Origin of the sequence: Streptomyces cinnabarinus, assembly GCF_027270315.1 — a bacterium.
Classification (GTDB): Bacteria; Actinomycetota; Actinomycetes; order Streptomycetales; family Streptomycetaceae; genus Streptomyces; species Streptomyces cinnabarinus.
In genome coordinates this window covers 2,676,396-2,734,066 of sequence record NZ_CP114413.1, presented here as the reverse complement: position 1 = coordinate 2,734,066, position 57,671 = coordinate 2,676,396, and the positions used below count along the sequence as shown (strand labels likewise).

Annotated in this window: 45 protein-coding genes (2 of these 45 cut by a window edge); 19 read left to right on the top strand and 26 right to left on the bottom strand. The window is 70.8% G+C overall.

What is annotated here, in order from left to right:
• Together STRCI_RS12320 and STRCI_RS12315 are read left to right on the top strand one after the other, a co-directional pair.
• Positions 1-1,753, top strand: the 3' portion of a protein-coding gene (locus STRCI_RS12320; protein WP_269658950.1) for an NAD+ synthase. Its footprint begins 2 nt before the window's first position; 1,753 of the gene's 1,755 nt are visible here — the last part of the coding sequence; the start codon is cut by the window's left edge — 1 of its three bases falls inside, at position 1; it ends in the stop codon at positions 1,751-1,753.
• 395 nt (positions 1,754-2,148) lie between these two features.
• Positions 2,149-3,231 (top strand): phosphotransferase, encoded by a 1,083-nt coding sequence (locus STRCI_RS12315; RefSeq protein WP_418953326.1) that lies wholly within the window; start codon positions 2,149-2,151, stop codon positions 3,229-3,231.
• Here STRCI_RS12315 and STRCI_RS12310 read toward each other — a convergent pair.
• Entirely contained in the window at positions 3,201-3,479 is a 279-nt protein-coding gene (locus STRCI_RS12310; protein WP_269658948.1) for a glycosyltransferase, read from the bottom strand. The genes STRCI_RS12315 and STRCI_RS12310 overlap by 31 nt on opposite strands.
• Positions 3,480-3,669: 190 nt before the next feature.
• Here STRCI_RS12310 and STRCI_RS12305 point away from each other — a divergent pair, with 190 nt between their 5' ends.
• Complete coding sequence (locus STRCI_RS12305; RefSeq protein ID WP_269658947.1) at positions 3,670-3,912, top strand: hypothetical protein; 243 nt, start codon at positions 3,670-3,672, stop codon at positions 3,910-3,912.
• 102 nt (positions 3,913-4,014) lie between these two features.
• Here the strand turns inward: STRCI_RS12305 and STRCI_RS12300 are convergent, their stop codons facing one another.
• Positions 4,015-4,464: a VOC family protein gene (locus tag STRCI_RS12300; RefSeq protein ID WP_269658946.1), complete on the bottom strand. Its 450-nt coding sequence runs from the start codon at positions 4,462-4,464 to the stop codon at positions 4,015-4,017.
• Between the two features lie 2 nt (positions 4,465-4,466).
• Positions 4,467-4,985 carry a pyridoxamine 5'-phosphate oxidase family protein gene (locus tag STRCI_RS12295; RefSeq protein WP_269658945.1) on the bottom strand — a complete coding sequence of 173 codons (519 nt, stop codon included), beginning with the start codon at positions 4,983-4,985 and terminating at the stop codon, positions 4,467-4,469.
• Positions 4,986-5,085: 100 nt separating this feature from the next.
• Between STRCI_RS12295 and STRCI_RS12290 the strand changes: the two genes are divergently transcribed.
• The 3 genes from STRCI_RS12290 to STRCI_RS12280 all read left to right on the top strand — a co-directional run bounded on the left by STRCI_RS12290 (position 5,086) and on the right by STRCI_RS12280 (position 13,045).
• Positions 5,086-8,088: a bifunctional [glutamine synthetase] adenylyltransferase/[glutamine synthetase]-adenylyl-L-tyrosine phosphorylase gene (locus tag STRCI_RS12290; protein WP_269658944.1), complete on the top strand. Its 3,003-nt coding sequence runs from the start codon at positions 5,086-5,088 to the stop codon at positions 8,086-8,088.
• A 73-nt stretch (positions 8,089-8,161) separates the two neighbouring features.
• The gene (locus tag STRCI_RS12285) at positions 8,162-8,470 is read left to right on the top strand and encodes a trypco2 family protein (RefSeq protein ID WP_269658943.1); all 309 of its coding nucleotides are present in this window, start codon (positions 8,162-8,164) and stop codon (positions 8,468-8,470) included.
• 39 nt (positions 8,471-8,509) lie between these two features.
• Positions 8,510-13,045, top strand: coding sequence for a bifunctional trypsin-like peptidase domain-containing/SEL1-like repeat protein (locus tag STRCI_RS12280; RefSeq protein WP_269658942.1), 4,536 nt, complete (start codon positions 8,510-8,512; stop codon positions 13,043-13,045).
• On the opposite strand, the gene STRCI_RS12275 is transcribed toward STRCI_RS12280, so the two are convergent.
• Together STRCI_RS12275 and STRCI_RS12270 are read right to left on the bottom strand one after the other, a co-directional pair.
• The gene (locus tag STRCI_RS12275) at positions 13,042-13,908 is read right to left on the bottom strand and encodes a phosphatase PAP2 family protein (protein ID WP_269658941.1); all 867 of its coding nucleotides are present in this window, start codon (positions 13,906-13,908) and stop codon (positions 13,042-13,044) included. The two genes, STRCI_RS12280 and STRCI_RS12275, sit on opposite strands and share 4 nt — an antisense overlap.
• Positions 13,909-14,039: 131 nt before the next feature.
• Entirely contained in the window at positions 14,040-15,074 is a 1,035-nt protein-coding gene (locus STRCI_RS12270; protein WP_269658940.1) for a LacI family DNA-binding transcriptional regulator, read from the bottom strand.
• A gap of 382 nt (positions 15,075-15,456) precedes the next feature.
• On the opposite strand from STRCI_RS12270, the gene STRCI_RS12265 reads away from it, so the two are divergent.
• The 4 genes from STRCI_RS12265 (at position 15,457) to STRCI_RS12250 (ending at position 20,572) form a co-directional block, all read left to right on the top strand.
• Positions 15,457-16,728 (top strand): extracellular solute-binding protein, encoded by a 1,272-nt coding sequence (locus STRCI_RS12265; RefSeq protein WP_269658939.1) that lies wholly within the window; start codon positions 15,457-15,459, stop codon positions 16,726-16,728.
• A gap of 105 nt (positions 16,729-16,833) precedes the next feature.
• Positions 16,834-17,838: a carbohydrate ABC transporter permease gene (locus tag STRCI_RS12260; RefSeq protein WP_269658938.1), complete on the top strand. Its 1,005-nt coding sequence runs from the start codon at positions 16,834-16,836 to the stop codon at positions 17,836-17,838.
• A 13-nt stretch (positions 17,839-17,851) separates the two neighbouring features.
• Positions 17,852-18,760, top strand: a complete 909-nt coding sequence (locus STRCI_RS12255) for a sugar ABC transporter permease (RefSeq protein WP_269658937.1) — start codon at positions 17,852-17,854, stop codon at positions 18,758-18,760.
• 132 nt (positions 18,761-18,892) lie between these two features.
• The gene (locus STRCI_RS12250; protein WP_269658936.1) at positions 18,893-20,572 is read left to right on the top strand and encodes a glycoside hydrolase family 13 protein; all 1,680 of its coding nucleotides are present in this window, start codon (positions 18,893-18,895) and stop codon (positions 20,570-20,572) included.
• 64 nt (positions 20,573-20,636) lie between these two features.
• Here STRCI_RS12250 and STRCI_RS12245 read toward each other — a convergent pair whose 3' ends face one another.
• On the bottom strand, positions 20,637-22,703 hold the full coding sequence (locus STRCI_RS12245) for a carbohydrate-binding module family 20 domain-containing protein (RefSeq protein WP_269658935.1): 2,067 nt from the start codon (positions 22,701-22,703) through the stop codon (positions 20,637-20,639).
• A 209-nt stretch (positions 22,704-22,912) separates the two neighbouring features.
• Between STRCI_RS12245 and STRCI_RS12240 the strand changes: the two genes are divergently transcribed.
• From STRCI_RS12240 to STRCI_RS12225, 4 genes are all read left to right on the top strand, one after another.
• The gene (locus STRCI_RS12240) at positions 22,913-24,289 is read left to right on the top strand and encodes an alpha-amylase (RefSeq protein WP_269658934.1); all 1,377 of its coding nucleotides are present in this window, start codon (positions 22,913-22,915) and stop codon (positions 24,287-24,289) included.
• Between the two features lie 129 nt (positions 24,290-24,418).
• On the top strand, positions 24,419-29,812 hold the full coding sequence (gene pulA / locus STRCI_RS12235; protein ID WP_269658933.1) for a pullulanase-type alpha-1,6-glucosidase: 5,394 nt from the start codon (positions 24,419-24,421) through the stop codon (positions 29,810-29,812).
• Positions 29,813-29,896: 84 nt separating this feature from the next.
• Positions 29,897-31,513 carry a fused response regulator/phosphatase gene (locus STRCI_RS12230; protein ID WP_269658932.1) on the top strand — a complete coding sequence of 539 codons (1,617 nt, stop codon included), beginning with the start codon at positions 29,897-29,899 and terminating at the stop codon, positions 31,511-31,513.
• A 28-nt stretch (positions 31,514-31,541) separates the two neighbouring features.
• Positions 31,542-31,892, top strand: coding sequence for a 5-carboxymethyl-2-hydroxymuconate Delta-isomerase (locus STRCI_RS12225; RefSeq protein WP_269658931.1), 351 nt, complete (start codon positions 31,542-31,544; stop codon positions 31,890-31,892).
• Between the two features lie 4 nt (positions 31,893-31,896).
• Here STRCI_RS12225 and STRCI_RS12220 read toward each other — a convergent pair whose 3' ends face one another.
• The 5 genes from STRCI_RS12220 to STRCI_RS12200 form a co-directional block, all read right to left on the bottom strand.
• Positions 31,897-32,595 carry a TetR/AcrR family transcriptional regulator gene (locus tag STRCI_RS12220; RefSeq protein ID WP_269658930.1) on the bottom strand — a complete coding sequence of 233 codons (699 nt, stop codon included), beginning with the start codon at positions 32,593-32,595 and terminating at the stop codon, positions 31,897-31,899.
• Positions 32,596-32,652: 57 nt separating this feature from the next.
• Positions 32,653-33,699, bottom strand: coding sequence for a PDR/VanB family oxidoreductase (locus STRCI_RS12215; protein WP_269658929.1), 1,047 nt, complete (start codon positions 33,697-33,699; stop codon positions 32,653-32,655).
• The gene (locus tag STRCI_RS12210) at positions 33,699-34,613 is read right to left on the bottom strand and encodes a metal-dependent hydrolase (protein WP_269658928.1); all 915 of its coding nucleotides are present in this window, start codon (positions 34,611-34,613) and stop codon (positions 33,699-33,701) included. Before STRCI_RS12210 ends, STRCI_RS12215 begins: the two co-directional genes overlap by 1 nt.
• A 73-nt stretch (positions 34,614-34,686) precedes the next feature.
• Positions 34,687-36,609, bottom strand: a complete 1,923-nt coding sequence (locus STRCI_RS12205; RefSeq protein WP_269658927.1) for a hypothetical protein — start codon at positions 36,607-36,609, stop codon at positions 34,687-34,689.
• A 49-nt stretch (positions 36,610-36,658) separates the two neighbouring features.
• A complete protein-coding gene (locus tag STRCI_RS12200) occupies positions 36,659-37,159 on the bottom strand; it encodes a tetratricopeptide repeat protein (RefSeq protein WP_269658926.1) in 501 nt (166 codons plus the stop codon).
• A 100-nt stretch (positions 37,160-37,259) separates the two neighbouring features.
• Here STRCI_RS12200 and STRCI_RS12195 point away from each other — a divergent pair, with 100 nt between their 5' ends.
• Complete coding sequence (locus STRCI_RS12195) at positions 37,260-37,682, top strand: hypothetical protein (RefSeq protein WP_269658925.1); 423 nt, start codon at positions 37,260-37,262, stop codon at positions 37,680-37,682.
• A 59-nt stretch (positions 37,683-37,741) separates the two neighbouring features.
• Here STRCI_RS12195 and STRCI_RS12190 read toward each other — a convergent pair whose 3' ends face one another.
• The 11 genes from STRCI_RS12190 to STRCI_RS12135 form a co-directional block, all read right to left on the bottom strand.
• On the bottom strand, positions 37,742-39,316 hold the full coding sequence (locus STRCI_RS12190; RefSeq protein WP_269658924.1) for a DUF1996 domain-containing protein: 1,575 nt from the start codon (positions 39,314-39,316) through the stop codon (positions 37,742-37,744).
• Between the two features lie 137 nt (positions 39,317-39,453).
• On the bottom strand, positions 39,454-40,110 hold the full coding sequence (locus STRCI_RS12185) for a LuxR C-terminal-related transcriptional regulator (protein ID WP_269658923.1): 657 nt from the start codon (positions 40,108-40,110) through the stop codon (positions 39,454-39,456).
• Entirely contained in the window at positions 40,095-41,366 is a 1,272-nt protein-coding gene (locus tag STRCI_RS12180) for a sensor histidine kinase (protein ID WP_269658922.1), read from the bottom strand. The genes STRCI_RS12185 and STRCI_RS12180 overlap by 16 nt, the downstream gene beginning before the upstream one ends.
• A gap of 53 nt (positions 41,367-41,419) precedes the next feature.
• The gene (locus STRCI_RS12175; RefSeq protein WP_269658921.1) at positions 41,420-42,454 is read right to left on the bottom strand and encodes an SDR family oxidoreductase; all 1,035 of its coding nucleotides are present in this window, start codon (positions 42,452-42,454) and stop codon (positions 41,420-41,422) included.
• Between the two features lie 67 nt (positions 42,455-42,521).
• The gene (locus STRCI_RS12170; RefSeq protein WP_269658920.1) at positions 42,522-42,995 is read right to left on the bottom strand and encodes a winged helix-turn-helix domain-containing protein; all 474 of its coding nucleotides are present in this window, start codon (positions 42,993-42,995) and stop codon (positions 42,522-42,524) included.
• Positions 42,996-43,243: 248 nt separating this feature from the next.
• Positions 43,244-45,034, bottom strand: coding sequence for a hypothetical protein (locus tag STRCI_RS12165; protein ID WP_269658919.1), 1,791 nt, complete (start codon positions 45,032-45,034; stop codon positions 43,244-43,246).
• 71 nt (positions 45,035-45,105) lie between these two features.
• A complete protein-coding gene (glnII, locus tag STRCI_RS12160) occupies positions 45,106-46,134 on the bottom strand; it encodes a glutamine synthetase (RefSeq protein ID WP_269658918.1) in 1,029 nt (342 codons plus the stop codon).
• 224 nt (positions 46,135-46,358) lie between these two features.
• Positions 46,359-46,814 carry a MarR family winged helix-turn-helix transcriptional regulator gene (locus STRCI_RS12155; RefSeq protein WP_269658917.1) on the bottom strand — a complete coding sequence of 152 codons (456 nt, stop codon included), beginning with the start codon at positions 46,812-46,814 and terminating at the stop codon, positions 46,359-46,361.
• A gap of 611 nt (positions 46,815-47,425) precedes the next feature.
• Complete coding sequence (locus STRCI_RS12145; RefSeq protein ID WP_269658916.1) at positions 47,426-48,154, bottom strand: RlpA-like double-psi beta-barrel domain-containing protein; 729 nt, start codon at positions 48,152-48,154, stop codon at positions 47,426-47,428.
• A gap of 116 nt (positions 48,155-48,270) precedes the next feature.
• Complete coding sequence (locus tag STRCI_RS12140; RefSeq protein WP_269658915.1) at positions 48,271-49,173, bottom strand: DUF2076 domain-containing protein; 903 nt, start codon at positions 49,171-49,173, stop codon at positions 48,271-48,273.
• 74 nt (positions 49,174-49,247) lie between these two features.
• Positions 49,248-49,610, bottom strand: a complete 363-nt coding sequence (locus STRCI_RS12135; protein ID WP_269658914.1) for an arsenate reductase family protein — start codon at positions 49,608-49,610, stop codon at positions 49,248-49,250.
• Between the two features lie 233 nt (positions 49,611-49,843).
• Between STRCI_RS12135 and STRCI_RS12130 the strand changes: the two genes are divergently transcribed.
• Entirely contained in the window at positions 49,844-50,158 is a 315-nt protein-coding gene (locus STRCI_RS12130) for a hypothetical protein (RefSeq protein ID WP_269658913.1), read from the top strand.
• A gap of 183 nt (positions 50,159-50,341) precedes the next feature.
• A complete protein-coding gene (locus STRCI_RS12125; RefSeq protein ID WP_269658912.1) occupies positions 50,342-51,682 on the top strand; it encodes a DUF2252 domain-containing protein in 1,341 nt (446 codons plus the stop codon).
• A gap of 16 nt (positions 51,683-51,698) precedes the next feature.
• Here the strand turns inward: STRCI_RS12125 and STRCI_RS12120 are convergent, their stop codons facing one another.
• Entirely contained in the window at positions 51,699-52,202 is a 504-nt protein-coding gene (locus STRCI_RS12120) for a DUF1269 domain-containing protein (protein ID WP_269658911.1), read from the bottom strand.
• Positions 52,203-52,320: 118 nt separating this feature from the next.
• Between STRCI_RS12120 and STRCI_RS12115 the strand changes: the two genes are divergently transcribed.
• Entirely contained in the window at positions 52,321-52,569 is a 249-nt protein-coding gene (locus tag STRCI_RS12115; RefSeq protein WP_269658910.1) for a hypothetical protein, read from the top strand.
• Positions 52,570-52,576: 7 nt separating this feature from the next.
• On the opposite strand, the gene pspAB is transcribed toward STRCI_RS12115, so the two are convergent.
• The 3 genes from pspAB to STRCI_RS12100 form a co-directional block, all read right to left on the bottom strand.
• A complete protein-coding gene (gene pspAB / locus STRCI_RS12110; protein ID WP_269658909.1) occupies positions 52,577-53,164 on the bottom strand; it encodes a PspA-associated protein PspAB in 588 nt (195 codons plus the stop codon).
• Between the two features lie 2 nt (positions 53,165-53,166).
• Positions 53,167-54,084, bottom strand: coding sequence for a zinc metalloprotease HtpX (htpX, locus tag STRCI_RS12105; RefSeq protein ID WP_269658908.1), 918 nt, complete (start codon positions 54,082-54,084; stop codon positions 53,167-53,169).
• Between the two features lie 67 nt (positions 54,085-54,151).
• Positions 54,152-54,412: an SCO2583/SCO2584 N-terminal domain-containing protein gene (locus STRCI_RS12100; protein ID WP_269658907.1), complete on the bottom strand. Its 261-nt coding sequence runs from the start codon at positions 54,410-54,412 to the stop codon at positions 54,152-54,154.
• Positions 54,413-54,632: 220 nt separating this feature from the next.
• On the opposite strand from STRCI_RS12100, the gene STRCI_RS12095 reads away from it, so the two are divergent.
• A protein-coding gene (locus STRCI_RS12095) for a tetratricopeptide repeat protein (protein WP_269658906.1) crosses the window boundary here: on the top strand, positions 54,633-57,671 show its 5' portion. The gene runs 369 nt beyond the window's last position; the window shows 3,039 of its 3,408 coding nt (coding positions 1-3,039); it begins with the start codon at positions 54,633-54,635; its stop codon lies beyond the right edge, outside the window.

Below are 57,671 nucleotides of genomic sequence, written 5' to 3'. Positions count from 1 at the left end.
GCCTCAACTTCGCCTCGCACTGAACCAGATCGACTCGCGCGTCGGTGACCTCGCCCAGAACACGGAGACGATTCTCCGCTGGACCCGGCACTCCGCCGAACAGGGAGCGCATCTCGTGGCGTTCCCCGAGATGGCGCTGACCGGGTATCCCGTCGAGGACCTGGCCCTGCGCTCCTCCTTCGTGGAGGCGTCCCGCGCGGCCCTGCGCACGCTGGCCGCCAAGCTCGCCGAGGAGGGCTTCGGGGAGCTGCCGGTGGTCGTCGGCTACCTCGACCGGTCCGACACGGACCAGCCGAAGTACGGCCAGCCGGCGGGCGCCCCGCGCAACGCGGCGGCGGTGCTGCACCGCGGCGAGGTGGCGCTCACCTTCGCCAAGCACCACCTGCCGAACTACGGCGTCTTCGACGAGTTCCGCTACTTCGTGCCCGGCGACACCATGCCGGTGGTCCGGGTGCACGGGGTGGACGTGGCCCTCGCCATCTGCGAGGACCTCTGGCAGGACGGCGGCCGGGTCCCCGCGGCACGGTCGGCCGAGGCGGGCCTGTTGCTGTCGATCAACGCCTCGCCGTACGAGCGCGACAAGGACGACACCCGGCTCGACCTGGTCCGCAAGCGTGCCCAGGAGGCGGGCTGCACCACCGCCTACCTCGCGATGATCGGCGGCCAGGACGAGCTGGTCTTCGACGGCGACTCGATCGTGGTCGACGCGAGCGGTGAAGTGATCGCGCGGGCGCCGCAGTTCGCGGAGGGCTGTGTGGTCCTGGACCTCGACCTGCCCGCGGCGTCGCAGAACCCGCCGACCGGCGTGGTGGACGACGGCCTGCGCATCGACCGCGTGATCCTCTCCGAGGACCCGCTCCCCGCTTACACCCCCGAGCTGACGGGCGGCTACGCCGACCGCCTCGACGACGACGAGGAGGTCTACTCGGCGCTGGTCGTGGGCCTGCGGGCGTACGTCGCCAAGAACGGCTTCAAGTCGGTCCTGATCGGACTGTCGGGAGGCATCGACTCGGCCCTCGTCGCCGCGATCGCCTGCGACGCGGTGGGCGCGCAAAACGTGTACGGCGTCTCGATGCCCTCGAAGTACTCCTCCGACCACTCCAAGGGCGACGCGGCGGAACTGGCCCGGCGCACGGGCCTCAACTTCCGTACGGTCCCGATCGCGCCGATGTTCGACGCGTACATGGAGTCCACGGAGCTCACGGGCCTGGCGGAGGAGAACCTCCAGTCTCGCCTGCGCGGCACCCTCCTGATGGCGATCTCCAACCAGGAAGGCCACATCGTCCTGGCGCCGGGCAACAAGTCGGAGCTGGCGGTGGGGTATTCGACCCTGTACGGCGACTCGGTGGGCGCGTACGGCCCGATCAAGGACGTCTACAAGACCTCGATCTTCCGCCTCGCGGAATGGCGCAACCGCTCGGCGCTGGAACGCGGCCAGACCCCCCCAATCCCCGAGAACTCCATCACCAAGCCCCCGAGCGCGGAACTGCGCCCCGGCCAGGTCGACACCGACTCGCTCCCCGACTACCCGGTCCTGGACGCCATCCTGGAGCGCTACGTCGACCGCGACCAGGGAGCCGACCTGATCGTCGCCGCGGGCTTCGACCCGGCCCTCGTCACCAAGACGCTCCGCATGGTCGACACGGCCGAGTACAAGCGCCGCCAGTACCCGCCGGGCACGAAGATCTCCCCGAAGGGCTTCGGCAAGGACCGGCGGCTGCCGATCACCAATGGGTGGCGGGAGACGGCGTAACGGACGGAGGCCGGTCCGGGAACGCGCCGGACCGGCCGGACGGCGCCGGACCAAGATCGCACGACCTGTAATGCGTAGGTCTCGCGTCCACTGCCGAGATGCGACCCACCTACCAGGACTTCACCCACGCTGTCAGGTCAACTGCCTTGCCTCAGAAGCAGGTTGGAAAAGACTCACTCAGGCGGTTTGGTACCCGGTCAGGACGCCTCCCCGGCCAGGGTCTGTCCGGTCGATCGTGCCGTGTCTGCCACCCGGCGAGTCTCGCGATGCGGTTGGCCTCGACGAAGCTGATCAACTCTGTCATCGCCGTCTGGCGTGGCCGCAGCCCGCTCTGCTGACGAAGGGAGCGGAAGCGCCAGGGAAGGGCTCCAGCGCAGCAGGCGTCCGAGTGATCGTTGTGCTCGGACGGGGCGTGCTCGCGTATCGTCCGTGGGGTGACTGATGCCACCGCGGCGGCCCGAAGCGACATCTCCATGAGCGTGCTCGGAGAGTTGATCGATGCCTTCGGCCTCGGAGACGTGGGGGAGCGGCACTACCTTGTTGACGGGCTGATGAACGCGAACTGGGGGCTGGACACCTCCGCCGGGAGGTTCGCTCTCAAGCGGGTCACGGATGTCTCGCTGGAGCGATTGCAGCGCAACCTCAGAGTGCTGGCGGCCCTTGGCGCCGACGATGTGCCGGTGAGTGCCCCCAGCCCCACGCTCTCGGGGTCGCTGGTGGCGCAGGTCGACGGTGGTGCCTGGTGCCTGTTCCCGTGGGTGGCCGGTTCCCACGTCCGGGGTGTCGATCTCACCTTGTCTGAGGCGAGCGCACTGGGCGGTCACCTGGGACGCCTGCACGTGAGCCTGAGCAGGGCTTGCGATCGAGGGCTGTTGCCCGGGGTGCCAGAGACGATCACTGCGGACGTCACGTCGCCGGAGCGGGCGGTGGAGAAAGCCGAGCGGCTGACAGCGGCCGTGCGCGACAAGGGCACTGGCAGCGACTTTGACAAGGATGCCGCTGTGTCCTTGGACCATCGGCGAGTCCTCGTCTCCAAGTACGCCGATCATCGTCCGCGATCCGCGACGCCTGAGGGTGACCACGGGTGGACGCATGGTGATGTGCAGTACCGAAATCTGCTCTGGGAAGGCGGGGAACTTGCTGCCTTCCTGGACTGGGACCGGATCGCGGTGCGCACGTACGCGGAAGAGGTGGTGCGGACAGCTCAGGTGCAGTTCGGGGTGGCCGGTGTATTCGACCTCGTGCGGGTGTCCGCGTTCGTCGAGGGATATCGATCAGTCGTGCCGCTGGAACCGTCGGCGCTGGTGGACGGCGCTCGTCGGCTGTGGTGGAAGCGGATGACGGACTTCTGGCAGTTGGAGTTCCACTACGACCGAGGTGACTTCTCCTTCGACGACCTGTTCACCGCGGACGAGGCACTGCTGCACTGGTGGACGGACCGGCTGGATCAGGTCGAGGACGCGTTCGCCGCAGGGTAGATCCCGAGGCGTTCGAGGTCCGGCAGGCAGGGGCGGGTGAAGGAGGTCGCTCGTTGCCGAGCTTGCTCCCCCAGAGTGTGGTGGTCGGCGGCGCGGAGGGCCTCCACCCACTCTTCGGCGCTGGCCTCGGCGGAGAGCACCACCCCCGCGTTGCCAATGGCTTCGGGGATGCCGCCACGGTCGGTGCCGATGCTCGGGGTTCCGTGCAGTGCAGCTTCGATGATCACGCGGGGGAAGGCGTCCTCCACCGTGTCAGGGTCGACGGGAATGAGCCGTCGGCCCGCAGTCGTTTCGCTGTCGAAGGCGAAGTAAGTTTACGACATAACTGACCGATTTGTCTTGACTCGCGGAGTGCACGCGAGAAGCGTGGTTCAGGAGAACGCGACAGTCCGGCAACGCGCTGCCGCACAGCCAACGGACCACAGGAGGCTGAGCGGGATGACACGCAGAGTGCTCGCGAGGCGGATCGCAACGGCGCTGGGCGCTGGTGCCGCCGCCTGCGCCCTGAGCCTGGGCGGTGCGGGTGTGGCCGACGCCAAGATCGTGCCGGTCGACACCCAGTGCACCAACAACGGAGGCCAGCAGCCCGGAGGCCAGCAGCCCAGCTGCGGCGGCGCCGGGCTCATCCAGGAGTCCGAGAACCAGAACCCGGCGGGCCACGCCCCAGGCGGACACAACTGACCCGTCCACCACCGCCCGGAGCAGACATTCGAGCACAGGGAAACACGCAGAAAGCCGCGGCACAGGAGAGCCGCGGCTTTCCTGTGCGCCCCGCTAGCCCCCCTAGCCCCGCTGCTCAGCCTGTTCCGAGAGGAGCTTGTGCAGGGGCTTCTCGCCCCGGACGCGGTACTCCTGGATCGACCAGCCGTTGCCGTCGGGGTCCTTGAAGTACATGAAGGTCGCGCCGTCGTCCGGCGCGTACTGCACCGGCTCCGACACCTCAAGGCCCCGCTCCACCAGCTCCGCCCGCGCCGCCTTGATGTCGGACACGCACAGCTGGAGGCCCTGGTAGCTACCGGGCTGCGGTTTCGATTCGCCCTCGGCCAGGTCCCAGAGGTTGTCGCCCAGTGCGATGGAACAGCCGGAGCCCGGCGGTGTCAGCTGGACGATCCGCATCCCGGGCATGACCTCCTGGTCGATGTCGACGTGGAAGCCGACCTTGTCCCGGTAGAAGTCCCTGGCACGGTCGATGTCGCTCACGGGCAGCGGGATCACTTCAAGGGTGAAGTCCATCGCTAGTCCTCCCTGGAGAATCGCCAACGGGTCTGGCTGAACGGCTCACCCTTACCGAAGCCGAAAACCGTGCTCGGCGCCACCGAGAACACGAAAGCGTGTCCGGCTCCGTGGTGGAAGCAGCCGTTCCGTACCTCGAAGCGCCAGAAGCTGCCGTATTTCGCCTCCCAGGCCGCCGCCAGCTCGCGCAGCCGGTCCTCCTGCGTCACCCGGACCGCCTCGCCCTCCACGACCAGGTCGTAGCCCCGGTCCCAGGTGTTCGTGCCGGTGGTCAGCACCACCCACGGGTTCTCGGCCAGGTTGCGGGCCTTGCGCTCCTCGGGCCCGGTGCAGAAGTGCAGGGCGCCCGACGACCAGACCGCGGGCAGCGGCGTCACATGCGGGCGCCCGTCCGGCCGTACCGTCGAGATCCAGAACAGTTCGGCCGACGTCAGCAGGGCCAGCGCCTCGGACCAGGGCCTCGCCGTGGCCTTCTCGTCGCTGTAGCGGGCGTCCAGCCGGGTGTGCGGTTGGTTGGTCATAGAGGTTGGACCCCCTCCCGGCCCCGAACTCATCGGAGCTTCTCACCAGCGCTGCGGTTAGGCTCGACTCGGTACGACCTTGATCGGACAGGAGGCCGGGATGACGGCGCCGGGGCGCAGAAGCAGTACCTTCACACGGCTGCTGCGGCACGGCTTCACCGATCCGAGCGCCGCCGAGCGGCTCCTGGAGGCCCCGGAGCTGGCCCCCGTACGCGACGACCCGGTGCTGCTGGAGGCCCTCGGCGAGACCGCCGATCCTGATCTCGCCCTGCATGGCTTGGTGCGGCTGCTTGAGGCGCAGGTCGGCGACACCGCGCACCGTGAGCTGCTGGACACGGTCATAGCCGCCAAGCCGCTGCGCGACCGCCTCCTCGGTGTCCTCGGCGCGTCCGCCGCGCTCGCCGAGCATCTCGCCCGGCACTCCGGCGACTGGCACGCCCTCGTCACCTACGAGCCCAGGGACCTGCATCCCGGTGTGACCGAGTTCGAGCGGGGCTTGGCGGAGGCCACCGACCCCGTCTCGCTGCGCGTGGCCTACCGGCGCTGTCTGCTGTCCATCGCCGCCCGTGACGTGTGCGGCACCACCGATGTCGCCGAGTCCGCCGCCGAGCTCGCCGACCTCGCCACCGCCACCCTGCGCGCCGCGCTCGCCATCGCCCGCGCCGCCGCCCCCGAGGACGCCGCCGCCTGCCGGCTCGCGGTGATCGCGATGGGCAAGTGCGGGGGCCATGAGCTCAATTACGTCTCCGACGTCGATGTCATCTTCGTCGGGGAGGCGACGGACGGGGCTGACGAGAGCAAGGCCCTCAGGGCGGCCACCCGGCTCGCCTCGCACATGATGCGGATCTGCTCCGAGACGACCGTCGAGGGCTCCATCTGGCCCGTCGACGCCAATCTGCGCCCCGAGGGCCGCAACGGCCCCCTCGTGCGCACCCTGTCCAGCCACCTCGCCTACTACCAGCGCTGGGCCAAGACCTGGGAGTTCCAGGCGCTGCTCAAGGCCCGCCCGGTGGCCGGGGACATCGAGCTGGGGGAGGAGTACGTCGCCGCCCTCGAACCCCTCGTCTGGAAGGCCGCCGAGCGGGACAACTTCGTCGCCGACGTGCAGAAGATGCGGCGCCGGGTGGTGGAGAACATCCCCGTCGCCGAACTGGACCGCCAGCTCAAGCTCGGTCCCGGCGGCCTCAGGGACGTCGAATTCGCCGTACAGCTCCTTCAGTTGGTGCACGGGCGGGCCGACGCCTCACTGCGCAGCGGCACCACGCTCAACGCCCTGAAGGCCCTCGCCGCCGGCGGCTACGTCGGCCGGGCCGACGCCACCCAACTGGACGACGCCTACCGCTTCCTGCGCTCCATGGAGCACCGCATCCAGCTGTACCGGCTGCGCCGCACCCACCTCGTCCCCGAGGACGACGCCGACCTGCGCCGCATCGGCCGCTCCCTGGGCCTGCGCAGCGACCCGGTGGCCGACCTCAACCGCGAATGGCGACGGCACGCCGGTGTCGTACGACGGCTGCACGAGAAGCTGTTCTACCGGCCGCTGCTCGACGCGGTCGCCCAACTCGCCCCGGGCGAGGCCCGGTTGAGCAGCGAGGCGGCCCGCGAACGGCTGGTCGCGCTCGGCTACGCCGACCCCGCCGCGGCCCTGCGCCACCTGGAGGCGCTGGCCTCCGGAGTCACCCGCAAGGCGGCCATCCAACGCACCCTGCTCCCCGTCCTGTTGGGCTGGTTCGCCGACTCCGCCGACCCGGACGCCGGCCTGCTCAACTTCCGCAAGGTCTCCGACGCCCTCGGCAAGACCCCCTGGTATCTGCGGCTGCTCAGGGACGAGGGCGCGGCGGCGGAGAACCTCGCCCGCGTGCTGTCCGCCGGACGCCTCGCCCCCGATCTGCTGATGCGCGCCCCCGAGGCGGTGGCCCTGCTCGGCGACGGCGACGGACGTGGCGGCGGCCTCGAACCCCGCTCCCAGGCCCACCTGGAGCAGGAGATCCTCGCCGCGGTCGGCCGCGCCGACGGCGGCGCCCAGGCCGTCACCGCGGCCCGCGGCGTCCGCCGCCGCGAACTGTTCCGTACGGCCGCCGCCGACATCGTCGGCTCCTACGGCACCGAGGCGCAGCCCGCGGAGGCCGACCAGGGCGCGCTGGTCGACCTGGTCGGCGGCGCCGTATCGGACCTGACCGCTGTGACCCTCGCGGGCACCCTGCGCGCGGTCGTCCGCGAGGGCTGGGGCGAGACCCTGCCCACCCGGTTCACGGTGATCGGCATGGGCCGTTTCGGCGGCCACGAACTGGGCTACGGCTCCGACGCGGACGTGCTGTTCGTGCACGAGCCGCGCGACGGCGTCGACGAGCAGGAGGCCGCCAAGGCCGCCAACCGCGTCGTCTCCGAGATGCGCCGGCTGCTCCAGATCCCGAGCGCCGACCCGCCCCTGCTCATCGACGCCGACCTGCGCCCCGAGGGCAAGACCGGACCGCTGGTGCGCACGCTGACGTCGTACGAGGCCTACTACCGGCGCTGGTCGCTGGTCTGGGAGTCGCAGGCGCTGCTGCGGGCCGAGCCGGTCGCCGGGGACGAGGACCTCGGCCGCCGCTTCATCGAGCTGATCGACCCGCTGCGCTACCCGGCCGCCGGACTCGGCGACGACGCGGTCCGCGAGATCCGCCGTCTGAAGGCCCGGATGGAGTCCGAACGCCTCCCGCGCGGCGCCGACCCCAAGCTCCACACCAAGCTCGGCCCCGGCGGCCTCTCCGACGTCGAATGGACCGTCCAGCTCCTTCAGATGCGGCACGGCGCGCACGAGCCCGGCCTGCGCACCACCCGCACCCGGGCCGCCCTGGCCGCGGCGGCCGCCGCCGGCCTGATCCCCACGGAGGACGCGGCGACCCTCGACGAGGCATGGGTGCTGGCCACCCGGGTCCGCAACGCCGTCATGCTCGTCCGCGGCCGGGCCGGCGACACCTTCCCCTCGGACGCCCGCGAGCTCGCCGCCGTGGGCCGCTACCTGGGCTACGGCCCCGGCCGCGTCGGCGACATGCTCGACGACTACCGCCGCACCGCCCGCCGGGCGCGGGGTGTCGTGGACGAACTGTTCTACGGCGGCTAGCCGTTCCGCTCCCCAGCCGCCCCCGCACGGAGCACAATGACCCCGTAGCGGACGGCACTTGGCGGGGGGGCCGATGGAGGAACGCGGGCTGGTGGGTCTGTCGGACGCCATCGAGGGGCTGCGCGCCGAACTGGAGAGCGCGCGGCGGGCCGGGGCGGGCAAGGCCGTGCGGTTCGAGGTCGCCGAGGTGACCGTCACCCTGGAGGCCGTGGCCAGCAGGGAGCGCGACGGCTCGGGCCGGGTCCAGTGGTGGGTGCTCAACCTCGGCGGCGGACTGCGCTCCGGGGCCCAGGAGACCCAGACCGTGACGCTGCGGCTGGTGCCGAGGAGCGAGGGCGGGCCGCTCGATGTGAGCGGCGAGCAGACCGAGCCGGGCGACTGACACGCCGGGCGACCAGGGAGCGGGCACGGGGAGCGGGGCATGGGCTCACTGTGGGACGACCGGCTGGCCGAGATCTGGGCGCCGCCGGGCCGGCAGGGTTCTGGAGTGGTGATCGGGATGCGGGGGGTGCTCACCGCCCGGCATGTCGTGGCGGGCGGTGCGGACGGTGTCCTCGCCCGGGTGGTACGGCGCGCGCAGCAGCGCGTGGGCGGCTGGGTGCCGATGCGCGTGGTCTGGGAGGACGCGGACTGGGACCTGGCCCTGCTGGTCGTCCCCGACGGCGAGCCGCAGGCGCACAGCTGGCTCGTCCCCGCCTCCGCCTCACCGGTCCTAGTCCGGCTCGGCGGTCGCGCGGAGCCCGGCTGCGAGTCCATCGGCTTCCCCGACCAGGAGACCCAGCGGTCCGGGCCGGACAGCCCGAGACCCGTTGTACGGCAGACCGAGCAGATCACCGGCATGCTGCTGCCCAGCGGCCAGGCGAAGGCACCGGTCGGTACCGGGCGGCCGCTGCCCCGGGCCTGGATGCCGCTCGACGCCGAGAGTTCCACCGCCTCCTCACCGGCGGGGTGGGGCGGGATGTCCGGCTCCGGCGTGGTGCTCGCCGACGGACGGCTCGCGGCGGTCGTCGTCGCGGTGGACCGCGAGCACCAGCATCGTCGGCTGTACTGCGTACCGCTGGCCGAGGTCCTCGACGCCGTCCCCGGGTTCGGGTCCGCGCTGGCCCGGCTCAACGGCGCCCCGGTTCGCGCGCAGGCGCGGCACGCCGCCGCTTTCCGGCGGGCCCTGTCCGTGATCTGCCTCGGCCCCGAGGGCATGCCCGCCCGGCTCCATCAGCTGGACGACCTCGGCGCGTACGGCGTGAAGAGCGTCGACCTGCCCGGCGAGCCCCCCTTCCTCAACTACGTACGCCGGGACGGCGACCACGAGCTGGGCCAGGCGCTGGCCGAGGCGGCCCGCACCCGCCGCATGCTGCTGCTCGCTGGCAAGTCCGGGGCGGGCAAGAGCCGTTCGGTGGCGGAGGCGGTCCGTCGGCAGTTCCCGCGGCACCGGCTGCTGCGCCCGGTCGAGGACATGCTGGCCGCGGTCACCGAACTGCCGCTGGACGACATCGGCTCCGCCCTGGTGTGGCTGGACGACATCGAGCGCTACCAGCACGGCGGGCTGCGGGAGATGCTGCGCCGGCTCCTCTCCTCGGGCGTCGTGGTGGTCGGCACCATCCGCTCCGACGAGCTCGCCGCCCTCGCCGAGTCCCACAACCCGGTCGGCGAGGCGCTCACCGACCGGGCCCTGGTCCGGCGCGTCGAATGGCAGCGCGAGTGGTCGGGCGCCGAACGCACCCGGGTGCCCCAGCGCGTGGCCCATCCCGCCCTGCGGCAGGCCGTCGCCATGCGGATCGCGCTCGGCGTGTGGTGCGTGGCCGGACCCCAACTGGTGCAGCGCATGCTCAACTCCGAGCCGGACGACTATCCGTGCCGCTCGTCCCTGCTGCGCGCGGTGCTCGACTGGCACCGCACCGGTCTCACCGTCCCCATCCCACGGTCCGTCGCGTACACCCTCGTGGACCGGGCCTACCTGGACGAGCCCGCCACGGAGGGTGAGTTGGAGGAGGCGCTGCACTGGTCGCTCGCCCCCGTCGCCGTCGGCGGCCGGCGCAGCGCGCACAGCCTGCTGATGGCGGACCCGGCCACGGACACGCTCACCGTGAACGACTACGTGCAGGACTACGACGGTCGGGACGCCTTGCCCCCGGTGCCCCGACCGGTGTGGGAGGCGGCCCTGGACGTGGCCGCCGGTGACGACGACGCGCTGTCGGCGGTCGGCTGGCGGGCGATCGGCTCGGACGAACAGGACGTCGCCCGGCGGGCGTTCGCCCCGCTCGCCCAAGCCGGACAGGCCGAGGCCATGGGGATCGTCGGGCTGCTGGCGGAGGACCCCGAGGACGGCACCCGGTGGATGCGGCGCGCCGCGGAGACCGGGGACGTCTACGCGCTGCGCAACTTCGGCGCCCACCTGAGCCGGGACCAACCCGCCGAGGCACGACTGTGGTTCGAGCGCGCGGTGGAGGCCGGCAGTGTCTCCGCGATGGTCGATCTGGCCAGGCTGTTGGAGGACGACGATCCGTGGGCCGCTCAGGAGTGGTTCCGACGGGCTGCCGCGGCGGGCGACGACGAGGCGATGAACAGCCTCGGCACCCTGCTGTACGCGCAGGACCCGGACCAGGCCAGGGAGTTGTTCCGGCAGGCCGCCGGGACCGGCAACGCGCTGGCCATGAACAACCTCGGTCTGCTGCTCGACGACGTGGACGAGGCCGAGGCCGAGAGCTGGTTCCGCAAGGCGGCGGAGGACGGCAGCGAGGAGGGAATGCACAACCTCGGCACGGTCCTGGCCAGGCGCGGCGATCACGAGGGCGCCCTGGACTGGCTGCACCGGGCGGCCGAGTCCGGCCATACGGAGGCCATGCGCAATCTGGGCATCGAACTGTCGCAGCACGACCTCGCCGCCGGCGCCCGCTACTGGTGGCTGCGGGCCGTCGACGCGGGCAACACCGACGCCATGCTCAACCTCGCCGTGCTGGCCTTCAACGACGGCGATGTCAACGACGGATACCGCTCGTGGCTCGAACGGGGTGCGGACGCCGGAAGCGCGACCTGTACGTTCGCCCTGGGCGACCTGCACGCCCAGCTCGGCGACCCCGAAGCGGCACGGCGGTGCTACGAGCGGGCCGCCGACGCCGGAGAGCCTGCGGCGATGGCGGCCCTCGGAGCGATGACCGAGTCCCACGAGGAGGCCCTTCCCTGGCTGCGATTGGCCGCGGATGCGGGCGACGTGGACGGGATGCACGAGTTGGGCCGCCGGCTGGCCGGCGCCGGTGACCACGAAGGCGCGCGAGCCTGGTGGACCCGGGCCGCGACAGCCGGCCACACCGACGCGGCGAACGCCCTCGGGCACCTGCTGTTGGCCGAGGACGTACAGGCGGCTCTGCCGTGGCTCCGGGCGGCGGCGCAGGCGGGGGACCCCGACGCCATGGCGGAGCTCGCGGAGCTGCTGGCCGTCTCCGACCCCGAGGAGGCGGGCGAATGGCGGTTCAGATCGGATCTGTACGTGGCCAAGGACAGGTTCCTGGAGCAGGACGCCGATCCGGACCCGCTCCGGCAGGCACTGCTCACGGCGGTGCGCGACTGGCACCGCACGGGGATCGGGCGCGGGGTACCCAAGGACATCGCCTTCGCCCTGGTCAACGACATCTACTTGGACGTCCCCGCCTCGACCGCGGAACTGGAGGATGCGCTCGCCTGGGCGATGGCGCCGGTGTGGGTCGAGGGGCGGGAGACCGGGTTCTCCCTGATGTACGAGGACACCGATGACGAGGACACCGATGACGCGGACATCGAAGGCGAGCCCCATGTCGGCGGCCTGCAAGCCGTGGAGATCCGCGACGGCAGGGAGCCACCGCCGGTCCCGGACCAGGTCTGGCACGAGGCGCTGGCCGCCTGTTCCGACGACCCGGAGCCCCGCAGGGCCATCGGCTGGCACGCCATGGAGGCACTGCGGGAGAGAGTGGCGCGGTCCGCGTTCGAACCGCTGGCACACGCCGGGGACGCTGAGGCCATGGGGCTGTACGGCCTGCTCATCGGCGCGGAGGACCCCGAGGCCGCGCGGGAGTGGCGGGAGCGGGCAGCGCAGACCCGTGACGTCTACGGGATGCTGAACTACGGAACGTACCTGATGAACAGCGGTGACCCGACGACCGCCCGCCACTGGCTCCGCGAGGCCGCGGATGCGGGCAGCGCCCTGGCCATGAGCCATCTCGGTGGCATGCTCCTCGACGACGATCCGGACGAGGCCCGGCTCTGGCTGCGCCGCGCCGCCGACGCGGGTGACGCCAACGCGATGAACTGGCTCGGCCTCCTGGCCTCCCGCGAGGGCCGCCGGTCCGGCCGCGACTGGTTCCGGGAGGCTGCTTACGCCGGGCATCACACGGCGATGAACAACCTGGGCCTGGATGTGCACGAGGCGGGGGACACGGAAGGAGCGCGGCTCTGGTTCCGGATGGCCGCCGAGTCCGGCTTCGACGAGGCGATGCGCAATCTCGCGATGACCCTGCTCGACGAGGATCCGCCCGCGGCCCGGGAGTGGCTGGAGCGGGCGGCCGCCGAGGGCAACGCGGAAGCCTTGTACAACCTCGGCGTCCTGGTGATGGACGAGGACCAGGACGCGGCCACCGAGTACTGGCGGCGGGCCGCGGACCTCGGAGATCCGGACGCGATGAACAACATCGGCCTCCAGCTCCGGGACGAGGAGCGCTTCGACGCCGCGCAGGAGCTCCTGGAGCGCGCCGCCGCGACCGGCAACGTCAACGCCATGAACAGTCTGGGGTCACTGCTGAGCAGCCTCGGCCGGGACGGTCAGGCGCGTGCCTGGTGGGAGCGGGCGGCCGACCAGGGGGACGCGAACGCGATGTACAACCTCGGCCGTCAGCTCTTGGAGGAGGACCCGGACGGTGCCGTCGCCTGGTGGCAACAGGCCGCCGAAGCCGGAAGTCAGGAGGCGCAGGCCGCGCTGGAGGAGGGCTAGCGCTTCCTCATCGGCAGCAGGGTCCGCCGGGGCGTGCGCGCCGGGGCCAGCTGGGGCAGGGAGTGCGGCAACGCTCCGTACCAGAGCCGGGCCACCGTGTAGCCGAAGGCCAGGCAGAGGAGGCCGCCCACCGCGTCCAGCCAGAAGTGGTTGGCGGTGGCGACGATGACCACCAGGGTAAGCACCGGGTAGAGGAGGCCGAGGATGCGGACCCACGGGAGGGAGGCGAGCGCGAAGATGGTCAGCCCGCACCACAGGGACCAGCCGATGTGCATCGACGGCATCGCGGCGTACTGGTTCGACATGTTCTTCAGGTCACCCGAGGCCATCGAGCCCCAGGTCTGGTGGACCAGCACGGTGTCGATGAAGTTGCCGCCGGTCATCAGCCGGGGCGGCGCGAGCGGATACAGATAGTAACCGAGCAGGGCCACACCCGTGGTGGCGAAGAGCACCATACGGGTCGCCGCGTAGCGGCCTGGGTGACTACGGTAGAGCCATACGAGGACACCCAGCGTGACGATGAAATGCAGCGTCGCGTAGTAGTAGTTCATGCCCACGATCAGCCAAGTCACCGAGTTCACGGCCTGGTTGACCGAGTGCTCGAAGGCGGCCCCGATGGTGTGCTCCGCGTTCCAGATCCAGTCGGCGTTACGCAGAGCTTCGGCCCGCTGCTCCGGGACCGCGTTGCGGATCAGTGAGTACGTCCAGTAACTCACCGCGATCAGGAGGATCTCGAACCACAGCCGGGGCCGGCGCGGGGCGCGCAGCCGGTGCAGCAGACCGGGCCGGTCCGAAGCCGTGACGGGGTCAGGAGCGGCCGCCTGTGTGCGGTCTTCCAGCTCGGTCACGGTCGTGTCACCCATAGGCACAGAGTCTGCCAGAAACGCCTTCCCCCACCGATCATCCCCTGGTCCGGTTCCGGTCGCACGTTCTACCACGGACGGATGCCCCGCTCTCCTACGGCCGCACGGCACCGGCCCGTTCGCCATCCGCCCTAGGGACGATTTCGGTCCCCAGGGGCCGAAGCGGTCGAACCGCGCACCACCAGTTCCGGCATGAACACGAACTCGCTGTGCGGCGCGGGAGTCCCGCCGATCTCCTCCAGCAACGTGCGCACCGCGGCCTGGCCCATCGCCGGGACCGGCTTGCGGACGGTCGTCAGCGGCGGGTCGGTGAAGGCGATGAGGGGGGAGTCGTCGAAGCCGACGACCGAGATGTCCTTCGGGACCTCCAGGCCCCGCTGCCGGGCCGCCCGTATCGCGCCCAGCGCCATCATGTCGCTGGCGCAGACCACCGCGGTGCAGCCGCGGTCCATCAGCGCCATGGCGGCCGCCTGGCCGCCCTCCAGGGTGTACAGCGAGTGCTGCACCAGCTCGGTCTCTATGACCTCGGCGGCCAGGCTCAGCTGGTCCTGCATCGCGCGGACGAAGCCCTCGATCTTCCGCTGGACCGGGACGAACCGCTTCGGGCCGAGCGCCAGGCCGATGCGGGTGTGGCCGAGCGAGGCCAGATGCGTCACCGCGAGCGTCATCGCCGCGCGGTCGTCGGGGGAGATGAACGGCGCCTGCACCTTGGGGGAGAAGCCGTCGACGAGGACGAAGGGGACACCCTGGGCGCGCAGCCGCTCGTAGCGCTGCATGTCGGCGGTGGTGTCCGCGTGCAGTCCGGAGACGTAGATGATGCCCGCGACCCCGCGGTCGACGAGCATCTCGGTCAGTTCGTCCTCGGTGGAGCCGCCCGGAGTCTGGGTGGCGAGCACCGGCGTGTAGCCCTGCCTGGTCAGCGCCTGGCCGATGACCTGGGCGAGGGCCGGGAATATCGGGTTCTCCAGCTCCGGGGTGATCAGGCCCACGAGGCCTTCGCTGCGCTGCCGCAGACGGACCGGGCGCTCGTAGCCCAGGACGTCGAGGGCAGCCAGCACGGACTGGCGGGTGGTGGCGGCGACGCCCGGCTTCCCATTGAGGACCCGGCTGACGGTCGCTTCGCTCACCCCCGCCTGCGCAGCGATATCCGCAAGCCGTGTGGTCACGCCACCGGACTGTACCGGTCGTATCTCGCCTTGCACACCAATCGGGCGTCGGGTGCGGACGGTTGACCGGCGCGACGCGCCTTGCTGCGACATGGCGTCCCCTCGTGAAACGGATGGCAAGAGCTTGCAGAGTCTTGCACAACACCCCCCGCCCCCGCTCAACCCCGCAGAACAACGGTCTCACAGCAGTCGCCGGGAGGTCACGCCCGGGTAACTTCGGTGATGCCTTGCACTTTTTTTCTGCAAGGTCTTTCGCAGCGCTTACATCGCTGTTACGTTCACGACGCCCGGCGGCCGCAACGGCGCAGTCGGCACGACAGCGGGAGCAGGCAGACGGGGCCTGCCCCTGCACCACACGGGCTTTCACCCTCAAGGAGAACTCATGCGGCGTGGCATAGCGGCCACCGCGCTGGTGGCGTCCCTCGCCCTCGCGGCGACGGCCTGCGGCGGAGACAGCGACAGCGGCGACAAGGCCGACGGTCCGGTCACCATCACCTGGTGGGACACCTCCAACGCCACGAATGAGGCGCCGACGTACCAGGCCTTGGTCAAGGAATTCGAGGCCGCCAACAAGAACATCAAGGTCAAGTACGTCAACGTCCCCTTCGACCAGGCGCAGAACAAGTTCGACACCGCCGCCGGTTCCAAGGGCGCCCCGGACATCCTGCGTTCCGAGGTCGGCTGGACCCCCGCCTTCGCCAAGAAGGGCTTCTTCCTGCCGCTGGACGGCACCGAGGCCCTCGCGGACGAGGCCAAGTTCAAGCCGAACCTGATCGAGCAGGCCAAGTACGAGGGCAAGACGTACGGCGCTCCGTTCACCACGGACACCCTCGCCCTTGTGTACAACAAGGAGCTCTTCGAGAAGGCCGGCGTCGAGGCCCCCAAGACCTGGGACGACCTGAAGAAGGCCGCCGCCAAGATCAAGGCCAAGACCGGTGTCGACGGCTACTGGGGCTCCACCCAGGCCTACTACGCCCAGTCCTTCCTCTACGGCGAGGGCACCGACACCGTCGACGCCGACGCCAAGAAGATCACGGTGAACTCCGCCGAGGCCAAGAAGGCGTACGGCACCTGGCTGGACCTCTTCGACGGCAAGGGCCTGCACAAGGCCGACACCACCGCCGACGCCTACGCCCACATCCAGGAGGCGTTCGTCAGCGGCAAGGTCGCCTCGATCATCCAGGGCCCGTGGGAGATCACCAACTTCTACAAGGGCTCCGCGTTCAAGGACAAGAACAACCTCGGCATCGTCACCGTCCCGGCCGGTTCCACCGGCGAGGCGGGCGCCCCGACCGGCGGTCACAACCTGTCCGTCTACGCGGGCTCGGACGCGGCGCACCAGGAGGCGTCCCTGAAGTTCGTGAACTTCATGACCTCCGCGCACGCCCAGGAGACCATCGCGCTGAAGAACTCCACCCTGCCGACGCGCGATGACGCCTACACCGCCGAGGTCAAGGCCGACCCGGGCATCGCGGGCTACCAGACCGTGCTCGCCGCCGCCCAGCCGCGCCCGGCGCTGCCCGAGTACAGCTCCCTGTGGGGCCCGGTGGACACCGAGCTGCTCGCCATCGCCGGTGGCAAGAAGGACCTCGACGAGGGCCTGAGCAGCGCTGAGACCGCCATCGCCAAGCTGGTGCCGGACTTCAGCAAGTAATCCACCCGTGACCGTCGGGTCCCGCCTGAAACAGGGGGGAGGGACCCGGCGGTCGCAGGTCTTGGCCTGGCCCAACTCCTGATCTTCCAGAAGGTGTCGAGAACCATGACAGTCGCCATCGACCGCGCCACCGGCAAGCGCCGCGGTGATCGCGCGCCGCGGCCCGGGCTGGGCCAGCGCCTCAAGCACGCATACCAGAAGCACTGGTACGCCTACGCGATGATCACGCCCGTGATCGTCGTCCTCGGCGTCCTCGTGCTCTACCCCCTGGCCTACGGCTTCTATCTGACCCTCACCGACGCCAACAGCCTCAACACGGCCCGCACCATCGGCGTCAACGAGATCGAGGCCACCTACAAGTTCATCGGCTTCGACAACTACGCCGACATCCTGTGGGGCGAGACCTCCTACGACCGGTTCTGGTCCCACTTCATCTGGACGATCGTGTGGACGGCCACCTGTGTCGCCCTGCACTACACCATCGGCCTCGGCCTCGCGCTGCTGCTCAACCAGAAGCTGCGCGGCCGCACCCTGTACCGGCTGATCCTGATCCTGCCCTGGGCCGTGCCGACCTTCGTCACCGTCTTCGGCTGGCGCTTCATGCTCGCCGACGGCGGCGTGATCAACTCCTTCCTGGAGTTCCTGCACCTGCCGACCCCGGCCTGGCTGGAGGACACCTTCTGGCAGCGGTTCGCCGCGATCATGGTCAACACCTGGTGCGGTGTGCCGTTCATGATGCTCTCGCTGCTCGGCGGACTGCAGTCCATCGACTCCACCCTCTACGAGGCCGCCGAGATGGACGGCGCGAGCCGGTGGCAGCAGTTCCGCTACGTCACCCTGCCGGGCCTGCGCTCGGTCAGCTCCACCGTGATCCTGCTCGGCATCATCTGGACCTTCAACCAGTTCGCCATCATCTTCCTGCTGTTCGGCGACACCGCCCCGGACGCCCAGATCCTGGTCACCTGGGCCTACTACCTCGGCTTCGGACAGCAGCCGCGCGACTTCGCCCAGTCGGCCGCCTACGGAATGCTGCTGCTGGCCATCCTGATCGTCTTCACCTCCTTCTACCGCCGCTGGCTGAACCGCAATGACGAGCAGCTCGCGATCTGAGGCAGGAGTCCCCATGAGCACTACCGTTGAGACCTCCGCCGAGGTGAAGAAGGAGATCCCCGTGGCCACCACCCCGGGCACTGTGCGCCGGCGCGGCGAGCGCGGCCTCGCGGCCTCCGCCGTCTCGCACGGCATCCTCATCGTGGCGAGCCTGGTCGCCCTCTTCCCCATCGCCTGGCTGGTGTTCCTGTCCCTCGGCCCGGACAAGGACGACTATCTCCACCCCGGTGACATCTGGGGGAAGATGACGCTGGACAACTACTCGTTCGTCCTGAAGGACACCAACTTCTTCGACTGGCTGTGGAGCACGCTGATCGTGTCCCTCGGCACCACGTTCATCGGCGTGATCATCGCCGCGACCACCGGCTACGCGGTCTCGCGGATGCGCTTCCCGGGCTACAAGAAGTTCATGTGGGTCCTTCTGGTCACCCAGATGTTCCCGATCGCCGTCCTCATCGTGCCGATGTACCAGATCCTCTCCGACCTCCAGCTCGTCGACAGCTACCTGGGTCTGATCCTGGTCTACTGCTCGACCGCGGTGCCGTACTGCGCCTGGCTGCTCAAGGGCTACTTCGACACGATCCCGTTCGAGATCGACGAGGCCGGGCGGGTCGACGGACTGTCCCCCTTCGGCACGTTCGTACGGTTGATCCTGCCGCTCGCCAAGCCCGGGCTCGCGGTCGCCGGCTTCTACAGCTTCATCACCGCCTTCGGCGAGGTCGCCTTCGCCTCGACGTTCATGCTGTCGGACACGAAGTACACCTTCGCCGTCGCGCTGCAGACCTTCGTCAGCGAACACGACGCGCAGCGGCAGTACATGGCCGCGACGGCCGTGCTGATCGCGATACCGGTCTCCGCGTTCTTCTATCTCGTGCAGAAGAACCTGGTCACCGGTTTGACCGCGGGTGGCACGAAGGGCTGATGCCCGGGCCGCCAGGCCCCAGACCCGAGGCGGCCGCAGTGTCCATCCGACCCCGCTGATGCCGCGGCCGCCTCGATGACCGCCTTCCGACGCAGCCCCATGACCGCGAATCGTTTACGTATCAAGGACACCATGAGCCAGCACTCCGCCGACCCGGCACCGAACTCCGCCGTCGCCACCGTCGCTCATCGTCGCGACTGGTGGCGGGACGCGGTGATCTACCAGGTCTATCCGCGCAGCTTCGCCGACAGCAACGGCGACGGCATGGGCGACCTGGAAGGCGTACGCTCCCGACTTCCCTATCTGCGCGACCTCGGCGTGGACGCCGTGTGGCTGAGCCCCTTCTACGCCTCGCCGCAGGCCGACGCCGGTTATGACGTCGCCGACTACCGGGCCGTCGACCCCATGTTCGGCAACCTCCTCGACGCCGACGCGCTCATCCGCGACGCGCACGAGGTGGGCCTGCGGATCATCGTCGACCTCGTGCCCAACCACTCCTCCGACCAGCACGAGTGGTTCAAGCGGGCACTGCGCGAGGGCCCCGGCTCCGCGCTGCGCGACCGCTACCACTTCCGCCCCGGCAAGGGCGCGAACGGCGAACTGCCGCCCAACGACTGGGAGTCCATCTTCGGCGGCCCGGCGTGGACGCGGGTCACCGAACCGGACGGCACGCCCGGCGAGTGGTACCTGCACCTCTTCGCCCCCGAGCAGCCCGACTTCAACTGGGACCACCCGGCCGTCGGCGACGAGTTCCGCTCGATCCTGCGGTTCTGGCTGGACATGGGCGTCGACGGCTTCCGGATCGACGTGGCGCACGGCATGGTCAAGGCCGAGGGCCTGCCGGACCTCGGATCCCATGATCAGCTCAAGCTGCTGGGCAACGATGTCATGCCGTTCTTCGACCAGGACGGCGTGCACGACATCTACCGCAAGTGGCGGCTGATCCTCGACGAGTACGACGCCGAGCGCATCTTCGTCGCCGAGGCGTGGACGCCGACCGTCGAGCGCACCGCGAACTACGTCCGCCCCGACGAGCTGCACCAGGCCTTCAACTTCCAGTACCTGGGCACCGAATGGGACGCCGAGCAGCTGCGCACCTGCATCGACCGCACCCTGGAGGCGATGCGCCCGGTGGGCGCCCCGGCGACCTGGGTCCTGTCGAACCACGACGTGACCCGGCACGCCACCCGCTTCGCCAACCCGCCGGGCCTCGGCACCCAGATCCGCACCGCCGGTGACCGGGACCTGGGCCTGCGCCGGGCGCGTGCGGCGACCCTCCTCATGCTGGCACTGCCCGGTTCGGCCTACGTCTACCAGGGCGAGGAACTCGGTCTGCCGGACGTCGTCGACCTGCCCGACGAGGTCCGCCAGGACCCGGCGTTCTTCCGCGGCGCGGGCCAGGACGGCTTCCGCGACGGCTGCCGGGTGCCGATCCCGTGGACCCGCGAGGGGTCGTCGTACGGCTTCGGCAGTGGCGGCAGCTGGCTGCCGCAGCCGGCGGTCTGGGCCGAGCTGAGCGTGGAGGCGCAGTCCGGCACCGCGGGTTCGACCCTGGAGCTCTACCGTGCGGCCCTGGCCGCCCGCCGCGAGCACCCGGACCTGGGCGCCGGTGAGGCGGTGGAGTGGCTGAAGGCCCCCGAGGGCGTACTGGCCTTCCGCCGCGGCGAGTTCGTCTGCGTGGCGAACACGTCCGGCGAGTCGGTGACCACCCCGGCCCACGGCCGACTGCTCCTCGCCAGCGGCGAGATCGCCGAGGTGGACGGCGAGGCCAAGCTCCCCGCCGACACCACGGCCTGGTGGACGACCGCCTGACAGTCGGTACCCACACCAACAGAGGGCCCGCTCCGGCGGGCCCTCCGTCGTGTCACCGCGAGATCTACTTCCAGGCGTCAGCCGTCGAGTAGCCCGCCGAACTGCCCGTCGTGTACGCGCGGTTGGTGCCGGACTCCCAGGTCACGTTCCCGGAGCCGTCCTTCTTGACGAACTTGTACGCGAAGGTCGTGCTCTTGGGGACGATCACCAGCTTGCTCCACGTCGGGTACGACGCCGACGACAGCGGGATCGCGTCGTCCGTGTCCCAGGAGCCGAGCGAGGCGATCGAGCCGACCACGTAGACGTTGGTGCCGAAGTCCGTGGTGGCCGTGACATTGAAGGTGACGTCGGTGGCGGCGGCGCTCGCCACGTTCCAGGAGTTGTTGAAGGCCAGTGCCGACGTCGTGGTGGCACCGGAGCGGTTGGCGTTGGACTCCCAGGTGACGTTGCCGGAGCTGTCCTTCTTGATGTACTTGAACTCGAAGGACGTGCTGACCGGCACGCTCACCGCGCCGGACCAGACCGGGTAGCCGGACGACGACAGCTTGACCGCCTTGGCGGTGTCCCAGCTGCCGAGCGCCGCGATCGAGCCGACGACGTACACGTCCTGGCCGGAGCTGGTGGCCGCGTACTCGTTGAAGGTCGCCGTCACCGTCGAGGTGCCGTCGTCCGGTTCCTCGCAGGCGGTGTCGCAGGGCGTGAACTCACCGTCGTAGAAGGCGACGGCGCTCTTCGCGGGAACCGTCAGCGTGGCGTTGCCGCCCGACACCGTCACCGTGGAGGCGCCGTTGTCGACGACGTTGGCGTAGCTGCCGTCCGCCATGCCGGTAGCGAAGGTGTACGTGGCCGCCGACGAGCCGTTGTTGATCGCGACGTAGCCGGCCGTGCCGCGGCCGAAGCCGATGACGTTCGAGGACTTGCTCGACCAGTTGGTCACCGACTCCGAGCCGACCGCGTTGTGCCACTTCACCATGCCGGTGATCGCGGTGTCCCGCTGGAGGCAGGACCAGTCGGAGGCGCAGTTCGTGTCCGTCACGAACCCGTTCGCGTTCGGGGGTGCCTGGTCGGAGGAGGAGAACTCGAAGCCCGAGTAGACCGTCGGCGTCGACCACTTGTAGGCGAGCTGGAAGATGTTCGCCAGCCGGTAGGTGTCGCCGTCCTTGTAGCTCAGGTGCAGGCCGTTGCGCTCGGTGTCGTGGTTGGTCACGAAGGACACCGAGTTGGCGGGGGTGAGCGCCCCGGAGGAGGGCAGCGACTCCAGGTCGCTGATGTTGCCCTGGAACGACGACTTCACCTTGCTCGCGTAGGAGAAGTCCAGGACGTCACCCGCGGAGTAGTAGTCCGAGGCGGCCGGGGTCGAGCCGGGGTACACCTCCTGGAAGATGTACGGCTCCGCGCCCGAGGTCGTGTTGTCCAGCTTCGCCCAGATCGCGTTCAGGTCGGCCACCGGCATGTGCTTGGCCGCGTCGATCCGGAAGCCGTCGACGCCCAGCGCGATCTGCTTGTTCAGGTAGCCGGCGATGCCCGAGCGGACGTCGTCGTCCTCGGTCTCCAGGTCGGGCAGGCCCAGTAGTTCGCAGTTCTGGATCTCGGTGAGGTTGGACCAGTCGTCGATGATCAGGTCGGAGTCGGAGCACTCCGCCGAGGTGTGGAAGTCGTCCGGGTCCCAGTCGGGGGTGTCGTACTTGTTGCTGATCGTCGTGCCGTTGTAGCCGGTGCCGGTCTGGGCCGCGGTGTGGTTGATCACCGCGTCCGTGTACACCTTCACCCCCGCGTCATGGCAGGCGTCCACCATCGAGGCGAAGTCGGCCGCCGTCCCGAAGCGGCCGCTGAGCTCGTAGGAGTAGGGCTGGTATACGTCCCACCAGTAGTAGTTGGTCTGCTTCAGCGACTCGGCGGGCGGGGCCACCCACACCGCGCCGTAGCCGTTCGGGCCGAGTACGTCCGTGCACTCGGCGGCGACCGAGTCCCAGTTGTAGGACCACAGGTTGGCGATCACATCGCCGGAGGTCGTGGCGTCGGCCTGGGCCGCGGGGGCGGGGAGGGCGATCGCCCCGGCCAGGGCGAGGGCGCCCGCGGCTGTCAGACTCGCGGTGCGGCGAAGGACACCGGGCGGTCGGTGTCTGCTCATGTGCGGCTCCGGAAGAGGGGGTTGGGGTTGCAAGAGGATTCACCGTGTTTCAACAACTGGTGAGCGTGCGGGAGTTGAGAGGGACCCGTCAATAGGTTGTTGAAACTTCTTGCTGTGAGTTTCAAGCCTCTTGCTGTAAACGTTTCGTTAGGGGTACGTTCCGCAAACGCCGGGCAAAGACGCCTGGCCATCCCCCCAAGGAGCCACCCGTGATACGCAGATGGTCCGTCGCCGCGACGGCGCTCACCGCCACGGCGGCCGGCGTGCTGACCCCCACCGCCGCCTACGCCTCCCCGCCCGGCACCAAGGACGTCACCGCGGTGATGTTCGAGTGGAACTTCGCCTCCGTCGCCAAGGAGTGCACCAACACCCTCGGCCCCGCCGGCTACGGCTACGTCCAGGTCTCGCCGCCCGCCGAGCACATCCAGGGCGCGCAGTGGTGGACGTCGTACCAGCCCGTCAGCTACAAGATCGCCGGGCGCCTCGGCGACCGTACCGCCTTCCAGAACATGGTCAACACCTGCCACTCGGCCGGGGTGAAGGTCGTCGTCGACACCGTCATCAACCACATGTCCGCGGGCAGTGGCACCGGCACCGGCGGATCGTCGTACACCAAGTACAACTACCCAGGCCTGTACTCCTCCTACGACTTCGACAACTGCACCGCGCAGATCACCAACTACGCGGACCGCGCGAACGTCCAGAACTGCGAGCTGGTCGGCCTCGCCGACCTCGACACCGGGGAGTCCTACGTCCGCGGCGCCATCGCCGGGTACATGAACGACCTGCTCTCGCTCGGCGTCGACGGCTTCCGCATCGACGCGGCCAAGCACATCCCCGCCGCCGACCTCGCCGACATCAAGTCGCGCCTCACCAACACCTCCGTGTACTGGAAGCAGGAGGCCATCTACGGCAGCGGCGAGGCCGTCCAGCCCACCGAGTACACCGGCAACGGCGACGTCCAGGAGTTCCGCTACGCCTACGACCTCAAGCGCGTCTTCAACAACGAGAACCTCGCCTACCTGAAGAACTACGGCGAGGGCTGGGGCTATATGAGCAGCTCCGTCTCCGGTGTCTTCGTCGACAACCACGACACCGAGCGCAACGGCTCCACGCTCAACTACAAGGACGGGGCGAACTACACCCTCGCCAACGTCTTCATGCTCGCCTACCCCTACGGCGCCCCGGACATCAACTCCGCCTACGAGTGGTCCGACATCGACGCGGGCCCGCCCAACGGCGGCACCGTCAACGCCTGCTGGCAGGACGGCTGGAAGTGCCAGCACAAGTGGCCCGAGATCATGCGCATGGTCGCCTTCCGCAACGCCACCCGCGGTGAGTCGGTGACCAACTGGTGGGACAACGGCGCCGACGCCATCGCCTTCGGCCGGGGTGCCAAGGGCTACGTCGCCATCAACCACGAGTCGGGCAGTCTCACCCGCACCTACCAGACCTCCCTGCCCGCGGGGACGTACTGCAACGTGCAGAACAACACCGCCGTGACCGTGAACTCCAGCGGTCAGTTCTCGGCCACACTCGGCTCCAACACCGCGCTGGCGATCTACGCGGGCAAGTCCAGCTGCTGAGCCGCCGACGGCCTCCGGAGCTGAAAGCTCTTACCAATCATTTCAGGACTCTTGCTGTAACGCTTACGGCGGCGATACGGTCGCGCGGGGTCGGACCCAACAGAGCCGTATCGCAAGGAGTTCACGTCAGTGATACCTAGATGGCCGGCGCCGCCCAGGCGCCGCACCGCGCAGGCCGGACGGGTCGCCGCGGTCACCGTGACCGCGCTGGCCGCGGCACTCGTCCAGCCGCTGGCGGCCCGAGCCGATACCCCGCCCGCGCCCCCGTCGGACGCGAGGCTCGCGGCCGAGCCCGCCCGGCACGACGTCACCCGCGAGCAGTTCTACTTCGTGCTCCCGGACCGCTTCGCCAACGGCGACACCGGCAACGACAAGGGCGGACTGACCGGTTCGCGCCTCTCGACCGGGTACGACCCCACCGACAAGGGCTTCTACCAGGGCGGCGACCTCAAGGGCCTGACCAAGAAGCTCGACTACATCAAGGGCCTCGGCACCACCTCCATCTGGATGGCGCCGATCTTCAAGAACCAGCCCGTGCAGGGCACCGGCGCCAACGCCTCGGCCGGCTACCACGGGTACTGGATCACCGACTTCACCCAGGTCGACCCGCACTTCGGGACCAACAAGGACCTGGAGACCCTCATCGCCAAGGCGCACGCCAAGGGCATGAAGGTCTACTTCGACGTCATCACCAACCACACCGCCGACGTCGTCGACTACGAGGAGAAGTCCTACGACTACCTCGCCAAGGGCGCCTTCCCGTACCTGACGAAGGACGGCGAGCCCTTCGACGACGCCGACTATGCCGACGGCGAGCGGGACTTCCCGGCCGTCGACACCGACTCCTTCGCCCGCACGCCGAAGGTGTCCAAGAACAACAAGGTCCCGTCGTGGCTCAACGACCCGACGATGTACCACAACCGGGGCGATTCCACCTTCGCCGGCGAGAGCGCCCTGCACGGTGACTTCTCCGGCCTCGACGACCTGTGGACCGAGCGTCCCGAGGTGGTCAGCGGGATGGAGAAGATCTACCAGCGGTGGGTCAGGGACTTCGACATCGACGGCTTCCGCATCGACACCGTGAAGCACGTCAACATGGAGTTCTGGACCCAGTGGGCCACCGCCCTCGACTCCTACGCGGCCAAGCAGGGCCGCGACGACTTCTTCATGTTCGGCGAGGTGTACTCCGCCGACCCGGACATCACCTCCCCGTACGTCACCCAGGGCCGCCTGGACGCCACGCTCGACTTCCCCTTCCAGGAGGCGGCCCGGCAGTACGCCTCCCAGGGCGGCAGCGCGCAGCGGCTCGCGTCCGTCTTCGGCGCCGACTACAAGTACACGACCGGCAAGGCCAACGCGTACGAGCAGGTCACCTTCCTCGGCAACCACGACATGGGCCGCATCGGGTACTTCCTGAACCAGGACGACAAGGACGCGACCGACGCCGAGCTGCTGAAGAAGGCGAAGCTCGCCAACGAGCTGATGTTCCTCAACCGCGGCAACCCGGTCGTCTACTACGGCGACGAGCAGGGCTTCACCGGCTCCGGCGGCGACAAGGACGCCCGCCAGACCCTGTTCGCCTCCAAGACCGCCGACTACCTGGACGACGACCAGATCGGCACCGACCGCACCCACGCCGAGAACGCCTACGACACGAGCGCACCGCTCTACCAGCAGATCAGTGCTCTCGCCAAGCTCCGCAAGGCCCACCCGGCCCTGACCGACGGCGTCCAGACCGAGCGCTACGCGGCCGACGGCGCCGGCATCTACGCCGTCTCCCGCACCGACGCGAAGACGGGCACCGAGTACGTCGTCGCCTTCAACAACGCGAGCGAGGCGAAGACGGCGACCTTCGCGACCGGCTCGGCGAACCTGGCCTTCCGGGGCCTCTACGGCACCGACGCCACCGCGGCCTCCGACGCCGACAAGAAGCTCACCGTCACCGTCCCCGCCGGATCCGCCGTGGTCCTCAAGGCCACCGGGCGCCTCGGCGCCCCCGCCGCCAAGCCGGCCCTCACCCTCAAGGCCCCGGCCGCCGGAGCCACCGGCACCGTGGAGATCGCCGCCGACGTCGACGGCGGACAGCTCAACCGCGTCGTCTTCGCCGCCCAGACCGGCAACGGCAAGTGGCGGACGCTCGGCTCCGCCGACCACGCCCCGTACAAGGTCACCCAGGTCATCGGCGAGGACGTACCCGCCGGCACCGCCCTGCGCTACAAGGCCGTCGTGATCGACTCGGCCGGCCGCACCGCGAGCGCGACCGCCGCCTCCACCACCGGCACCCCGCCCGCCGAGGAGATCCCCACCGCCTCCTCCCGGGACTACGCGATCGTCCACTACAAGCGCGCGGACGGCGACTACACCGACTGGGGCCTGTACGCCTGGGGCGACCTCGCCGAGGGCGAGTCCACCAACTGGCCCGACAGCCACCCCTTCATCGGCCGGGACGCCTACGGCGCCTTCGCCTACGTCAAGCTGAAGCCCGGCGCCTCCAGCATCGGGTACCTGGTCATCGACAAGGACGGCAACAAGGACGTCTCCGCCGACCGCACCATCGATGTCACCAAGCACGGCGAGATCTGGATCGAGCAGGGCAAGGAGGCCGTACAGACCGAGCGGCCCGAGTACCCGGCCCAGGACAAGTCCAAGGCCGTCCTGCACTACCACCGCGCGGACGGCAACTACGACGGCTGGGGCCTGCACACCTGGACGGGTGCCGCGAACCCCACCGAGTGGTCGAACCCGCTGAAGCCGGTGAAGACTGATGCCTATGGCGCGGTTTTCGAGGTACCGCTCACCGACGGGGCCACCAGCCTCAGCTACATCCTGCACAAGGGCGACGAGAAGGACCTGCCCGCCGACCAGTCGCTGGACCTCAAGGCCAACGGCCACGAGGTGTGGCTGGTGAGCGGCCAGGAGAAGTACCTGCTGCCGCAGCCCGCGGGCAGCGCGGCCGCGCTCGACCTGACCACCTCCAAGGCGGTCTGGATCGACCGGAACACCGTCGCCTGGAACGGCTCCGAGGCCGCCGCCTCCACCCAGCTGCTCTACTCCGGCACCGGCTCCATCGCGGTGAAGGACGGCGCCCTGACCGGCGACGACCAGCAGTGGCTGCGCCTGTCGAAGAGCACGCTCACCGACGCCCAGAAGGCGAAGTTCCCGCACCTGAAGGCGTACACCGCCTGGACCGTCGACCCCCGTGACCGGGACCGGGTCCGCGAGGCCCTGCGCGGTCAGGTCGTCGCCTCCCAGCGCGCGGCCAACGGCGCCGTCCTCACCGCGACCGGCGTGCAGATCGCGGGCGTCCTGGACGACCTGTACGACGCCACCGGCGCCGACCTCGGCCCGACGTTCAGCAAGGGGCGGCCCACGCTGTCCGTCTGGGCGCCCACCGCGCAGTCGGTCAAGCTGGAGATCGGTGACTCCACCGTCGCCATGAAGCGCGACTCCGCCACCGGCGTCTGGTCCGTCACCGGCCCGGCGACCTGGAAGAACAAGCCCTACCGGTACGTCGTGAAGGTGTGGGCGCCCAGCGTCCGCCAGATCGTCACCAACAAGGTCACCGACCCCTACTCGCTCGCCCTGACCGCCGACTCCCAGCGCAGCCTGGCCGTCGACCTCGGCGACAAGTCGCTGGCCCCGGCGGGCTGGTCGACGTACACCAAGCCCAGGGCGGTGCCGCTGAAGGACGCGCAGATCCAGGAACTGCACGTGCGGGACTTCTCGGTCGAGGACTCCACGGCCTCCGACCGGGGCACCTACCGGGCCTTCACCGACAAGCTCAGCGACGGCTCCAAGCACCTGCGCAAGCTGGCCGAGGCGGGCACGTCGTACGTCCATCTGCTGCCCGCGTTCGACATCGCGACCATCCCCGAGAAGAAGACGGACCAGCAGACCGCCGACTGCGACCTGGCCTCCTACCCGGCCGACTCCGAGGAGCAGCAGGCGTGCGTGGCGAAGATCGCCGCGAAGGACGCCTACAACTGGGGCTACGACCCGTACCACTACACGGTCCCCGAGGGCTCCTACTCGACCGACCCGGACGGCACCACCCGCAACGTCGAGTTCCGTCAGATGGTCAAGGCGCTGAACGAGGACGGCCTCAGGGTCGTCATGGACGTGGTCTACAACCACACCGCGTCGAGCGGACAGGCCGCGACCAGCGTCCTGGACCGGATCGTGCCCGGCTACTACCAGCGGCTCCTCGCCGACGGCTCGGTCGCCAACAGCACCTGCTGCGCCAACACGGCCACCGAGAACGCCATGATGGGCAAGCTCGTCGTGGACTCGATCGTCACCTGGGCCAAGGAGTACAAGGTCGACGGCTTCCGCTTCGACCTCATGGGCCACCACCCGAAGGAGAACATCCTCGCGGTCCGCGAGGCCCTCGACGCCCTGACCCTGGCGAAAGACGGCGTCGACGGCAAGAAGATCATCCTGTACGGCGAGGGCTGGAACTTCGGTGAGATCGCCGACGACGCCCGCTTCGTCCAGGCCACCCAGAAGAACATGGCCGGCACCGGCGTCGCCACCTTCTCCGACCGCGCCCGTGACGCGGTGCGCGGCGGCGGCCCCTTCGACGAGGACCCGGGCGTCCAGGGCTTCGCCTCCGGTCTCTACAACGAGCCCAACTCCTCGAAGAACAACGGCACCACGGCCGAGCAGAAGGCCCGGTTGCTGCACTACCAGGACCTGATCAAGGTGGGTCTGTCCGGCAACCTCGCGGGCTACCGGTTCACCGACACCAGCGGCAAGGAGGTCAAGGGCGCCGAGGTCGACTACAACGGCCAGCCCGCCGGTTACGCGGACGCACCGGGCGACGCGCTCGCCTACGCCGACGCGCACGACAACGAGTCCCTGTTCGACGCCCTCGCGTTCAAGCTGCCCGCGACGACGAGCGCCGACGACCGGGCCCGGATGCAGGTCCTCGCCATGGCGACCGCCACCCTCTCGCAGGGCCCGGCGCTCTCTCAGGCGGGCACCGACCTGCTGCGCTCCAAGTCCCTGGACCGCAACTCCTACGACAGCGGCGACTGGTTCAACGCCATCCACTGGAACTGCGCCGACGGCAACGGCATGGGCCGCGGGCTGCCGATGGCCGCCGACAACCAGTCCAAGTGGTCCTACGCCAAGCCGCTGCTCGCCGCGGTGAAGGTGGGCTGCGAGCAGATCGACGGGGCCTCGGCCGCGTACCGGGACCTGTTGCGGATCCGCTCGACGGAGAGCGTGTTCTCGCTCGGCACCGCCGACCAGGTCCAGTCGAAGCTCGGCTTCCCGCTGTCCGGCACGGAGGAGACGCCCGGCGTGATCACCATGACGCTCGGCGACCTCGTGGTCGTGTTCAACGCGACCCCGGACGCGCAGCAGCAGCGGATCGCCGAACTGGCCGGAAAGAGCTACGCGTTGCACCGGACGCAGGCATCGGGCGCGGATTCTATCGTCAAGGGTTCGTCGTACGAGAAGGAATCCGGCACCTTCGCCGTTCCGGGGCGCACTGTGGCGGTGTTCGCCCAAATCGGCTGACATCGCACTAGGTTGGGTGGGGCGGACCCTTCGCGGGGACCGCTCCACCCTTTCCCTTTTCCCCCGCCCCGAGGGCTGTCGGAGATGGACGGATACGACAAGCGGCCGGGCGCGACCACCGTGCTGGTCGTGGACGACGTGGCGGCCAACCGGTACGCCATGGGCGCCGTGCTGCGGCGCGCGGGACACCAGGTGGTGCCCGTCGCCAGCGGCGGCGAGGCGCTCGTGGAACTCGACGCGCGGCTGCACGACGGCGCGCTGCCCGATGTGGCGCTGGTGGACGTCGGGCTGCCGGACATGAGCGGCTTCGAACTGTGCCGCCGGGTGCGGGCCCGGCCCTCCATCGCGACGCTGCCCGTCGTCCACTTCTCCGCCGCCGCCCTCGGCCCGCACGACCGGTGCCGGGGCCTGGACGCGGGCGGCGACGCCTATCTGACCGTGCCGGCCGAGCCGCTGGAGATCCAGGCCGTGGTCCGGGCGGCGGTGCGCGGGGCGCGTCGGCGCGGTGACTTCGAACTGCTCGCGCACCGGCTGACGCTGCTGTCCGAGACGATCGTCACCGTGCAGGCGGCCCGCTGCCCGCGCGAGCTGGCCGACTCCGCCGCCATGGGCGCGGCCCGGCTCACCGGGACCGACGCCGTCGTCTTCGTGCTCGGCCCCGACGGCACGCTGGACACGGGCACCTCCCGGAGCCGCCTCGCGCTGCCCGACCTCAGCGCCCATGAGGAGGTGGCCCGGCTGATCGGCCGGATCGCCGAGGGCCGTACCGGAGTGCACAGCACCGTGGTGCCCGCCCCGCTGTGGCCCGCCGGGTTCTTCCGGGCCGGCCGCCAGGACGACGCCCGGCTGGTGCTGGCGTTCACCCAGGAGCGGCGGACACCGGTGTGCATCGCCACGCCCGCGCGCCGCACTCCGCCGCTCGGGCCCGTGGACGACGTCTCCCTCCTGCGGCTCGCCCAGGCCACCGCCTTCGCCGCCGGAACCCTGCTGATGTACCAGGCGGAACGGCATATCGCGCTCACCCTCCAGCGCAGCTTCCTGCCCGAGCCGCGGCGCCTGCCCGAACTGCCCGGCGTCGATCTGGTCGTGCGGTACGTGCCCGCGTCCCGGGACACCGAGATCGGCGGCGACTTCTACGCCGCCGTGCGCACCCCGAGCGGCATCCTCACCGCGGTCGGGGACGTCGCCGGGCACTCGCTGGAGGCGGCCACCGTGATGGTCGAGCTCCGGCACGCGCTGCGCGCCTACGGCGTGGCCGACGGCGACCCCAGGGCGCTCGCCGAGCGTCTGGACCGGATGCTCCAGCACTACCACCCCGAGGTCACGGCCACCGTCTGCCTGGTGCTCGCGGATCCCGCCACCGGGCGGGCCCGGATCGCCAACGCCGGTCACATCCCGCCGCTGATCGTGCGCGCGGAGGGGCGGGCGGAGTACGTGAAGGTGTGCGGCCCGCTCCTCGGCCTCGGCCTGGACCGCCCCCAGCCCACCGAGCTGAGCCTGGCCCCCAGCGACCGCCTCCTCATGGTCACGGACGGTCTCATCGAGACCCGCGGCGTCGATCTCGCCGTATCCCTGGACCAGCTCCGCACGGCCGCCACCGAGGCGCCACCGGGCCTCGCCCCCCTCTGCGACACCCTCCTGCGCTGCTTCGGCCATGACCGTGAGGACGACATCGCCATGCTGGCGCTGCGGTTAGGGTGAGCGGAGTTGCCCTAGAACAGGAGTGCCCATGCCACAGATTCTCGTCAACCGGACCGGGCGCGACGACGTCGACTGGGAAGGCTTCGCGAGCGCGCTGAACCAGCTGGTCGTCGAGAAGGCGGCCGCGCGGATCGAGGCGTGCAAGACGCAGGTCGTGCGCGGCGAGGACGTGGCGGTCGGTACGGACGTCGACGACCACGGCATCGTGCACGTCACGATCGGCCTGCTCGCCGGACGCAGCGACGAGACCAAGGCGGCGCTCACCGAGGCGGTGGTGGACCTGCTGCGCAAGTTCGTCGAGCCGCAGGACGGCTACCGGACGCATGTCTCCGCCGAGGTCCGCGACCTCGATCCGTCGTACAGCAAGGCCGAGTTCTAGGCGGTCACCCGTCCTCGGACGCCAGCGTGATCAGCCGCGCCGCCAGGTCGGTGAACGGGCCGTCGGCCGGCTCGTTCTTGAGCAGGCGGCGCAGCAGCGCCGTCAGCTCCTCGTCATGGGCGGCGCTGACGGCGGCCAGCGCGGCGAAGTCCTGCACCAGCTGGACCTCCAGCTCGGCCCGCGGGATGCGCCGGCCGTCCAGCCAGATCAGCGCCGTCGACTCGGCGAGCGAGATCCAGGAGCGGACGACCAGTTCCAGCCGCGCGGGCGGCTCCTCGACCCGCAGATGCGACAGGATCTGGTCGTACGCCGCCTGCCGTACGGAGTCGATGAGCGCGTTCGTGGTCGAGGAGCCGACCGCCGGGCCGCCGCGCATCAGCGCCGAGAAACCGGGCCCGTGCTCGTCGACGAAGTCGAAGTAGCGGCGCATCACCCGCAGCAGCCGCGCCCCCAGCGGACCGTCGTGCGGCTCCACGAACCGGGACGCCAGATCGTCCGAGGCCCGCTTCAACGCGGCCTCGTACAGGCTGAGTTTGCCGGGGAAGTAGTGGTACACCAGCGGACGCGAGATGCCCGCGGCGGACGCTATCTCGTCGATGGAGACCTCGTCCGGCGAGCGGCGGCTGAAGAGTTCGAGGGCGACGCCGATCAACTGCTGTCGTCGCTCCTCGACACCCATTCTGCGGCGTACCCCGGTAGTCATACGAACACCTTACCGATCGGATTCGGCCCCTGAACGGGCCGCACCGGCCAACGGCGTTCACATGTCCAGCACCAGCCGCTCACCCCGTGCCCGGGACACACAGATGAGCATCGAGCCGTCACGCTCCGCGTCCGTGAGCAGCTCGTCCCGGTGCTCCACCTCTCCCGCCAGCACCCGCTGTTGGCAGGTCCCGCAGAACCCCTGCTCGCAGGAGTACAGCGTGTCCGGCAGCTCCTTGCGTACGGCCGCCAGCACAGTGGAGTCCGCCGGGACCGTCAGTACCCGCCCGCTGCGCCGCAGTTCCACCTCGAAGGCCTCGTTCCCGGCGGTCGAGGCGCTGGGCGTGAACCGCTCCAGATGCACCCGAGGGGCCCGCTCCTCCACCGCCGCCATGAGCCCTTCGGGACCGCAGCAGTAGACGGCCGCGCCCTCCGGGGCCGCCGCGAACAGCGCGTCCAGATCGGGCAGCCCGTCTTCGTCGGCGGCGACGATCCGGACCCGGCCCCGCCCGGCGTCCAGCTTCTCGACCTCCTCCAGGAACGGCATCGAGGCCCGCGTCCGCCCGCCGTACAGCAGTCGCCAGTCGGTGCCCTCGGGCAGGGACCGCAGCATCGGCAGGACCGGCGTGATCCCGATGCCCCCGGCGACGAAGACATAGGCGGGCGCCGCGACGAGCGGGAAGCGGTTGCGCGGCCCGCGCACCTCCAGTTCGAGCCCCTCCCGCAGCTGCTCGTGCACCTCGCGCGAACCGCCCCGCCCGTCCTCCACCAGCCGGGTGGCGACGGTGTACGAGGAGGTGTCCTCGGGGTCCCCGCACAGCGAGTACTGCCGGACCAGACCGGACGGCAGCACCAGGTCCAGATGGGCGCCGGGCTCCCAGCGCGGCAGATCGTGCCCTTCGAGCCGCAGCCGTACGACCCCGTCGGCGACCGTCTCGTGCGCGGTCACCAGCAGCCGCAGCGCCCGTGACCGGGGCCGGCCGGAGATCGGCTCGTCCAGGGCGGGCATCGGCCACAGCGGCGAGTCCTGGATCCGGCGGCGCATCGCGCGCCGGACGACCAGCGCGGCGCCCGCGACGACCACCAAGGTCCGCAGCCCGGCCATCACTTGGCCCCCTTCTCCGCCGCGAGGGCGGCGACGGCGGCGGGGGAGGAGGCCAGATAGGCGACCGCCTGCTCGGTGGAGCCCTCCTGGGAGGGGTGGTACTCCCGGCTCAGATAGCGGGGTATCGAGCGGAGCATGTCCCCCGTCGAGGGCAGCACCCCGCGCCGGCCCCGGACGTAGAAGGCACGGAAGCTCGCCTTGCCGTCCAGCAGGGTCGGGTCGTTCTCCATGAAGAAGCGGATCCCGCGCTGCCACAGGAACACCAGCGCCGTGAACGCCAGCGCCCAGGTGCGGGCGCGCCGCCGATAGGACCCGTCGACATGCATGAACAGCTCGAAGGCCACGGACCGGTGCTCGACCTCCTCGGCGCCGTGCCAGCGCAGCAGGTCCAGCATGGTGGGATCGGCGCCCCGGCGGTCCAGCTCCTCGGCGTTGAGCACCCAGTCGCCGAGGAAGGCGGTGTAGTGCTCGATGGCCGCGATCAGCGCGACCCGCTCCATCAGCCACCAGCGCCGGGCCCGGCCCGGCGGCAGGGTCCGGTCGCCGAGCATCTTCTCGAAGAACCAGTCCACCTGCGCGGTGTACGGGGTCGGGTCGAGCCCCAGCTCCTTCAGGTGGGGCAGCACCTCGTCATGGGCCTGGGAGTGCATCGCCTCCTGGCCGATGAACCCGATGACGTCCTCGCGCAGCCGCTCGTCCCGGATGTACGGCAGGACCTGCTTGTACACATGCACGAACCAGCGCTCGCCGGCCGGCAGCAGCAGATGCAGCACATTCATGGTGTGCGTGGCGAAGGGATCCCCCGGCACCCAGTGCAACGGCGTGTCCTCCCACGAGAAGGACACCTTGCGCGCCTTGAGCGCGATCCGCTCTTCCTCGACGGGCCGGGGCACCCGGACCTGCTTGTTAGACATGATGTCAATGTACTGAGGAGTAAGTCCGAGCAGAACCCCTGTGTGCCACGTACTTTTCCGGCCCGGCCACCGCCTACTGGAGCCCGCTGACGCCCCGCCCGTCCTTGAGGGTGCCCTTCAGCTCCGCCTGCGCGCCCTGCTCGGTCCGCGCGGTCAGCAGGTTGGTCTCCGCCGAGGCGCTCACCCCGCCCGTCGTCCCGATCGACGCCGTGTCCGGACCACCCGCCGCCAGCAGGTACCAGTCCCCGCCCTTCGCCTTCCACAGCACCCCGGCCAGCACCTGCGGATCACGCGGACCGCACGCCGGGACGTTCTCGGCCTTCGCCGCCACCGCCCCGTACGGGCTGCCCGGCGTCCGGAACTGGGCCAGCACTCGGGTGCCGCCCCCGCGCCAGGTCTCCGCGCGGGTGCACACCCACTCCGCCGAGCCACTCGCGTCCGGCAGCGGCTGCCGCGCGAACTCCCAGGCGTTCACCGTCCGCACCCCCTGCGCCCGCACGGCCGACAGCGAGCAGGCGTACGGCGCCCAGGTGCGCAGTTCCGCAGCGCCGGAGGCGCCCTCTGCCTTTCCGGGGCGGCCGGCGGTCAGCCGCGCCGGGACCAGCTCGCCGAGGTCGGACAGCAACTGCGTCCCCGAGCCGTCGGTGACCTGGAGGACGTTCCACGAGGTGCAGCTGGACTGCTGCGCGGCCGGGCTGGCGAGCGGCGAGGTGGTGCCGTCGGTCAGGGTGAGCGCCATCGCCCCGGAACCCGGCTTCAGCAGATCCCGCTCGGCCGTCTTCTTCACCCACGGCGCCATCAGATAGCGGACGTTGCCGTCGGCCCGCCCCAGCACCACGGCGCTCGCCTCGGCGCCGGTCGCGCCGTCGACCCGCGCGAAGTCCATGGCGGCACCGGCCGTGCCGTCCTTGGGCTCGGCGTAGCGGGCGATGCGCAGTCCGTCGTAGAGGATCACCACGCGGGCGTTGTCGACGGTGCCCGCGTACAGGAGCTGGGGCGGGCCGGCGGGGCCGCCGGAGGGGGTGCCGGGGGTGACCGAGACACGGACCTGCTCGCCGGGGCGGGCCCAGACGGCGAGGGCGCGGCGCAACAGGGCTCGGTCGCCGGTGAGTTCGCCGCGCGCGGGCCAGACGGAGAAGTCGGTGCGCGAGGCGGACTGCCAGGCGGCCGGGGCGACCTTGACCAGCCTGCTGGGGTCGAGGGCGGCCTGGGCGGCCGGGTTCTGCGCGTACGGGGGCGCCGCCGCGCCGTCCGGGGCCCAGCCCTCCCCGGGCAGCCCCAGCAGCGCCCCGCACACCACCAGCGCGGCCCCCGCGACCAGCGCCGCCTTCAGGTGCTGGCGGCGCCGCATCAGATCGGTGGGCCGGGCCTGGAGCGAGCAGGGGTCGAACTCGGGGGAGTCGAGCAGGCCGTACTGCTCGGCCACCGAGTCGGCCTCCTGGAGCGCCGCCTGTGGGTCGGCGACCCCGGCCGCGGCCAGCACCTTGCGTACGTCGCCGTCGGGCAGCTTCTCCAGGCCGCGCAGGACGTACGCCGCGCGGGCCGGTCCGTCGAGCGCCGACAGCCGCTGGTCGAGGGCGAGTTCGTCGGCGCCGCCCGAGCGGGGGAAGAGCCTGAGCCCCCACACCTGGGGCAACAGCGGCGGCAGTTGGGCCCGCTTGGGGCGGGCCCGCAGGCTCAGCGGCAGCCCCGCCTCCAGCGCCGCGCGCACCACGCGCAGCCGCACGAAGGCATACCCCGGATCCCCCTCGCGCCCCGTGGCCTGAGCCGGAATCACCGGCGTGGGCTTCCGCCCCCGGGGCAGCGCGCGCTGGGTCAGCGCATGCGCGGTCAGGACCCGCCGATTGCGCCCGAGCCCAGGCGGCAGCACCAGATACGCGATCCGGACCAGCCGGGGATAGTGCTCGACCAGCGCCGCCTCGGCCTGCTCGACGTCGACGACGGGATCGGTGGCGGAAGCGACTGCGGCGCGCGGGGCGACATCCTGTGACTGCACGCCCAGCCAAACGAGCGAACCGTTGGTTGGTCACCGCCACCCGGGTGACTCAGCCCTCGGGCTCCACGAGCGCCCGCGCATAGTTGGCCATCGACCGCTGATAGCGCGGCAGATGAGGCGCCAGCGCACCGAGCACGAGGGAGAGCCCCTCACGGTCCCGGCCGAGGCTGGACAGGCAGAGGGCGAGCGTGGCCCGTACCGCGTCGTCCAACTCGTCCGAGGGCGCGTCCAGTTCCGGCGTCAGCAGCTTGACGCCCTCCTCGGCCTGTCCGACGTTCCGCAGCGAGCTGGACAGCTGGATCTTCGCCCGGCGGCCCTTGTAGCCGCTGAGACCGAGCGCGAGAGCCTCCCGGTACAGCGGGACCGCCTGGTCCGAGTGGCCCGTGGAGTCCCAGGCGCAGGCCCGCTCGAAGGGGCCCAGCGGGCTGTCGTCGGGGAGCTCGGCGACCAGGGTGTCGATCACCGTCCTGAAGTCGGCGGCCCGCTCCTCGGGGTAGTCGTCGAAGGTCGCCCAGGCAGCGGTCACGCGGTCTTCCCAGTCGCTGTTCACCACGTCACTCTCGCATGCGCGCGTGCGCCCCGCAGAGGTATTTTGAGCGCTCCGCGCACGGGAGCCGTATCCACCGGGAGGCCCCTGTATGGAGGAACAGATGAAGGTGACCCGACCGATGCTCGTGGCCGTGGCCGCGTTGGTGCTCGCGGGGTGTGGCTCCGGTGGCGCCGGTGATGATCAGGCCGCCGTGCCGGAGACCGCGTCCGGGAGTCTGGAGCAGCTCGCCGCCGAGGTGAAGTGCGCGCCGGACATCCAGATCGACGCCGACGACATCCGGCAGGCCATCTGCAAGGACGACGACGGCAAGTTCATCCTCGCCACCTTCGCCACCGACCGCGGGCAGCGGGAGTGGATCAACGGGGCGAAGGACTACGGCGGGCACTATCTCGTCGGGCGGAAGTGGGTGGCCGTCGGGGACGAGACCAGCACCCTGACCGTGCTGCGCAAGACGCTCGGCGGGGACCTCGAAGAGGGCACCGACCACACCGTGCACGAGGGCGGGCACGACAAGGGTCACTGAGCCCGGGTACACGCGAAGGCCGGCGGTGAGGGAATCTCACCGCCGGCCTTCTCAGTGGGTCACTGGCAGCGCTGGCCGTTGTTGATGCAGTTGACCATCTTGTTCATCAAGTTCGCGGAGAAGAAGTTGATGAAGTCGTTGTGGTCGGTGATCGGCTTGTGCAGCTGCTCCGGGAAGGTGTCCACCGCGTACGGGTTCACCACTTGACCGTTCTCGACGGTCGGCGCGGGAACGTCGTAGACCAGACGGACCTGGAGCTGGGGGATCGCCTTGAAGCCGTTGGCGCAGGTGCCGTCGGCCTGGACGAACGCCACGTGGGTACGGTGGTTGGCGCTGTCGATGTTCTGGCCGTCCCAGCAGCTCTGGAAGTTGGTCGTGCGGACCACGTCACTGCCCTCGGGGCAGATCGGGTACTTGTCCTTGAGCTGGACCTTGTTCTCGAAGCCGGTGCAGCTCCAGTTGACGTTCGCGTTGCCGTTGCCGTTGACGAAGGCCTTGGCGTCACCGGTGATGATGCGCAGGGCCTGCGGCATCGCGGTGACCTTGCTCCGCTTGTTGCCGACGAACTTCAGCTGCGCCTGCGCGGGTTCGAGGATCTTGCCGACGTTGCCCTCGGTACCGCCACCGGCGTTGTTCTGGTCGAAGTCCTGCGTCCCGTCCTGCAGACGCAGCACCGGCCAGAAGTACGACGACCGGTCGTTCTGGTTCTGGCAGCTGGTGTCGGCGTTCGCCAGGTCCTGGTCGCTCGCGAAGGCGTCGTTGTTCTGGTTGCCGACGTAGTCGTGCAGGTGGTGGGCGCCGTTGCTGACACCCGGGGCCACGATCACGTTGTCGGTGTTGTGGTTGTCGTTGCCGTTGGTGCCGCACTTCGTGGTGAAGGTGCCCCGCGAGCCCGACCGGCCGTTCGCCGGGAGACCGTTGGCGCCGACACCGAGCTGGGCGTTCGCCTGGACCTGGGTGATGTCGACGAAGTCGTCCGCGGACGGTCCGTTGCCACCCTGGCCGTTGCCCGGAGCCTGGCCGCCGTCACCCGCGTCCTGACCGCCGTCGCCGGCGTCCGCCCCGCCGTCACCGGCGTTCTGGCCGTCGCCCGCGTCCTGACCGCCGTCGCCGGTGTCCTGGCCGTCGCCCGGGTTCTGACCGTCGGCTTCGCCGTCGGTCGTCTGGGCGGGCGTGCCGGTGCAGCCGGACAGGTTGTCCAGGTCCTCCGAGGCGTTGCCACCGACCCGGTTGATCTCCAGCTGAATGCGGTCGATGATCGCCTTCCGCCGGTCCTTGAGCGGCTGGAGAATGGCGTTCTGGACGTAGCTGGCGTCACCCGCCTGAGCGTCCCGCGTGGTCGCGAGCCGCTGGTAGGACTCGGTGATCTGCTGGTCCAGAGTGGCCAACTCGCCGTCGACCTCGCCCCGCGCCTGGTCCGGCACCTCGGTGAGCTGCTGGCCGACGTCCGGGCAGTCGATCGTGGCGATCTGCGCCCCGGCCGACCTCGTCTGATTCTGCTGAGAGCCCGACTCGTGCGCGGATGCGTAGAAGTTCGCCCAGATCAGCCCGCCCCCACCGAGCGCTAGGGCCGCCGATGCGGCTATGGCCTTGGTGGCCAGCGGCGTACGGCGTTTTCGATTGTTGCGTCCCATGGAACTCCTCTGACTTCCTTGCGGGGCAGCGAGGCGCCCGACAGGAGTGAAGCGGCTCCGTTCCATACGGACGGAGTCCCACAGGTGTTCAGCAGTCTCAGAAATTTCACGGCAACTGCCGTACCGCACTTGTCATTTCAGCGGTCTTGGTCCAGATAGGCGAGAACCGCCAGGACGCGGCGATTGTCGTCGTCCGAGACCTCCAGGTCCAGTTTGGCAAAGATGTTGGAGGTGTGTTTGGCGATGGCCCGTTCTGTGACCACGAGCTGCCCGGCGATGGCCGCGTTCGACCGCCCCTGCGCCATCAGCTCCAGCACCTCCAGCTCCCGCGGGGTCAGCCGGTCCAGCGGCCGCCGGTCGTCGGCGGCCTTCCGGGACAGCAGCTGCTGGATCACCTGCGGGTCCATCGCGGTGCCGCCGGCCGCCACCCGCCGGACCGCGTCCACGAACTGCTCCGCGTCGAACACCCGGTCCTTCAGCAGATACCCCACCGCGCCGGTGCCGTCGGCGAGCAGCTCCCGCGCGTACAGCTGCTCCACGTGCTGGGAGAGCACCAGCACCGGCAGGCCGGGCCTGGCGCGGCGGGCCCGCAGGGCGCACTGGAGGCCCTCGTCGGTGTGCGTCGGCGGCAGCCGTACGTCCACCACGGCGACGTCCGGCGCCAGGTCGGCCAGCGCGGCATCGAGCTCCGGGCCGCTCTCGACGGCCGCGGCGATCTCGAAGTCGTAGGCCTGAAGGAGCCGGACGAGTCCGTCGCGCAGCAGGAAGAGGTCTTCGGCTAGGACAACGCGCAAGGGATCTCCATGGTGACCATGGTGGGACCGCCCGCGGGACTGCTGACGGCCAGGACGCCGTCGAATGTACCCAGTCGGCGTTCCACCCCGGCCAGCCCGGACCCGGCGCCGATCACCGCGCCGCCCCTGCCGTTGTCGGTGACGGAGACCCGCAGCATCCCCGCCCCCTCGTCGACGTGATGCAGGTCGATCCAGATCCGGTCGGCGCCCGAGTGCTTCACCGCGTTGGTGAGGACCTCGCTGACGGCGAAGTACGCGGCGGCCTCCACCGGCGCGTCCGCCCGCCCCGGCAGCTCGACCGTCACCTCGGAGGCGAGCGGCAGCCGCAGCGCCAGCGCCCTTACGGCGTCGCCCAGTCCCCGCTCGGCGAGCACCGGCGGATGGATCCCGCGCACCAGGTCACGCAGTTCGGCGAGGGCGTCGACAGAGGACTTGCGGGCCTGCGCGATCAGCTGCTTCGCCTGCTCGGGGTCCTTCTCGATCAGCATCTCGATGGTGTTGAGGTCCATGCCCATCGCGACCAGCCGGGCCTGCGCCCCGTCGTGCAGATCCCGCTCGATGCGCCGCAGCTCGGCCGCGGAGGTGTCCACCGCGTCCCGCCGGGTCTCGGTCAACACCCGTACCCGCTCGGCGAGTTCGGCCTGGCTGGGGGTGAGCAGCGCCCGGGTGAGCCGGAAGTGGAGCTGGAGGGAGTCCACGGCGTACCGGTGGGCGAGGAGGAGGATGACGGCGCCCAGGGCGGCGGCGCCGAACGCGGACGACTGGTCGCTGACCGGCACGAAGCCGTACCAGTACGGCCCGTACTCGTCGCTCATGACCCGCCACAGCCCCGCCGCCAGCGCGAACCCCTCCAGCGGGTACAGCACCAGGACCGCGGGCAGCAGAGCGGTGAGGTATCCGGCCGTCATGTCCACCAGCAGCCACCGCAGATCCCGCCAGGTGGCCGGATCGCTCAGCATCCCGAAGGTGCGCGCCCAGGGGTTGGCGTCCTTGGGTATCGGCCGGTACGCCGACGGGATCTTCACCCCGCCCCACTGCGCGGCCAGCACCCGCCGCCAGTCGGCGAACATCCGGACCCGCTCGAGTATCCAGGGCGTTGTGATGAGCCCGATGCCGATCGGGATCAGCGAGATGGACACCAGCGCGAGCGTGTAACAGAGCACCGCCCCCGGCAGCAGCACCAGCGACAGTCCCAGTCCGCGCAGTGCCGCGCGCACCATGCCGTGTGCCCTGCTCTTCGTCTCTGTGGTCGTCATGCGGTAAGTCTCGCCGAGCCGGGGGGAGCGGGTCACGGGGCCGAGGCCCCCGCTCAGGAGGTGGTGCCAGGTACACCTCCGCCCTCGACCCCGGCCGCCGCCAGCACCCGTGCCTCCACCTCCGGATCCACGCCCTTCAACGGCCGGTCCGGGCGCTGCGGCGCCGAGCCGTCGAGACTCCTCAGCCACTTCCAGGTGTCGGCGACGGTCTCCTCGACCGGACGGCAGCGCAGTCCCGCCGCCATGGCCCGGGAGACGTCGCCGCGGTGCAGCGCGTCGTGCAGATCGGTGCCCGGCGGCAGCCACACCGGCAGCTCGGTCCAGGGCTCGATCCCGGCCTTCAGGATCACCTCGGGCTCGGTCCAGCGCAGTTCGGCCGCACCGCCGGTGACCGCGACACAGGCGTCGAGCAGCGTGCCCATGGTGGCGTGTCCCGAGGCCGAGGTGAGGTTGTACGGCCCGCTGAGCCCCTGTTCCGCGGCCCCGAGGAGCCAGTCGGCGAGGTCCCGGACATCGACGTACTGGAGGGGCAGTTCGCGCGGGCCGGGGGCCAGCACCGGGCCGCCGCGCGCCATCCGGTTCAGCCACCAGGGGAGCCGTCCGACGTTCTCGTACGGGCCGATGATCAGCCCCGCCCGCGCCAGCACCGAGCGGTCGGGCCCGAAGGCGTCCAGGACGGCCAGTTCGCCGCCCCGCTTGTCCTGGGCGTACTCGGTCTGCCCGGCGTCGGCGGAGGCGTCCGCCACCACCGGCGCGTCCTCGGTGGACCCGGCGGGCGGGGCCCACGCGTACACCGAGCGGCTTGACACGTACACGTACCGGCCGACGCGGTCGCGCAGCAGCCGTGCCGTGTCCCGGACCGCGCTGGGCGCCGCGGACCAGGTGTCGATGACGACGTCCCACTCCTCGTCCCCGGCCAGGGCGGCGAGCCCGTCCGGGGCGGTGCGGTCGCCGTGCAGCGACCGCGCTCCGTCCGGGGCCGGGTGCCGCCCCCGGTGGAAGACGGTCACGTCCCAGCCCCGTTCGAGCGCGGCCTCGACCACGGGCCGCCCGACGAATTCCGTACCGCCCAGCATCAGAAGTCTCATGCCGGTGACTCTGCCCGCCCGGGGCTCGGGAGGGAACAGGGCTCTGCCGTCAGCAGAGGCCCGGTGATCAGCGTCCGGCGGGCGGCGCGTACTTGTAGCCGACCCGGCGGATCGTCTCGATCACCGCGCGGTGCTCGGCGCCCAGCTTGCGGCGCAGCCGGGCCACATGGACGTCGACGGTACGGCCGTCGCCGACATGTCCGTAGCCCCACACCGTCCGGACCAGCTGGTCGCGGGTGTGCACCCGGTGCGGATGGGCGACGAGATGCGCGAGCAGCTCGAACTCCAGGTAGGTGAGATCGATGTCCCGTCCGTCGACCTCGGCGCTGCGGCGCTCGGAGTCGATCCGGATCAGCGGGTCGGCGGGGGGCCCGGCGGCCGGGCGGGGCTGCCGGTCCGCCGGGACGAGCACCAGGTACCCGATCATCGGCGGCTGCCCCGGGAGGGAGGGCAGCGAGTGCTGGGGCGCGGGCAGCCAAGTGGCGCCCGGGGTGAGGAGGTCCGCGACATCGGGGACATGGGCAGCAGCGGTCGTCGCCATGGGAGGTCAGCTCTTTCGCGCGAAGGGATGCGTCGGTGGACGTACGCCGTTGCGCGCGGGCCTGGGGGCCGGGTTACGGCTTCAGGGCGCCGGCGCGATCGTCGCGCGACAACACACCCGGTCGAAGTCGTGGTGCTGACGGGACGGCCAGAAGGGCTCGAGGTCGTGCCGACCCGTCCCTGAGATGTGCTGCATACCGGCCATGTCCTTCATTGAAGCAGACCGGCCCTCTCGGCAGGACCCTCCTCTCACTGGTCGGACGGCCGGGCGGTGGCGAGAAGCGTGCGTACGGCGGTGCGCAGCACGTAGTCCGGGTGCCGCTCGGGGCCGCCCCCGCCCAGATCGTGGACCACGCGCCGCGGTGACTCGGCCGCCGCCCGCAGCGGGGCCACGGCGAAGCGGGGGAGCAGCCCGGCCTCGGTCAACGCGGCCACGGCGGCCCGCCGTTCGGTGTGATGGGTGCCGGCGTCGGCCGCCCGCTGCGCGAGGGGTTCCAGGGTGTCCTCGGTGCGGCCCGTGATCCGCAGGACCGCGCGTGCGGCCGAGGCGCGCACGCCGACCGGGGTGCCGGGCGCGAGACTCGGCTCGATGTGCGGCAGCAGGGGAGCTCCGGCAGGGCCCAGTTCGGCGGCGAAGCCGGGCCAGCGCAACGGCCCTTCCCGCGCCAGGAGTTGCAGCGCGAGCTCCGGGTCCCCGGTGACCCGGAAGTGGGCCATCGAGGCGTACACCGCGACCGAGAAGTGGTCGCCGCCCGTCGCCTCGGCCCGCAGCGCACCGGCCGCCGCCTCGCCCGCGGCCGGGCCCAGCGCGCCGAGCAGATCCACCGCGGCCCAGGCGTGACTGCCCTCGTAGCGGCCCACCAGCGCCGCGATCTCGTCCACCACGTCCACGGCCACCTCCGGGTACCCCTCCAGCACCCGGATCAGATCCGCGTGGGTCCGCCCGATCCGCCCCGCCACCGCGCGGGCCACCGGCAGCGCCCCGGCCCCGAAGACCTCGGTCACCGCCCGGACGGCGAGCACGACGCCGTACGCCCCCGGCGGGCCCCCGGGATCGTCTTCGACCAGCCGCACGGCCTCCGTGACCGCCTCCGGAGCCCGGGCGCGGGCCAGCGCGGTGACCGTTGCCGCCCGCAGCGCGAAGTCATCGGCCAGGTAGGGCCGGACCCGGTCCCGTACCCGTGCGTGCAGGTCCGGGTCCGTCAACTCGCCGCACAGCCGGGCCAGTCGGTGCAGACCCCAGTCGTACTCCTCCAGGTCGCGCAGTGCGAAGGGCAGCACATCGGCCTCGCGGTCGCGCCAGCGCCCCTCGATCGCCGAGGTGAGCGGGACCCCTCCGGCGGCGGCGCGCAGGGCGGCCTCGGGGTCCTCCAGCAGCCGGTCGGTGAAGCGCTGGTGGGGAGCCGGGGCCCAGTACGCCTCGTCCAGCTCGTACGGATCGGCCGCGTAGGCCCGCGCGCAGCTGTCCACCAGGTCGTCGGGGAAGGGCGGTTCGGTGGTGCGCAGCAGGTCCTCGGCCGCCGCGAGCCGCACCTTGGGCTCGGGGTCCGTGAGCAACTCGCTTCGCCACGCGCCCGGTCCGGGCTCCAGCAGCGCCAGCGCGGTGACCGCGTGGCCGCGCACCTCCGGGTCGCTCTCCTCGGTCAGACGGGCCCACAGCAAGGGCCGGGAGTCCCGGTGGCGGCAGGCCATGACGAGGGTCAGCACGGCGTCGCGTACGGCCGGTTCGGCGTCCTGCGCGAAGGGGAGCAGGGACGGCAGCTCGGCGGTCACCGCCCGCTGTACCGGACCGGCCGCGTCGGGCCAGTCGTCGCGGTCCGCGAGATCGCCCAGCAGCCGCAGCAAGTCCGCTCGGGGGCCGGGCAGTTCACGGGACAGGCGGGCCAGCTCCGGGACCGCGCGGGCCGTCGCCACGGCGAAGTCGTCGTCGCGCCAGGACGCGGAGACCAGGTGGTCGAGCGCCGCCGCACGAGCCTCGGCGGCCTCGGTCTCCAGCGCTGCCAGCAGCGCGCCCACGTCCGGTCCGCCGTCGAGATCCATGCGGCGCACGATACGCAGAAGGGGGCGCCCACCATGACGGTGGGCGCCCCCTTGCGGAGCAGCGCTGCGGATCAGACCTGGCCGGCCTTCTCCAGGGCGGAGCAGCAGGTGTCCACCAGGAGGCGGGTCACGACGTAGGGGTCGACGTTGGCGTTGGGACGGCGGTCCTCGATGTAGCCCTTGCCGTCCTTCTCGACCTGCCACGGGATACGCACCGAGGCGCCACGGTTGGAGACGCCGTAGCTGTACTTGTCCCACGGGGCGGTCTCGTGCAGACCCGTCAGACGGTCGTCGATGCCGGCGCCGTAGTTCTTGACGTGGTCCAGCGGCTTGGAGCCCTCACCGAGGGACTCGCAGGCGGTGATGATGGCGTCGTAGCCCTCGCGCATCGCCTTGGTGGAGAAGTTGGTGTGCGCACCGGCACCGTTCCAGTCGCCCTTGACCGGCTTGGGGTCGAGCGTCGCGGAGATGCCGAAGTCCTCGGCGGTGCGGTAGAGCAGCCAGCGGGCCACCCACATGTGGTCGGAGACCTCCAGCGGGGCGACCGGGCCGACCTGGAACTCCCACTGGCCGGGCATGACCTCGGCGTTGATGCCGGAGATCGCCAGGCCCGCCTTGAGGCAGTTGTCGAGGTGCGCCTCGACGACGTCACGGCCGAAGATCTCGTCCGCGCCGACACCGCAGTAGTAGCCGCCCTGCGGGGCCGGGAAGCCGCCCTTGGGGAAGCCGAGCGGGTAGCCGTCCTTGAAGAACGTGTACTCCTGCTCGATGCCGAAGATGGGCTCCTGGGAGGCGAACTTCTCCTCGACCTCGGCCAGCGCGGCGCGGGTGTTGGTGGCGTGCGGGGTGAAGTCGATGTTCAGGACCTCGCACAGCACCAGGATGTCGTCGCCGCCGCGGATCGGGTCCGGACAGGTGAAGACCGGCTTGAGCACGCAGTCCGAGGCGTGGCCCTCGGCCTGGTTGGTGGAGGACCCGTCGAAGCCCCAGATCGGCAGCTCGGCGCCCTTCGCGTCGTCGCCAAGAATCTTGGTCTTCGAACGCAGCTTGGCCGTCGGCTCGGTGCCGTCGATCCAGATGTACTCAGCCTTGAAGCTCACGGGCCACATCCTTCGGGGTGGGTCTCTAGGCGCACTTGCGGGTGCTGCGGCGCTGCGGCACTGGGGCGCCGCGTTGATGCCCGCGAGCCTGTCAACAGGCGATTTCCCGGTCATTGCTCGAATGTGAACCCCGTGTTACCTGGTGGTTCTGTGGTGCGACTCACGTTGTGAGGGACGAGCGGGAGAGGACGGGGTGCGCCGGTGGTGGCTCGTATGCGATGGGGTTACGACGGTTCCTCGGCCGCCGCCGCGTCCCGCACCCCGGTCAGAAACCCCCTGATCGCCGCCCGCTCCGCCGCGTCGTAGCCCTGGAGCAGCCCCGCCGTCCGCTCGATCAGCGGGCCGAAGAAGCGCTGCCCGAGCGCGACCGCCTCCCCGGTCACCTCGATCACGACCTGCCGCCGGTCGCGCATCCCGCGCACCCGCCGCACCTGCCCGGCCCGCTCCAGCCGGTCGATGAGCGCCGTGGTCCCCGCCGAGTTCAGCCCGAGCGCGGCCCCGAGCCGCCCGGCCGTCAGCTCCTTGCCCGCGCGTGCGGCGTCCATGAGGGCGATCAGGGCGCGGACGTCGGTCGGATGCATGCCGTGGCGCTGGGCGAATCGCCCGCTGTGCAGGCCGAGTTCGACGGTCACCGCGCGCAGCAGATGAACGATCTCCCTGTCCGGCCTCTGGGACTCCATGCCTGCCTCCGGCTGTCATCTCGCCAACCGAATATCTCGCTCGGCGAGACAGTGGGGGGATGGCGTATGGGCGGCCCCGAAGGGCGCGGCTTCTACGAGGACGGCTTCCTGCCCGGCCTCGGCGTAGGGCGGGCATTCCTGCGGAAGGCATTCCTGCGGAGGGTGTTCCTGCGGCGGCTGGATCGCGCTGCGGTTCGCGCCGGACGTGCCCGATCGGGTGCGCCGCCTGTTCCTCCTGGACCCGGCCCAGTGCTGCGCCGGGTACAAGGCGGCGTATCCGACCCGGGCGCTGCCGATGCTGCTGCGGCCGACACCCCGCCGGGTGCGAGGCGGCCGCCGGCTTCCCCTCCGTGAAGCCGGTGACCGGGCCCCGCCCGTCAGTGGCGGAGCTGCGCACCCTGGACGTGCCGGTCCTGCTGCTCCTGGCCGGGAGCAGCAGGACGCATGACACGTACGAGGTGGCGGGGCGGGCGCGTGCGGTGCTGTCGCACGGTGAGACGGAGATCCTTCCGGAGATCTCCCCTCACGCGCTGCCCCGGGCGGCACCCCCCGGTCCGACCGGCCGCCTCAACTCGTTACCGACCGCGCGAGCGATGCGCTCGACCGGTGCCTCACCCCACCTTCTCGATCACGGCCCGGCGGATCAGGAACTTGCCGGGCTCGCGGACCTGCTCGAAGGCCGCGTTGTTCAGCAGCGTGCAGCTGCCGGAGACCGAGGTGACCTCGACGGTCGTGGACTTGTTGTTGTCGAGGTTGGTGACCTTCACCTTGGTGCCGACCGGCAGCACGTTGCTGGAGGCCGCCGGGGCGCCGCCCTCACCGGAGAGGGTGACGGTGGAGCCGTTGCAGACCTGCTCACCGGAGCCGGGCTGAGCCGGTGCCTCGGGCTGGGCGGCCTGGTCCTGGCCTTGTCCCTGCTCCTGACCCTGGCCCTGTTCCTGGCCCTGTTCCTGGCCCTGTTCCTGACCCTGTTCCTGACCCTGGCCCCCGGCCTCGGCGGGCGGCGCGGCGGGTGCTGCTGCCTGGGAGCCCTGAGCCGACTCCCCGACGACGCAACCGGACGCCTCCTGCTGGACCTTGATCTGCTCGATGACCGCCTCACGGTTGGCGATCCGAGCCTGCGACTGGGCGTCCGGTTTGGCCTTCTGCCCCTCGATGAACTTCTCGTTGTTGCCGAGCGCGGTGGCGAGGCCCTGGCAGACACTCGACTCCGCGGCGGTCTTCGGCGGCGCGGCGTTCGAGGTGCTCGCCATGACGAAGGCACCTCCGCCCGCCACGCTCGCGGCGCTGACGAGCAGCGCGATCTTCTTCTTCGTACTGAGTGTGCGCCTGCGAGACATACGCGCCTCCTGGGTGGTGGGGAGCTGTACGCCGCTATGTACGAGATACCGAACGAAGTTACTCAACGGTTACAGGAGTCGCTGAAGTGACCTGCATCACAAGGGAGTTGAGCGGGTCAGTCGTCGCCGTCCTCATGGGCCACCACCGTGTCGTTGACGTGCTGAAGCAGCCCCTGCGTCTGCCGGGTCAGCTCCGCCCCGTCCGTCTCGGAGCCGTCGCCCCACTGTCCGTTGGCGAACACCACGGACCGCACGGTCATCAGCCGCTCGAAGACCCCGGACGACCCCGGCGGCACGGTCGGCAGCCCCGCCTCCGGCGCCGGGTCCAGCGAGACGACCTGATAGGTCACCGGGTCCATGGAGGCCATCATGAACACCCGCGAGGCGTCCTCGACGGTGCGGAAACTCAGCACGGAGACCGTCACCTGCGAGCGCCGGTCCGCGTCCGTGAACAGGGCCGCGGTCAGCTGTGCGCACGGCTCGCCCTGCTCGATCAGCTCCGCCAGCTCCTGCGTCATCGCACGCGCGCAGTCGGTGGTGGTCCCCGTGTCGACGAGCTCGTAGGACGAACCGTCCTTGAGCGTCACGGTCCTGTCGGGGAACGCCTGCTCCGGGCTGATGACCGGACGGGCCAGCAGGGAGGGCAGATCGCTGGGCGCGTCGGACGCCTCGCCGACGTCGACGCGCGGGACTCCGGTGGTGGCGGACGGCTCGGGGGTCGCGCTCGGCGCCGGGGTCGCCGACGGGTCCTCGTCGCCGCCGGTGAGCAGCAGGGCCCCGGCGACGACGGCCAGGGCCAGTACGCCGCCGGTCACCCCGGCCGCGATCCGCCGGGTGCGCCGCCGCCGTATCCGCTCCTGCTCGGCGGCCCAGGCGGCCTGCGGGTCGGGACCGGGAGGGTATCCGTACGCCGTCCCGGGATACCCGTACTGCGGCTGTCCGTAAGGCGGTTGTGCCGACGGCTGCCCCTGCGGGGACCCGTTCTGCCCGTACGGCGTTCCATGATCACCGAATGTCATGGCCGCGGAGGGTAACAGCCGGTAGGACCTCCGCTCACGCCGGGCGACAAACCCTCAACAACCGTACGGAGACCTCACTTTCGGGACAGCGCGTCCCGTACCGCCTCGTCCGTGCGGCCCACCACCGCTGTGCCGTCCTCCGCGGTGATGATCGGGCGCTGGATCAGCTTGGGGTGCGCGGCCAGCGCGGCGATCCACCGCTCCCGGGAGTCCGCGTCCCGCGCCCACTCCTTGAGCCCGAGCTCCTTGGCGGCGGCCTCCTGGGTACGCGTGATGTCCCAGGGTTCGAGGCCGAGCCGGTCGAGCACGCCCCGGATCTCGTCCTCGCTCGGGACGTCCTCCAGATAGCGGCGGACGGTGTAGTCGGCGCCCTCGGCGTCGAGCAGGCTCAGGGCGCTGCGGCACTTGGAACAGGCGGGGTTGATCCAGATCTCCATGGCGACAACGGTAACGGGGGTGGGAACGCCCCGGCTCTGTTCGATTTCCGGGCGCCTCAGAAACCCCTCCCTGACCTGCCGTGACATCTGCCCAATTGCCTTCTCCACCTGGGCTTTTGACGACCCTGGAGGTCTGCTGATTGTCAGTGGTGGGCAGTAGACTGGGAGCAGTGTTCGAGGGTGTCGCCGGAGCGTCCGGACGACGGCGCCCTGACCGCGACAGGAGGATGCCTGTGCCCGCTGCCGCACTGAAGCCGAAGCCGTTGCCGACCCAGTCCACCGCGAAGCGCCCTGTCCTGCTGGACCTGCCGTACGCGCCGCTGGAGAAGCGCGCGCTGCCGCCGGGCCGCCCGCGCGAGTGGTACGTCACCCACAACCGCCGCCTCAAGGCCATGCGCCTGGCCATAGCCCTGCTCGACTCGGGCGTCTACATGCCGAACCAGGCCCGCAACGAGACGATCCGCGACACCGCGGACCTGATCGGCGTCCACCCGCCGTCGGACACGACCTGCCACATGGTCCGGGCCCTGATGCGCTACTCAAGGTGACCCAAGGTGCCGGGCGCCCCGCGAGACCGGGGTGCCCGGCACGTCTTTTCACCCGTTCGCCCGCCCCGGACATGCGCTCGCCCCCGCTCCGGCCTTCACTGCGATCAGGAGGTGGCGGGTGCGTTTCCAGGGAGGTCCGATGGCGTGGTTCCGCGTGTGCCCGGCCCCGGCCCGGCCCCGCCCATGAGTACCCCCGCCGACCGCGCCCGGCGCGGCAAGGAAGCGCGCAAACGCCTGCCGCGCTCCGAGCACGCCCGCTGGCTGGCCTCCGTCGACCGGGCCGACCCCGTCGGCGTGCTGGAGCGCCAGGGACGGGACCGCCTCCCCGAGCTGCTGCCGATCCGGTACGGCCGGATGGCCGCCTCGCCGTTCGCCTTCCTGCGCGGTGCCGCCGCCGTATTCGCCACCGATCTGGCCACGGCCCCGCACTCCGGCCTGACCGTCCAGCTCTGCGGCGACGCGCACCTGCTCAACTTCGGCCTGTACGCCTCCCCGGAACGCACCCTGCTGTTCGACCTCAACGACTTCGACGAGACCTTCCCCGGCCCCTTCGAATGGGACGTCAAGCGCCTGGCCGCCAGCGTCGCCGTCGCCGCCCGCGAGAACAGCCACAGCGAGACCGACGTACGTCGCGCCACGCTCGCGGCCGCCTCCGCGTACCGCACCCAGACGCGCCGTCTTGCCGGGATGGGCGAACTCGCCGTCTGGTACGAGCGGATCGACGCCGAGAGCCTGCTCCCCTTCGCCCGCACCCCGCGCGGGCGTCGCCGGACGGAGTCCACCCTGAACCGCGCCCGCCGCCGCACCAGCCTCCAGGCCCTCGGCAAGCTCACCGAAGTCGTCGACGGGCGCCGCCGGATCATCCACGACCCGCCGCTCCTGGAACCCGCCGGCGCCCCCGACACGGCCGCCCTGCGCAAGATCTTCAGCGACTACCGCTCGACCCTCTCCGAGGAGCGCCGGCTGCTGCTGGACCGCTACCGCTTCGTCGACGCCGCCCGCAAGGTCGTCGGCATCGGCAGCGTCGGCACCCGCTGCTTCATCGTGCTGCTCGCCGGACGCGACGCCGACGACCCGCTGTTCCTCCAGATCAAGGAGGCCCGCAAGTCCGTACTGGAGGAACACCTGCCGAGCGGCCCGTACGTCCATCCCGGGCGCCGGGTCGTCGTCGGGCAGCGGCTGATGCAGGCGGCCGGGGACATCTTCCTCGGCTGGATGACCGGACCGCAGGGCCGCGCCTACTACTGGCGCCAGCTGCGCGACATGAAGGGCTCCGCCGAGGTCGCCGCCATGGGCCCGCGCCAACTGCGCCGGTACGCCGAACTCTGCGGCACCGCGCTGGCCCGCGCGCACGCCCGCTCCGGCGACCGGATCGCCGTGGCCGCCTACCTCGGCGGCTCCGACACCTTCGACCGGGCCGTCACCGACTTCGCCCTCGCCTACGCGGACCAGACCGCCACCGACCACGCGGCTCTGTGCGCGGCGGTGGCGGCGGGCGTGCTCCGGGCGGCCCCGGACGTGTGACCGGGGTCCGGCCGGATCACTCCCCGGGTGTCTTCAGGGCCACCTCGATGGCCTCGCGCAGATGGTCCTCGTCGGCCTTGCTGAGCGAGGTCTGCACCAACTCGCCGCCGTAGGGGATGAGTTGCGGGATCACCTTGTCCTCGGCCGCCTTCTTCACCAGCACGAACAGCGCGCCCGCGCCGGGGCGCAGATTCTGGCTGAGGTTCTTCATGAAGTCGTCGTTGATGCCCGTGTCGGTGAACTTGCCGCCGGCCGCACCGGCCGCCGCGCCCACCGCCGCGCCGAGCAGCGGCGCCAGGAACAGCAGCCCGATCACACCGCCCCACAGCGCGCCCCCGGCCGCGCCGACGGCCGTGTGGCTCACCGCCTGATGCAGCTTGATCTTCCCGTCCTGCTGGCGCTCGACCACGACCGCGTCCTCCAGCTCCACCAGATGCTGCTTGGACAGCTCGAACAGTTTCTCGCGCACCTGGTTCGCCGTGGCGACGTCGTCGTAGGCGATGACGAAGAGATCACTCATCCTGGGACACCCCTTTTTCCACTCTTCACCGGGATTGCGGCTTTTGCGCAACCGCTCCGACTCTAGAACCGGGAAAAACGGGATGCACCCCGAGTGACCGCCTTCCTACGCTGGAGTCATGGGCACCATCGTCCTCACCGGGACCGTCGTCCTGGTCATCATGGGATTCGGAAACTCTCTCTACTGGCTCGCCGCGGTCGCCGTGCTCTACCTGTACGTGAAGTACGGGCGCAGCACCTCGCCCACGCCCCCGTCGGGCGGCTCCGGCCCGGCACCCTCGGACTACCGCGCCTACCGCGACCGCCGTGACCTCCAGGCCAAGTGGGAGCGCCGCTACCAGCGCGAGCGCGGCAGCCGTAACCGCTGAGCCCCGCTCACAACCCCGGGGCGCCCCACACCGGGAACCAGCGGCCGAGGTCCTCCTCCAGCCGCAGGTCATTGCCGAGCGTTGCCTTCACCCTGAGTTCGAGCGCGTTGTCGCGCCGCTGCTCCTCGCCGGGCAGCGGCGCGAAGGGGTAGAAGGTGCCGCGCTTGTACAGGTAGACCAGCGCCAGCGCCCGGTCCTCGGCCGGGTTCCGGAAGCCCGCGAGGGAGCAGAGCAGCTGCGGTCCGAAGCCGTTCACCTCCATCGAGCTGTTGACCGCGTGCAGATCGTTGACCAGCTCCGGGAGCCGGTCGGGAGTGCGCTCGGAGACCAGCCAGGAGTAGCCGTAGCCGTCCCGGGACAGCCGTACCGGCACTCCGTCGCGACCGGCGTCCGCGTCCAGCAGCGCCTGCACCTCGCGATGCGTCTGCTCGAAGGCGGCGCCCTCGACGGTGGCGAAGCACACCGCGCCGCTCCCGGTCGGCACGAACCCGGTGGCCGCCTCCAGCGTCACGGCCGCCGACGGCAGCCCGAAGAGCTGGTCCAGATCGGGCGCGACCGGCTTGGTACGGCCGAGCAGAATGTCCAGCAGTCCCATGCTCACGCCCCTCCGGGAGCCGCCGCCTCACCCAGCTCGGCGGAGATCCGCCCCAGCTGGTCGAGGCGCTGCTCCAGGCTCGGGTGGGTGGAGAAGAGCCGCGCGAAACCGGGCTCGCGACCCAGCGCCGGGGTGAAGTAGAAGGCGTTGAACGCCTGCGCCGTCCGCAGGTCCTTGGTCGGGATCCGGGCGATGTCACCGGAGACCTTGGTCAGCGCGGAGGCCAGCGCCGAGGGCCGCCCGGTGAGCAGCGCCGCCGCCCGGTCCGCCGCCAGCTCCCGGTACCGGGACAGGGCCCGGATCAACAGGAAGCTGATCGCGTACACGGCCGCCGACACCCCCATCACCGCGGCGAAGATGACCGCGGTGTTCTGGTCCCGCCGCCCCCCGCCGAACAACTGGCTGTAGAAGGCGAACCGCACGATCAGCCCGGCGATCACCCCGAGGAACGACGCGACCGTGATCACGGCGACGTCCTTGTGCGCCACATGCGACATCTCGTGCGCCAGCACACCCTCCAGCTCCTGCGGCTCCAGCCGCCGCAGCAGCCCGGTCGTCACACACACCACGGCATGATCGGGATTGCGCCCGGTGGCGAACGCGTTGGGCATGTCCAGATCGGATACGGCGACCACCGGCTTCGGCATATCGGCCAGCGCGCTCAGCCGGTCGATCACACCGTGCAGCTCGGGATACTCCTCCCGCTCCACGACCCGCCCGCGCATCGCGAACAGCGCGAGCCGGTCGGAGAACCAGTACTGCGCCCCGAGCAACCCCGCGGCGACCACCACGACCAGCACCCAGGACTTCAGCAGCACGATCAGGGCGCCCACGAAGACCACATACAACAGGCCCAGCAGGAACAAGGTGATCCCCATACGGGCGGTCAGGCCCCGATCACTACGAAAGCGGCTCCGCATCTTGCCTCACCCCGCAGTCAGGCACTCGTCCCACTGCCAGTGTGCATCGCCGCCGCCGCTGGTGTTTCTAGTACGAACCCCGAAGGTTCACATACCCGAGCAGCACGATGATCGCCGCCACACTCCCGAGCACCACGACGGTGGATATCCACGACCGGTGCCGCCCATGACGCACCGGATCCGGATCGCCACGGAAGGGCACGGGTCCGGGCGGGTTCTCCTTCCAGCGCGCGGCCAGCATCCGCGCCCGCGCCGAAGGCTCCTTGTGCGCGGCGTCATCCGCCCACTTGATGTCGAACTCCCGCTCGCCATCGCCCTGTTCGGTCATCCCCGTAAACCCTTCTCGAACAGCAGTACCCCCACAATACGACGGCGCCCCCGCCCCGAGAAACGGGAACGGGAGGTTTCACGTCTGTTCTGTGTCGCGAACGGCCGGTGGCCGGGGTGGCTGCGCGGGTACGGTCTGGTTGCTGGATCCGGCCGTGTTCGAGGGGGTTTCGGTGGCGGGCGGCGCTGAGGGTGGGGATCACGTCGACTTCCGTGATGGTTTGTTCACGGGGCCGGTCACGGGCAAGGGCGACCACCATCACTACTACGGGGTGCGGCGGGCCGCGGCGGCGTGGCCGCATCAGGTGGGGGTGATCCCGCCGCGGGCGGGCTGTTTCCAGTCCCGGGCCGAAGTGGCACGGCTGCGGGAAGCCCTCACGGGTGGGCGGGCCGCGGTGCTGGTGGGGCAGGACACCGTGCGGGGCCAGGTGCTGGCCGGGATGGGCGGGGTCGGCAAGACCCAGCTGGCCGCCGACTATGCCCGTACTGCCATGCGGGCCGGTGAGCTGGATGTGCTGGTGTGGATCACCGCCGGCAATGCCACCGCCGTCGCCTCCGGGTATGCGCAGGCCGCTGTGGACATCCTGGGTGCCGATCCCGTGGACCGGGAGGCGGCTGCGCGTGCGTTCCTGGCGTGGCTGGAGCCGAAGGCGAACGCGGCGCCGTGCCGGTGGCTGGTGGTCCTCGACGACGTGTCGGACCCTGCCGACCTGAACGGGCTGTGGCCGCCGATCAGCGCTGACGGCCGGACCCTGGTCACCACCCGCCGCCAGGACGCCGCTCTGGTCGGCGCCGGCCGTCTGATCAAGGTCGGACTGTTCACCGAGGCCGAGTCGCTCTCCTATCTCACCGCCGCATTAGATGCCCTGGACCGCCACGAGCCCGCCGAACAGCTCACCGCGCTCGCCGAGGACTTAGGGCACCTGCCGCTGGCGCTGTCGCAGGCCGCCGCCTACCTCATCGACGCGGGCGTCAGCGCCGCCGCCTACCGGGAACTGCTGGCCAGCCGCGCCACCCTGCTCGCCGACACCGCCCCCGAGGTCCTGCCCGACGGCCAGAGTCACACCGCAGCAGCGGCCTGGTCCCTGTCGGTGGACCGAGCCGACACCCTGCGCCCGGCCGGGCTGGCCCGCCCGATGCTCCGGCTCGCCGCCTTCCTCAACCCCAACGGCATCCCCGAAACCGTCCTGACCAGCACCCCCGCCCTCACCCACCTCACCCAGCACCGCGCAGAGGGGCAGGACAGGACTCCCGAGCCTGTCACCGCGGGCGAGGCGGTCGGTGCACTGAGGGCGCTGAACCGGCTCAGCCTCATCAGCCACAACCCCGCCAACCCCCACCAGGCCATCCGCGTCCACCAGCTCATCCAGCGCGCCACCCGCGAGGCGCTCACCCCCGACCAGCGTCACCAAGTCGCCCGCACCACCGCAGACGCCCTCGCCACCGCCTGGCCCGCCATCGAACGCGACACCGAACTCGCCCAGGCCCTGCGCACCAACGCCACCGCCCTCGCCCACGCCGCCGGAGACGCCCTCTACCAGCCCGACCCACATGCGGTGCTGGGCCGGGCCGGAAAGAGCCTTGGCGAAGCCGGCCAGGTCGCCGCCGCCACCGCCCACTTCCGTCACCTGGCCGAGACCACCAGCCGCCACCTCGGGCTGGACCACCCCGAAACCCTCACCGCCCGCCACGCGACCGCTTACTGGCGGGGAGAGGTAGGTGACGCGGCCGGCGCCGTCGCCGCGTTCGAGCAGCTGCTACCCGACCGAATCCGAGTACTGGGTGAGGATCACCCCGGCACGCTGAGCACCCGCCACGAGCTCGCCTTCTGGCGGGGCGTAGCGGGTGACGCGGCCGGCGCCGTCGCCGCGTTCGAGCGGCTACTGCCCGACCGAATCCGAGTACTGGGTGAGGACCACCCCGGCACCCTGACCACCCGCCACGAACTCGCCCGGTGGCGGGGAAGGGCAGGCGACGCGGTCGGCGCCGTGGCCGCGTTCGAGCAGTTGCTGCCCGACCATGTTCGGGTGCTGGGTGAGGACCACCCCGACACCCTGAGTACCCGCAACGAACTCGCCTACTGGTGGGGAGAGGCGGGTGACGCAACCGGCGCCGTGGCCGCGTTCGAGCGGCTACTGCCCGACCATGTTCGGGTGCTGGGTGAGGACCACCCCGAAACTCTGAACACCCGCAACGAGCTCGCCCGGTGGCGGGGAAGGGCAGGCGACGCGGCCGGTGCCGCCGCCGCGTACGAGCAGCTGCTGCCCGACCGAATCCGAGTACTGGGTGCGGACCACCCCGACACCCTGACCACCCGCCACGAGATCGCCTACTGGCGGGGAGAAGAGGGAGACGCACCCGGCGCCACCGCCGGGCTCGAGCAGCTACTGCCCGACTATGATCGCGTGCTGGGTGCGGACCACCCCGAAACCCTGAACACTCGCAGCAACATCGCCCGGTGGTGGGGGGAGGCGGGAGACGCGGCCGGTGCCGCCGCCGCGTACGAGAGGGTACTGCCCGACCATGTTCGGGTGCTCGGCAAGGACCACCCCCGCACCCTGAACACCCGCCACGAGCTCGCCTTCTGGCGGGGCGAGGCGGGAGACGCGGCCGGTGCCGCCGCCGCGTACGAGCAGCTACTGCCCGACCATGTTCGGGTGCTGGGCGCGGACCACCCCGAAACTCTGAGCACCCGCAGCGAGCTCGCCCGGTGGCGGGGAGAAGCGGGTGACGCGGTCGGCGCCGTGGCCGCGTTCGAGCAGCTGCTGCCCGACCGAATCCGAGTACTGGGTGCGGACCACCCCGACACCCTGACCACCCGCCACGAGATCGCCTACTGGCGGGGAGAAGAGGGGGACGCACTCGGCGCCACCGCCGGGCTCGAGCAGCTACTGCCCGACTATGTTCGGGTGCTGGGTGCGGACCACCGCGAAACGCTGAACACTCGCAGCAACATCGCCCGGTGGCGGGGGGAGGCGGGAGACGCAACCGGCGCCGCCGCCGCGTACGAGCGGCTACTGCCCGACCATGTTCGGGTGCTCGGCAAGGACCACCCCCGCACCCTGAACACTCGCAGCAACATCGCCCGGTGGCGGGGGGAGGCGGGAGACGCAACCGGCGCCGCCGCCGCGTACGAGCGGCTACTGCCCGACCATGTTCGGGTGCTCGGCAAGGACCACCCCCGCACCTTGATCACTCGCAGCAACATCGCCTACTGGCGGGGAGAGGCGGGAGACGCAACCGGCGCCGCCGCCGCGTAC

Coding starts and splice junctions, on each gene's coding strand:
- STRCI_RS12255 (WP_269658937.1), top strand. CDS start 17,852: ATGAGCACTACCGTTGAGACCTCCGCCGAGGTGAAGAAGGAGATCCCC.
- STRCI_RS12295 (WP_269658945.1), bottom strand. CDS start 4,985: ATGACCAACCAACCGCACACCCGGCTGGACGCCCGCTACAGCGACGAG.
- STRCI_RS12305 (WP_269658947.1), top strand. CDS start 3,670: ATGACACGCAGAGTGCTCGCGAGGCGGATCGCAACGGCGCTGGGCGCT.
- STRCI_RS12215 (WP_269658929.1), bottom strand. CDS start 33,699: ATGGCCGGGCTGCGGACCTTGGTGGTCGTCGCGGGCGCCGCGCTGGTC.
- STRCI_RS12265 (WP_269658939.1), top strand. CDS start 15,457: ATGCGGCGTGGCATAGCGGCCACCGCGCTGGTGGCGTCCCTCGCCCTC.
- STRCI_RS12195 (WP_269658925.1), top strand. CDS start 37,260: ATGAAGGTGACCCGACCGATGCTCGTGGCCGTGGCCGCGTTGGTGCTC.
- STRCI_RS12170 (WP_269658920.1), bottom strand. CDS start 42,995: ATGGCGACGACCGCTGCTGCCCATGTCCCCGATGTCGCGGACCTCCTC.
- STRCI_RS12220 (WP_269658930.1), bottom strand. CDS start 32,595: ATGACTACCGGGGTACGCCGCAGAATGGGTGTCGAGGAGCGACGACAG.
- pspAB (WP_269658909.1), bottom strand. CDS start 53,164: ATGGGACTGCTGGACATTCTGCTCGGCCGTACCAAGCCGGTCGCGCCC.
- STRCI_RS12135 (WP_269658914.1), bottom strand. CDS start 49,610: ATGGAGATCTGGATCAACCCCGCCTGTTCCAAGTGCCGCAGCGCCCTG.
- STRCI_RS12280 (WP_269658942.1), top strand. CDS start 8,510: ATGGGCTCACTGTGGGACGACCGGCTGGCCGAGATCTGGGCGCCGCCG.
- STRCI_RS12250 (WP_269658936.1), top strand. CDS start 18,893: ATGAGCCAGCACTCCGCCGACCCGGCACCGAACTCCGCCGTCGCCACC.
- STRCI_RS12120 (WP_269658911.1), bottom strand. CDS start 52,202: ATGAGTGATCTCTTCGTCATCGCCTACGACGACGTCGCCACGGCGAAC.
- STRCI_RS12100 (WP_269658907.1), bottom strand. CDS start 54,412: ATGACCGAACAGGGCGATGGCGAGCGGGAGTTCGACATCAAGTGGGCG.
- STRCI_RS12175 (WP_269658921.1), bottom strand. CDS start 42,454: ATGAGACTTCTGATGCTGGGCGGTACGGAATTCGTCGGGCGGCCCGTG.
- STRCI_RS12115 (WP_269658910.1), top strand. CDS start 52,321: ATGGGCACCATCGTCCTCACCGGGACCGTCGTCCTGGTCATCATGGGA.
- STRCI_RS12190 (WP_269658924.1), bottom strand. CDS start 39,316: ATGGGACGCAACAATCGAAAACGCCGTACGCCGCTGGCCACCAAGGCC.
- STRCI_RS12230 (WP_269658932.1), top strand. CDS start 29,897: ATGGACGGATACGACAAGCGGCCGGGCGCGACCACCGTGCTGGTCGTG.
- STRCI_RS12260 (WP_269658938.1), top strand. CDS start 16,834: ATGACAGTCGCCATCGACCGCGCCACCGGCAAGCGCCGCGGTGATCGC.
- STRCI_RS12165 (WP_269658919.1), bottom strand. CDS start 45,034: ATGGATCTCGACGGCGGACCGGACGTGGGCGCGCTGCTGGCAGCGCTG.
- htpX (WP_269658908.1), bottom strand. CDS start 54,084: ATGCGGAGCCGCTTTCGTAGTGATCGGGGCCTGACCGCCCGTATGGGG.
- STRCI_RS12285 (WP_269658943.1), top strand. CDS start 8,162: ATGGAGGAACGCGGGCTGGTGGGTCTGTCGGACGCCATCGAGGGGCTG.
- STRCI_RS12125 (WP_269658912.1), top strand. CDS start 50,342: ATGAGTACCCCCGCCGACCGCGCCCGGCGCGGCAAGGAAGCGCGCAAA.
- STRCI_RS12290 (WP_269658944.1), top strand. CDS start 5,086: ATGACGGCGCCGGGGCGCAGAAGCAGTACCTTCACACGGCTGCTGCGG.
- STRCI_RS12275 (WP_269658941.1), bottom strand. CDS start 13,908: ATGGGTGACACGACCGTGACCGAGCTGGAAGACCGCACACAGGCGGCC.
- STRCI_RS12225 (WP_269658931.1), top strand. CDS start 31,542: ATGCCACAGATTCTCGTCAACCGGACCGGGCGCGACGACGTCGACTGG.
- STRCI_RS12300 (WP_269658946.1), bottom strand. CDS start 4,464: ATGGACTTCACCCTTGAAGTGATCCCGCTGCCCGTGAGCGACATCGAC.
- STRCI_RS12180 (WP_269658922.1), bottom strand. CDS start 41,366: ATGACGACCACAGAGACGAAGAGCAGGGCACACGGCATGGTGCGCGCG.
- STRCI_RS12210 (WP_269658928.1), bottom strand. CDS start 34,613: ATGTCTAACAAGCAGGTCCGGGTGCCCCGGCCCGTCGAGGAAGAGCGG.
- STRCI_RS12155 (WP_269658917.1), bottom strand. CDS start 46,814: ATGGAGTCCCAGAGGCCGGACAGGGAGATCGTTCATCTGCTGCGCGCG.
- STRCI_RS12145 (WP_269658916.1), bottom strand. CDS start 48,154: ATGTCTCGCAGGCGCACACTCAGTACGAAGAAGAAGATCGCGCTGCTC.
- STRCI_RS12140 (WP_269658915.1), bottom strand. CDS start 49,173: ATGACATTCGGTGATCATGGAACGCCGTACGGGCAGAACGGGTCCCCG.
- STRCI_RS12245 (WP_269658935.1), bottom strand. CDS start 22,703: ATGAGCAGACACCGACCGCCCGGTGTCCTTCGCCGCACCGCGAGTCTG.